The following is a 57220-nucleotide window of genomic DNA, read 5'->3' as shown; positions in this document are numbered from 1 at the left end:
GGACCGTGGCTCTTTGGAGCCTGGGGCCCGATCATTGGCGGATTTGCGATCGTCCCCGCTATTATCGGAACCGCCATCTTCGTGTTCCTGCTCGGCCTCGTTGCCAAATTGTTCAAACGACGCACAGCCTAAAGTCTCGTATTCATATTCCACATTATATTAACTTAAAGGAGTGAATGTTATGAATCACACAGAACAAGAATACCAAGGTCAAAGCGGCTCCCCATTTTTCAAAGGCGTATTTATCGGAGCGTTGGTAGGCGCTGCTGCAGCGCTGCTGTTCGCCCCTAAGCCAGGACGCGAGCTTCGCGGGGATCTCTCCGAGAAGCTGAGTGTTGTGACTGACAAAACCAAAGAGGTGTGCAGCTCGGTAAGCGATAAAGCAACAGAGCTGGCCAAGACCGTGGGCAGCAAAGCCTCGGAAGTCATGGCGACAGTCAACGAAGGGCGAAACAGCGTGATGTCCAGCATCAAGGAGGCGTCTGCGGACGTAACCGATGAGGTATCCAAGGCCTCTCAAGACGTGAAGGATAAGGCGATGGAAACCTCTTCCGACGTCAACCGCGACTTGAAACAAACGACGAATTACTAAGTCTCCACATACGGCCGATTATAGGTCGCTTCATGGCCAGCTGACTAAAGCTGGCCATTGTTGTTCCAGTCGTTAAGCTTTCGGCAGAAAGAACACTTCATTAATGTCCCATCATGAAAGGGGGAGAATCCATGAGCAAAGCAAATCCGTATGATAGCGGGCCACGTTTCGCCGGCCCTCCTCGGCAGCGAAGCGAGCGGAGGCCGCGCTACGAACCGCGGACGAAGGAGGAAGAACAGAAGGCTAGCGTCCCTGCAGACGTGCAGGAGCATCCTTTTGAGCTTCGGCATGAGGTGAAGAAGCTGAACTCGCGGCTCGATAAAATCGCGGAGACTCTGGAAAAGTCCGAGATGAAGGACATGATCGACAATTACATGAACCCCAAGAAACGCATCGTCGCCAATCTGACGGCGGGGCTTGCCCGAGGGCTCGGCTTAACCTTAGGCACTGCGCTTGTCCTTGGTCTCCTCGGTTACATTCTCAGCTTCTTCGTCAACGTGCCCATGATCGGCGATTTTATAGCGGACCTGCAAGGCTACGTCGAGAAGGCGAGGTAAAACGCGTTTACCGGAACCTTTATCCCTTGACTCATGCAACCATACAGCGAAAGGTCCCTTCCTAGGGTCGGCTGCAAGCCCTAGGAAGGGACCTTTTTTCGTTCGTCTCGTTATGAAGAAGCCTATATATTTTTATCTCTGGACTTCACCCGAAGCAGATCCCCTGTCCATCCCTTGTTCCGCATCCACAAGTAAATGCCCGCCATCCAGATCAGGGTAACCAGAATGATCGCCGTAAAGCCCCATGACGTTTTAATCGTCGGAAGATTTTCAAAGTTCATCCCCCATATCGCTCCAATCACGGTAGGCGGCATAAACACGACCGTAAAAATGGTGAGCGTCTTCATGATTTCATTGCCCCGGAAGCTTGACACTGCATCATCGATCGAAACCAGCGTGTCGATTTCGCGTTCATAATGACGGAACAGCTGCTCCAGCCTCTCCACCCGGTGACGGAGCTGCTGAAAGAATGGGCTGCCGTCAAGGCTGTCATGATATCCTTCCTTGATCGCCGCAATCAGCTCTTGAAACGGAATGAACAAGTTATTCCAGTCCAGCAGCTCAAACCGGGCCGTCAAAATCCGGTCCAAAAGCGATCGCCGATTGCGCTGCTGCATGTCTTGTTCAACGAGGCGGAGATTCCTTTCAAAGCGATCCATCCCCTCATGGAAGTAATGCAAAATGGCTCGGGCCAAGACACAGAATCCATCGATCGGCCGTTCGCATTGATGAAGCATTGCTCTCCTGTCCTTCTCAGCCAAGGCATTGCGGGTATAGTCATCCAAATTAATGGTGATCAGAACTCCGTCTTCCACATAAAAATAAAACTGCTCCGAACGGCTGACCTGCGGGGCCCCTTCGGTAACATGGTAGAGCATGGAACCCATAAGAACAGGCTCCACCCCGCCCTTAAAACGGACCGACAAATAATTCCGTCCCTCCAAAGACGATGCAAGATCAAACCACTCCCCCGTATAGGGATACTGCGTCCGGAGCTCTCCGATCCACGGAGACAGCCAGTCATTCGTCCGGATATCAAACCACGTCCATCCTCCTGCAAGTGCGTATACATCGCGGCCATCGCTTTGATCCGGTCTTAGCATCATCTCCCACCTCCTCCTAAGTCCTATATCTTTATTAATTCCAAAAAAGGCACGCTTATCCTCATAAAGGGGAAAGCATGCCTTATGTGCCTTTCGTTCCGCTTCTATCATCCCGAGGCTTGTCCATATCAGTAGGAATTGCTCGACATGATTTGTTTCAGTTTTTCCGTTGCGCGTTTCTGGATTCGGGAAACGCTCATCTGCGATACCCCCAGCCGCTGGGCAATAGCCCGCTGGGACTGCCCCTCCTGAAATGCCAACAGCAGCACCTTCTGTTCCTGTTCCTTCAATTGGCTCATCGCCTGTTGAAGATCCATGCGCTTCTCTACGGAATCGAAATCATTCACATCCGAACTGATTAACTCGCCAAGCGTGGCCCCCGTCTCTTCCTGGGACAAAGGAGAATCCAATGATACGTAATGATAGCATTCGCGTCCGGCCAGCACTTCAACGGTTTCTTCAACCGATAAATCCAAGTAATCCGCAATTTCCTTTACATCAGGGGATCTCTCGAGCTTCACCATTAATTCATCAATGGCTTGCTGCACCAAGGCCCCCTTCTCCTTGATTCGCCGCGGCACTTGAATATACCAAGATTTGTCGCGGAGGAAATTCTTCATATGCCCGATCATGCTCTTCATGGCATAGGGTTCGAATGGGATCCCTAAGCTGATATCATACTGTTGAAGCAAGCGAATCAAAGCCATTTGACCCACTTGGTACAAATCCTCATACAGATCGGGACGATTTCTAGCTATCTTCCCTGCGGCCATTTTAACCATCGGCTCATATTTTTGTATCAGCACGGTTGCGACGTCGTTATCCTTCGTCTGCTGATATTCCCGTATTAAATCTACGGCTTCATCTCTGGACTCTGGGGGAGTCGCCTTATCATTCATACCCGTTCCTCACTTCTTGCAAGGCGCTTCATCAGCGTAACCTCAGTTCCCTTCCCTGTCTCGTTCGTTACGCTCACCTCATCCATCAGCGCCTCCATCAGATAGAAACCGAGTCCTCCGACCTGGACCTCGCTGAGATCCTTATCATGGAGGGTCGGGCTGGCAACCGTCCCCACACTGTCAAAGCTCTCCCCTTCGTCTCTGACCGTAATGGATAACGACTCATTGGCCACTAGAAATTGCACCTCAACCATGCCGCCTTCCTGTCCGTACGCATACAATACGGAATTGTTGCATGCCTCGGACACTGCGACCTTCATATCTTCAATCTCCTCGTACGAGAACCCCATCTTCGAAGCAATCCCGTACAAGTTCAACCTGACGATATCCACATACTCTGCATTAGCCGGCAAACGGAGCGTTACTGTTTGTACATCTGAATTCATCTCTTTCGATCCTTTCCTTTGGGAATACTTCTATGTCTGAAAGAACTTCGCAATACCCGTCATGTCAAACAACTTCTGAATCTGAGGCGGAACTTCCTCAACCGCAAAACGGGCCTGCATGCCGTGTCTCGCTTTCAGGATCGATAGAAGAATACCTATCCCTGTACTATCGATATATGTCATTTCCTTCATGTTGACGATCAAGTCTATTTCAGAGTTACCGACAAGGGGTTCCATGACCAACCGAAAATCAGGAGCGACGGATAAATCAAGTTCACCGCTCAAAAAAACCGTGCATACACCTTCATTCATATGAGTCTTAGCATTGAACTTATCATTCGTTTTAGTATTCATAGACACTCTCTCCCGAAATTTGTTTTCTCTTTTCATAACCCGTTATCTTGCTTGTTGAATCAGAATGCAGCAAATGATCGGAATCCAATTTTTGGGGAACATCCAATTTCCCTCTTCCCCCCGGCAAGTCCTATGCGTTACTAATCCGTACCGAGGAAGCCTGAACTCCCTGTTCCTCCGGTTCCCAAGGAATATAACGGGACAAGAGCTGCTCCACGCAGCTGAATTTAACCGGCTTGCTGAGGTACTCGTCCATCCCTGCCTCCTGACAGCGCTTCTGGATTCCATCCATGACATTCGCAGTCATGGCCACAAGCACCGGACGGTCCTCTTCAGAACTTAAACTCCGGATCTGACGGGCTGCTTCAAGTCCGTCCATGACGGGCATTTGTAGATCCATAAAGATCAAGTCGTAGGAGGTCCTGGAGTTGGCCGCGAGGTCGACAGCCTGCTTACCGTTCTCGGCCATATCTGCACGGAGGCCCATCTTGCCGAGAATGCTGTCCATCAGCTTCCGATTAATCGGATGGTCGTCCACGATCATGATCCTGGGTTGATTTATTCCGCGCACTCTATACTTGGAGCTTTGATGCTCTTCCCGCAGACGGTGGTTATCTTCCTCATGAGCACGGACACATATGGTAAATACAAAGGTGGCCCCTTGCTCCTCCTTGGATTCCACCACGATGTGGCCGCCCATCATTTGGACCAGCGATTTGCAGATGGCCAGCCCCAGTCCGGTGCCGCCGTATCTGCGGGTCATCGAGGAATCCAGCTGGGAGAACGGTTTGAATAAGCGATCCATCTTCTCGGCGGAAATCCCGATTCCCGTATCCTTCAACGTAAACTGCAGCGTCAACCGGTCCCCATCAGCCTGGGCAAGCGACACGACCAGATAGACGCCGCCTTCATTCGTGAACTTCACGGCATTGGAGACGAGATTGATCAGGACTTGACGCAGCCGTCCCATATCGCCAAAGACCATTCTCGGAATGGACTCTTCGATATAAAAGGAAAGCTCCAGACTTTTCTTAGCCGCTTCCCCGGAGAACAGGCCAAACACTTCCTGCACGCAGGAATGAAGATCAAACGGATACTCCTCCAGCTCCATCTTGCCGGATTCCATTTTGGAGAAATCGAGAATATCGTTAATGATGGCAACCAGCGAATCAGCGCTTTTTCTGATAATCGTTGCATATTCGCGCTGCTCCTCCTCCAGCTCGGTGTCCATCAGCAAATCGATCATGCCGATGACACCGTTCATCGGGGTGCGGATTTCATGGCTCATCATGGCCAGAAATTCCGTCTTGGCTTTAGCCGCAATCTCAGCCTCTTCCTTGGCCTTGATCAGCTCCTGATTGATTTTCTCAAGCTCCTGCGTCTTCTGATGCAGCTGCATCGATTGAATCTTCAGCCGCTTGTTCGTCTGATACATATCGACAAAGCCCTCGATCTTCGATTTCAAGATTTGAGGGATGAACGGCTTCACCATATAGTCGATGGCGCCGGCGGAATAACCGGCAAACAAATGCTCCGCTTCTTTGCTGTTAGCCGAAATGAATATGATCGGGATATCCTTCGTCTTGTCTCTCGCCTTAATCAGTCTTGCGGTTTCGATCCCGTCCATGCCCGGCATTTGGACATCCAGCACAATAACGGCAAAGTCATACTTCAACAAGTACCTCAAAGCCTCTTCCCCAGAGGTTGCTTTAACCAGCGTGTACTGCTCACTGTCCAGAACAGCCTCAAGAGCAAGCAGGTTTTCAGGACGGTCATCTACCAGCAATATATGAATCGGTTCGTGAAACCCCATGGAATCCTCCTACAAGCTTTCTAATTAATCTTCCGGTAAATTTTTTCGACGCGATCCAGCGCCTCGTACGAATCGCTATAATCCGTAAAGTGAATGGACTCCTTAGCCCCGAGAACCAGAATTCCGAAATGGCTCAGGCTTTCATGAAAGAGTCCGTGCACATGATTTCGCAGATCATCATTGAAGTAGATCATGACATTCCGGCAAAAGATCACATTGAATTCATTGAAGGAGCGATCCGTCGCCAGATTATGCTCGGCAAAAATCATGTTCTTCTTCAGGAAAGGTTGAAAAATGACCGAATTGTATTTCGCTGTATAATATTCGGAGAACGAGCGGGTTCCGCCCGCCTCCATATAGTTCTTTGTATACTGTTTCATCCGTCTAATGTCAAACACGCCTTCCTTGGCCTGCTGGAGAGAGCGGGAATTCATGTCCGTCGCATAGATCCGCGACTTCTCGAACAGCCCTTCTTCATGAAGAAGGATGGCCATCGAGTAAACTTCCTCGCCCGTCGAGCAGCCCGCATGCCATATCCGGATGTACGGATACGTGCGAAGCAGCGGAACGACTTTTTGCCTGAACGTCAGAAACAAACTCGGGTCCCGGAACATTTCCGTTACCGGAATCGAAAGATTATATACCAACCGCTGGAAGCACTCGCGGTCATGAAGCACTTTATTTTGGAGCGCCGATATGGTCTGTACGCCCTCCGCATGGACATGATGCCAAATTCTCCGGCGGAGGGAGGGTATGGCATAGTTGCGGAAGTCGTATCCGTAGAAGCGATGGATGCCTTCCAGCAGCAGCTCGATCTCAATCTGCTCCAGCTCCTTGCCGTTATCTTCTCTCCATATTTCTGATTCAGTATGGTCTTTAGATGACATTACCCTCTGCACCGCTTTCCAAATGTTTATAGAGGCTGTTCAAAGTGCCGGAAAACCGGCTTTTTGAACTCCAGCTTTATATCTATTTGTCATTACCCGTTTACGAATACAGCCAAACCCGCATCAATGACAGAAGCTGTTCGGTTTGAATCGGCTTCTTCATATAATCGGACGCTCCCGCCTCAATGCATTTCGCCCGATCCTCCTTCATCGCTTTAGCGGTCAGGGCGATAATCGGAAGCTTCTCGAATTCCGGCATTTCCCGCAGACGGCGCATCGCTTCGTAGCCATCCATCTCCGGCATCATCATATCCATCAAGACCAGATCGTAATCCGGATTCTGCTGAAGCAGCTCGATCGCTTCGCGCCCGTTCTCGGCAAACGTCACGTCCATGTTGTATCCCTCAAGCACGCTGGAGAGGGCAAAAACATTCCGGATATCATCATCCACAAGCAGAATTTTCTTGCCTTCAAACAGCTCCTCCTTATTATGAAGCTTCTGCAATATTTTCCGCTTGTCCTCCGGCAAATCCGCCTCTACCCGGTGCAGGAACAGCGTCGTTTCGTCCAGAAGCCGTTCCGGCGACTTCACATCCTTGATAATAATCGATTCTGCGTATTTCCGGAGCTGCAGTTCTTCCTTAGAATCCAGATCCTTACCGGTGTATATAATGATCGGGAGATCCGTCAGATCCTCATCGTCACGAATTTGATCCAGCAGCTCAAAGCCTGTCATATCCGTCAGCATCAAATCCAGCACCATGCAGTCATACCGCTTCTTGCGCAGCTCGATCAGCGCCTCGGCTCCCGTGGATACAGCCGTGATGGACACGTCATCGTGGCCGATCAGCTCAATGATCGAATTGCGCTGAACGTCGTTGTCCTCAACGATCAGCAGATGCTTCATCGATTTCTCCGTGTACGATTCGATATGCGTAAATGCATTCTCGAGCGCTTCGCGGGACGATGGCTTCTTCAGATAAGCGATGGCGCCCATCATGAGCCCCTGCTTCACTTCATCCACAACCGAAATGACATGCACCGGAATATGGCGGGTTTCAGCCGAGCTTTTCAGTTCGCCAAGGACAGACCATCCGTCGATGACCGGAAGCTGGATGTCAAGGATGATGGCATCCGGCTTATAGGACTTGGCCATCTGCAGGCCGATGTCGCCCTGCAAGGCAACCAAGCCTTTGAAGCCGCGGCCCCTGGCCATGTCCAGCAAAATATTCGCAAACTTGATATCATCCTCAATAATGAGGAGCACCTTATCGGTCGGTCCAATATTTGTACGGTCATCCTCTATTTGGACCGCAGGGTTTACCGTTTTGGCCACTAGCTTGGCCTTCGGCATAACCAGATCGGTCGGAGCAGCCTCCATTGACGGCGCCGCCTCCTCCTTGCCCCGGGAAATTGCCTCAGGAAGACGGGTCGGCAGGAACAGCGTAAAGCAGCTTCCTTGACCCTCGGCCGATTCCACCACAATGCCGCCTCCAAGAAGCCGTGAGAGCTCCCGGCTAATCGACAGTCCCAGGCCGGTTCCGCCATATTTGCGGCTTGTCGTGCCATCGACCTGCTGGAACGCTTCGAAGATCATGTCCTGCTTGTCGGCCGGAATACCGATGCCGGTATCCTGCACGGAGAAGGCGATATAGTCGGTATCCGCAATCAGGTTTGGAGGCAGCTCGTCTTTATCCGCCAGCTCCACCTTCAGCTCCACGGAGCCGCTCGTCGTAAACTTAAATGCATTCGACAAGAGATTGCGTAAAATCTGCTTCAGCCGGTGCCCGTCGGTTACGATGGATTCCGGCGTCCCTTCTCCGAAGCGTACATAAAGATCTATTTCCTTACGGGCTGCAACCGCTGCAAAGTTCTGCTCCACGAAGGTTTCGATCTCCGGCAGCTGAACCTCCTCGTAGTTGATCTCCATCTTTCCGGCATCGACTTTGGACAGGTCCAAAATTTCATCGATCATCTTAAGCAGATCGGAGCCGGACATATAGATCGTCTGGGCGTATTCGATCTGCTTATCGCTTAAGTTTCCTTCCTTGTTTTCGGTCAGAAGCTGGGAGAGGATCAGCAAGCTGTTCAGCGGCGTTCGAAGCTCATGGGACATGTTCGCCATGAACTCGGACTTGTATTTCGTTGTCGTAGCAAGCTGCTGCGCCTGCTTCTCCAGCTGCTCCCGCGCCTTCTCGATTTCGTAATTCTTCTCTTCAACCCGCTGGACTTGCTCTTCAAGCGCACGCGTCTTCGCTACAAGCTCGGTATTGTAATGCTCGAGCTCTTCCTGCTGACGCTGCAGCAGATCCTCCGAACGCTTGAGCGCCTGCGCCTGCTCCTCCAGATTTTCGTTGGAGCGGCGAAGCTCTTCTTGCTGGGTCTGAAGCTCCTCGGATTGGACCTGGAGCTCTTCGGTCATCGCCTGGGATTCGCGAAGCAGCTGTTCAACCCGAAGACGACCCATAATATTATTCAGAATAATGCCGAGGGACTCGCTAAGCTGGGACATCAGCTGCTCCTGCAGCGCCGTTCTCTCTTCGAAGGATGCCAGCTCCACAACCCCCAGCACCTCACCTTCGAACATCAGCGGGTATATCATAATAGAGCTAGGTTTCGCGGCGCCCCAGGCCGATTGAATGTTCATGTAACGGTCAGGCGGGCTGTTCAGCAGGATCGGCTTCTTATCCAGCGCCGCCTGGCCGACAAGCCCTTCTCCGATCATGAACGCATCCTTGGGCTCTCCGCCTCCCTCATACGCGTAGGAGCCCTTCATTTCCAGCCGGTTGGGATGCTTGTCTTCCTGGCGGATATATATTGCACCGAAGTGGGCTCCGAGAACCGGCGTAAATTCACTGATGAAACGCTGCCCAACCTCTTCGAGCGAATGGACGCCCTGCAGCAGCTCCGTCATTTTGGCCATATTCGAGTTAATCCAGGATTGATCGCGCTGTGCCTCCAAATAGGACTGTTCGATCCGCTGCTTCTCCAGGATATCGTCAGACAGTTCTTTGAATACGCGTGCAACATCCCCAAACTCATCCTTCGACGTAACCTTGATGCGGCGGATTGCCTTCAGCCGGCCTTCCCCGAAGCTCTTCAGCATCATGGATACGACATTAATGCCGCGGGTAATGCTTGGGAGGATCCAGGCGATGACAAGAAGCCCGATCAACAGCCCGCCTGCCATGATATAGATGAAGATTTGGACGGAACGGTTGTAGGCAGCCCGGGCGGCGGCAATATCGTCAGAGATCTTCATGTTTTGATAGCCGTTCAGCTCGTTCAAGCTCGATAGAGCCGCCTCCTGCACGGTTTGCCCCGTGGAGTTTCGGAGTGCGTTCGCCTCTGATGCGTTTCCTTTCGAGAGCAGGTCCAGCGTTTTATTCTGATAGACGATATAGTCGTTGATCGATTTTTCAATCCGGACCAACAGCTGCTGCTCCTCGGCGGTATTGACGGTTTCGCGGATGGATTTAAAATATTCAAGCGCTTCGTCCGTCATCGTCTCGATCTGCTGCCGGGATACCGGAAAGGTCTCCTGATCATTGCTCATAATCATATTTGTAAGCACACGGGCCATGTCATTGACTTCTCCGCGTAGAGAGCTGGAGGTCCACACCTTCTCATAGCGTTCATTATATAACGTATCCATTTGGCTCTTCATATAACTGACCCGGTCATAACCGATCAAAGTAAGAACGAGCATTAGGGCAAGCAAGGTAGAAAAGCCGATAATCAACTTGCTTCTCAGTTTCATGAATCTGTTCTCTCCCTCTCTCTAAGCGTGATCCAGACCAAACATTTATCATCCTCGCGTTCCTGGGACGGGTCATCGACGAAATAACGCTCCCTGACTTCCTCTTCTCTCCAGTGATGGGCACCGCTCAAATGCTGCATCAGATCATTCAGCTTCTCTTCGTGCCCTCCAGGAACCTGTTCCAATATCCCGTCCGTGTACAACACCAAATGGCCGTCGCCCTCGTAATGCAGGCTCCTTGGCTCCATCTCGTCGATCCGGTCGAACAGCCCGACCGGACAGCAGCCTTGATCCAGGGTCTGTACGCTTCCGTCTTCCCCGAAGAAGAGTGCGGGCGGATGCCCCGCATTTACATAGTCCACCCGCTTTAAGCGGGTATCAACGACCAGATAGATGGCCGTAAAGTAGTACTGGATCAATTGATCCTCGATATGCAGCTGGTTGAACCTGCGGTTCAATTCCTGAATGACCTTCTCGGGTTCAACATAGGTCGTTACCGTATCCTTGAGGACTGAAGCGATGAACATGCAAAATAGGGACGAAGTGATCCCGTGTCCCATCATATCCAGCAGAATGACACCATAACGTCCGTCGCCGAGCGGATACCATGCGTATAAATCACCGGCGAGCTCCGCCGACGGCTGGTATAGAGCGTGAATTTCCAGCAAATCATCTTCAATCGGAGAGCTTAATACCGCATTCTGCACCTTCGCCGCCAGCTTTAGTTCCTCCTGGACCGTCTGTTCTCTCTCAATATGCCAATCCTTCTCGTGCTTCAGCCGAAGCGCGAGGCGAATCCGCGCCATAAGCTCCACCTTGTTGATCGGCTTCGTCACGTAATCCACGGCCCCGGCGTCCAAAGCCTCGGCAAGCTTCTTCGAATCGCCGACGGCGGTAACCATAATTATAGGTATATCTTTCAGATGATCATATTGCTGCACAATACGGCATGCTTCGATGCCGTCCATTTCCGGCATCATCATGTCCAGCAGAATCAGATCAATCCCGGCCCTGCGGGGACACTTGCTCCTTCCTTGATCCTCCAGACCCAAATGTTCGAACATTTCAAGCGCTGAAGAAGCAGATACCGTGTCCCGGTACTGCTCTTTCTTCAAAATCTCTCGAATAATGATGACGTTAGTCGGATTGTCGTCCACGATTAATATTCTCATTGTCCTCTCCTTCAACGCTGCTCTGATACGAAAGATATCTTTTACTACTAGTATACTATACGAAATATCCTAATCTCTCATCTAAGAAAAAGGCACTTAACCATGATATTTCCACGTGTTAGCGGATTGCATATCGCATTCTAGCAAAACACAGATAAGGAATGAGACCTCTCAAAGTCCCATTCCTTATCTATGCTTTGACCCGCTATACTTGTGCCTTTCCGCAAGATCAACACAGACACCGCTTCTGCTTAGGTCAATTGTCTCTTTTGGCAACAACAAGCACTTTGCCAAGATCCAGTTGCTTCTCATAGAAAGCCGCCTCCGCCTCCGTAAATCCCAGGGATACGATTTTGGCACGCAGTTCATCGCCGCGCGAGCGGAAGAAATTCGCCACCGCATCGATTACCCCTTCTTCCTTCAAACCTACCGTGCTGGCATCCGATACGTCAGCAATCCGGTCCGTATGATTCGCATCATGGGCCAGTACATAGATGTGATTGTTATCATAACCGGACTGCCTCAGATTTTGAACCTCCTGAACGGCCAGCGTCCCGTTCTCCACGACTTTCGCATAAGACTTCGTATTCGTTGATGCCATAATGAAAACCTCCCCTATTTGATAATTATCCTGGATAATAGGTTATAGTCCAATGGTTATTAACCATTTCACGCTGCTTTGAAACACCTTTTACTCCAGATAATCGAAAAATAAATCAACACCTGTAATTTGTCCGGTTTCACGATTCTTAAAGACCTTCAGCGCATAACCATCTTTCAAATACACATCGCCGTCCTCCGCTTTAAAGTACGGCTTGCCCAGCGTCTTCCGGATCTTTGCCGAAGTCATGCCAACCGAACGGTCCTCAACCCGGAAACTTTGGGCCGACGGCTTCACATGAACGTACTCGGTCAAGCCCCGACGAAGCCCGACTTCCATATCCTTATAATGAAACTCGGTAACTCCGCTGATGGCATCACGCTTGACCTCGACTGGCGTTCCCAGCTTCCGTATAACGTCCTGCTTGCGATCCGTCAAGGTTATGCCGTTTAACGATCCGTAGCTTTGCGGAGAGCTCTCGCTGCTGTGGGCCTGCCCGGCTTCTGCGGCATGAACGATCCCCGGGGACATGCCTGCCGTGTACGCAGGACTTCCCGCTTCACCCCCCATGTACATCAAAAGTCCCGCTGCCAACACGATGACCTTCCACATGCGATCTCCTCCTTTATTCCGCTTAACGGTTTACGTAAGACGGCATCCTTGACAACGCCCGCTTATCTTGCTTTTTGGCGGCGGAAGCTGTTCCACAGCCCGATCGCAGTATCTACATAAGCGAGCCAATTGCGGCTCTTGGACGGCTTGCTTTCCTCCTGCTGATGGTATACCGCGTCATAGGATTGAAACGTACGTTCTTCCGGCGTCAGAGCCTTCGGCCGCTTGGCTTCCACCGGCTGCTTCTTCTCAAGTCGGGCCTGCTTGAATCGGCTGACCATGCCGGCCGATACCTGCTTGACCGCATAGGTTACCTCGCTGAGCGCTTCTCCAAGATTCCTTACGGTGTCCATGACCGGATCGATCTGCTTCATCTTGTGCTGAACATCGACCGTTATATCATTGGTGTTGCGGATCGTTTGTTTAACCTCATAGCTCAATTCGTCTATCGTCTTCTGAACCTCCTGAAGGGTTTGGGTTACCTTTTCGAGCGACTGGGTCGCTGCCTTCAATGTTTTGATCAGATAAACGACCAACACCGCAAAAGCAACGGCTATTACCGCAACACTGATTTGGGTTAGCATGGTGTACGACCTCTCCTTCCCGTATGTTCGTTTTGGTTACGCAATAGTTACCCTTTCCCCTAGCCTGCGAAACAAGCTGCGAACGCTTCGTCGTTCTCCGCCGGACGCCGCCAACTCGGCCTTGTTTCACCTCGGATCGCCGCGGTTAAAGAACACTACGAAGGCGGGGTGCCGGCCCAGAGACGATTTTCCCCAGGCTTCCAAATCGGCCAGGAACTTTCGCTTACAGGCATCCTAGACCATAGTAATGCGTTTCCAAAAAAATTAATTCAGAAAGCAGGGTGAATCCTCATGTTGAAATGGTCCGTCATCTTTCTGGTTATTGCTTTGATTGCAGGAATCTTCGGCTTCTTCGGCATCGTTGAAGCTGCAGCCAGCATCGCCAAGGTGCTGTTCTTCATCTTCGTCGTCCTGTTCATCATCACTCTTTTTACCGGACGCAGACGAAGTATGTGACGAGTGATTAGAAGTTCCTTTCATACAGCTAGATATAAGAGCGAGCAGCGACAAGCTCCTCTTCCACACAAATAAACGGGTGTCCTCCCCGCGGCCAAGCTGCAGGGAAGACACCCGTTCTTTATTCCTCATATTGTTGTCGTCGAATTTACACCGTCGTAGCCGCTTCCTTGGTTCCTGAAGGGGCTGGCTCCTCCGCCGGCTTCGTCTTCTTGATGAAGAAGGCCAGAATAAGCGAGGCGACCGCAATCCAAGTCGCGATGACGAAGGCGTAGTTAATGCCATAAATCGTGGACTCATGGCTTAGGCGAAGCAAATCGGCTTGATTATTCGGGTCGAACGTGCCGGTCTTCATCAATGCCTCGCCATGGCTTTGGGCCTGCGTAGACATGACCGTTACGAGAATGGCTGTGCCGATCGAGCCGGAAATCATGCGAAGCGTGTTGGACATCGCTGTTCCGTGGGCGTTCAGGCTTCGCGGCAGCTGATTCAGGCCGGCGGTCTGGATCGGCATCATAAGCATCGACATGCCGAACATACGGGCCGTATAGATGATCATGATCATGCCGTAAGACATCGTTTCGCTCAGATTACTGAACTCCCAGGTCGTTAGCACCGTTATGGCAAGGCCGATGACCGCAAGCCATTTCGCACCGATCCGGTCGAAGATCGCGCCGGTAATCGGAGACATAATCCCCATCAGGATCGCTCCCGGAAGCATAAGCAGCCCGGACTCGACCGGTGTGAAGCCGCGGATTTGCTGCAGATAAATCGGCAGCAGAATCATACCGGCGTACATGGCCATCGTAACGATGATATTAATGAGCGTGGTCAGCGTGAACATATTGTATCTGAAGATGCGGAACTCGAGCATCGGATCCTTGACCTTCAGCTCGCGCCACACGAACAGGATCAGCGCAACGGTACCGACGGCAAGCGTCGAAATGACCGGCGTGCTGGACCATCCGTCATTGCCCGCGTCACTGAAGCCGTACAACAGGCCACCGAACCCGAGCGTCGACAGGATGACGGCCAACATATCCAGCTTCGGCCGGCTGACCTCGGTGACATTTTTCAGGAAGAAAATACCGATCAGCGTGGCGATTACCGAGAACGGAAGAATCATATAGAACAGAACGCGCCAATCATAATGCTCCACGATGTAGCCTGAGAGCGTCGGACCGATGGCAGGCGCAAAGATCATCGCGATGCCCATCATGCCCATCGCCTTCCCCCGGTTCTCCACCGGGAAGATGTTCAGGAACACAACCGTCATCAGCGGCATAAGAATGCCTGCGCCGGCAGCCTGGACAAGACGTCCGGTCAACAGGGATGCAAAATTCGGGCTGATGGCACAGACCAGGGTCCCGATCGTAAACAGGAGCATCGCGCTTATAAATAATTGCCGTGTCGAGAAACGCGCGATCAAATAGGCCGTTACCGGGATAAGAACCCCGTTTACGAGCATAAAGCCGGTTGTCAGCCACTGGGCAACCGTCGGCTTAATGGCCAGATTCTCCATGATGCTGGGCAGAGCAACGTTCATGAGGGTTTGATTCAGGATGGCGACGAAAGCGCCGATCATTAGGGCTGCTATAATTGGCCCTTTCTTAACAGGTTCGCCGGGGCGAACCGCAGTATGGGTACTCATCATCGCTTCACTCTCTTTCTTAAGTAAGTTTGCACAACTACGGATTTTTCTATGTGGACAGCTTACCTTGGATATGCTCAATGTTCGCTGTTATCTTCCGGTACAAGCAGCCGAGCTGCTTGATTTCCTCATCCGTCAAGAAACCGTACAACATCTTGCTCAATTCATTCCGCTTCTTGGATAGCTGGGTTATCAGCTCATTGCCCTGCTCGGTAATCTCAAGATGCACAACTCTGCGATCCACCTGATCCCGAACGCGGCGCGCAAATCCGCCGTCAATCAATTTGTCCGAGATGCCGGTCACGGCCCCGCATGTCACATGAATCGAATCGGCCAAATCCGACAACCGAAGAGGACCCTGCTCGTGAAGGATCTCCAAAGCGGTGTATTGCGTCCTGCCTAGTTTAGGGAAGCCCTCCTTCTGCCATTCATTCTGAATCGTCCGAAGCATCTTCTTGAACAACATTTCCAACTCCAGAATTTCATTCCGAATCGGCATCGCTTCGCTCGCTCCTTTATTTACCAGCACCGGCCGATTTAGAGCTCCGGGTTCTCGAAACACGGCCCTCTAAATACTTTAGTACTAAAACATTTTCGACTAAACAATTAATGATTATAGTAGGCGAGAATACTCGTGTCAATCTTTACATATCAAATTTTCTTTGTTTTTCTGAAAAGTTCCTGGCATTAAAAAAGACCCAAAAGAATCGAACGGTTCGATTCTTCTGGGTCTTTCGCCTATTCGCTTACTTAAACAGTGACGGGATAGACATCCAATCGAGCGTAAAATTCAGCTCCAGTCCGTCGGATAAAAACTTAACATCCTTAACGGTCACCAAATCCGGTAAATAATCCTTGATCGAAATTTCGATCGGATCCAGCACGAACACATTTTGAGGCACCTCGACGCCCCGGATTGTCGTTGACTGGTGATTTAGAATAAGCTGGCTTCCTCTTGCCGACATTTGAAATTTCAAAATGGCACCAAAGGGCAGCACCCCATACCGGCCGTTCATCTGTGCCGTCATCACGGTACCGTTCATTTGAAAATCGGCCCCTGTAATTTCAACGCCCAAATCATGGGTGTTCTTATATTTGACCAAATTCTTTTTGCTAAGCTGCGATACTTCCTCGAGACTCAGCTTCATGCGGGTGTCGCGGTTTTGAATCATCGTCATCAGTTTTTCCTTGAAATCAACGGTGCGGTACTTTAAATCAAGACTCTGGGTAGGATAGACAAACCAGACGGCAGCACCGGCAACGACAAGCAAAAGGATCAGGATGACCAGGAACAACCGGCCGGCTCTTTTTCTTCGGCGTGCCATCGCAGCCCCCCCTTTACGAAGTAAAAATATCGCTGTATAATAGCCTTCTTTCGTCTCAAAGTATATATGAAGAAGATAGGCTTGTCACTTTTTGAGCGAAATGATCCCAGCTTTATTGATTCAGCGTATCCATATTGTGGTATTACGTTATTGTCAAAATCAATACTACGGTCCCAAGGAGGAAACCCATCAATGAAAAAAACAGTAAGCATTACCGCAGCTCTAGCTCTAGCCCTATCCCTTACAGCCGTTGCCAGCGCAGATCCGGTCACCGGGACGGTTACAAACTCAACGTACAACAACAACTCGGACGAACCGATCATTAAGCCTGACGAAGTGGTCCTGAACCCGACGCCGATGCATGAGCTGACCAAGCTTACCTACTTCTATAACGCGCCAAACGGCAAAAAAGTCGGCGCTCTGGCTCCGCAAAAAGTAGATACAACCGGCAATCGCTTTGAAGACGCTCGCGGCGGGGAATGGGTTGAGATCTATACCTGGCTCGGTACCGCCTGGATTTATGTCGATTAATAGGCACGACTCTTTTATAAACACATACAATCGGTTTGCAAGTCTGTTTTTGCTTGCTAGGCATTAAGGTAACACGTGAAAGAAACCGTTCATTCGTAAGGGGCTTGATGCCCGCATTACATACAGAACGGTTTCTTTACGTTTCCGCTGATTAACCTGATTCCGGCACGTTCATCCGGATCCCTTGGGCTCCACATGGATATGCACGCTCATGATGTCATGGACCTTCTCCATCCTCTCCTCGATCCGGTCGCTGATCCGATGACCTTCAAGAACGCTGATATGCGGGTCCACCTCAATCACGATATCCACCAGGACCCGGTTCCCATGGATTCTTGCCTTCATATCCTTGATCCCTTCCACCCCGGGGGTGCTCGCAATCGTAGCCCGCAGATCGGACAGGCGGCTCTCGTCGAAGCCGTCCGTCAAATTGTGGGTCGACTCTTTGAATATTCCCCAGGCCGTCCGGCATATCAGCAAACCTACCGCAATGGCAGCGGCCGTGTCGAGCCAGGGCAGACCGAACTGTGATCCGATGATGCCCACTGCCGCCCCGACGCTGACCAGTGCATCCGATAAATTATCCTTGGCCGCAGCCATTAAGGCCTGATTGTCGATACGCCGGGCGAGATTCCGGTTATAGCGGTACACGCCAAGCATGATGATTGCGGAAATGCCGGCCACGCCCGCAGACCATATATTCGGGATTTGCTTCTCCCCTTCGAAAAATGACCGCCCCGCCTCAACCAAAACCTGAATCCCGACGAACGCCATGATAAATGATGCGATCAATGCAGCGACCGTTTCGGCTCTTAAATGCCCGTAAGCGTGGTCGGAATCGGGCGGCTTTCGGGAGATGCGCAGGCCGATCAGTACAGCTGCCGAAGCTGCAATGTCCGTCATATTGTTAAAGCCGTCGGCAAGCAAAGCGCTGGAGGCAAATACCGTTCCGCCCACAACTTTAAATGCCGAGAGCGCCAGATATGCCCCGATGCTGACCCATGCCCCGCGCTCCCCTTTTTTTATATTCTCATAGACATCCACGATGCGCGTCTCCCCTTTAATTCAGCATGGCAAGGCAGAATAAAGCGTACCTCCTGATCCTATCCATATTCACGCCGGCTAAGCCTATTCTTGCCGCTTCGATGCGAAAGGCGCCTTGACCGGATGCACGGCACCGGGCCCGCGGTCATTAGTAGAAAACAGTATTAATTATTGTTACCCTTGCGGGGGGTTTTAAAAACGAATAAAATGAGATCAGCTAAACCACGAAGGAGAGGGTGATCCCATGCCCGAGAATCAGGAATCGCGAAAAATCAATTTGGCGGATGCCATCCGTCAAAAGTTGGAGCAGAAGAAGCAGCAGAACTCGGCTGCCGGCAAACCGGGGCAGTTCCAGCCTGGCCAAACCCCTAAACTGAAGAGCCAAAACAACAAAAAACCAAACAATCAGCGTCGCCGCACCGGCGGCTCCTAATCGAGCCTGCCGCTGCCGCTATCCGAAAACGCAAAAAAATGCTGCGTCTCTTTCATCGAAGAGATGCAGCATTTTTTAGTCGCAGATGACGTTCCCTTGCCGGGGAGACCCAGCAAGGCGTTATTATGAGGTAGCTTCTACAGCATACATACGTTCACGAAGAGCCTTGATCTCTTCGCTCTCCAGGTACTCGTCATAGCTCATGACGCGATCGATGATGCCGCTTGGCGTAATCTCGATAATCCGGTTCGCAATCGTCTGAATGAACTGATGGTCATGCGAAGTGAACAGGATTGTCCCGTCGAAATCGATCAGCCCGTTGTTGAGCGCCGTGATCGACTCCAAATCTAAGTGGTTCGTCGGCTCATCGAACACCAGCACGTTCGCGCCGTTGAGCATCATTTTGGCAAGCATGCAGCGGACCTTTTCGCCCCCGGACAATACGCTGGCTTTCTTCAGGGCCTCTTCGCCGGAGAAGAGCATGCGTCCGAGGAATCCGCGCAGGAATGTCTCATCCTGGTCTTTGGAATACTGACGCAGCCACTCGACCAGATTCAGATCCACGCCGTCGAAATACGCGGAGTTGTCTTTCGGGAAATAGGCCTGGGTTGTCGTAACCCCCCAGCTGTATTCGCCGGACTCGGCCTCGGTCTCGCCCATGATCACCTGGAACAGCGTCGTCTTAGGCAAGCTGTTCGGCCCGACAAAAGCGATTTTATCTCCTTTGTTCACGACGAAGCTGACATTATCCAGCACCTTCTCGCCTTCCACGCTCTTGGTGATTCCGTCAACCGTGAGCAGCTGCTTGCCCGCTTCGCGCTCCGGCTTGAAGTTAAGGAACGGATATTTCCGGTTGGAAGGACGGATATCCTCCAGCGTAATTTTCTCCAGCTGCTTCTTCCGCGACGTTGCCTGCTTCGATTTCGAAGCGTTGGCGGAGAACCGCTGGATAAAGGCTTGGAGCTCCTTGATCTTCTCTTCTTTCTTCTTGTTGGATTCCCGCTGCAGCTGGAGCGCCAGCTGGCTGGACTCGTACCAGAAGTCGTAGTTGCCGACATAGAGCTGGATTTTGCCGAAATCGATATCCGCAATATGCGTACATACCTTATTCAGGAAGTGACGGTCATGGGATACAACGATAACGGTGCCTTCGTAATCCATCAGGAAGTTCTCCAGCCATTGAATCGACTCGAGGTCCAAGTGGTTGGTAGGCTCGTCAAGCAGCAGGTTGTGCGGACGTCCGAACAACGCCTGGGCGAGGAGAACCCGCACCTTCTCGTTACCGGAAAGCTCTGCCATCTTCTTGTCATGCAGCTCGCGCGGGATGCCGAGACCGATCAGGAGCGCGGCCGCATCCGGCTCGGCGTCCCAGCCGTTCAATTCGGCGAATTCGCCTTCCAGCTCACCCGCACGCATGCCGTCCTCTTCCGAGAAATCGGCCTTCGCATAAAGCGCGTCCTTCTCCTTCATGATCTGGTACAGACGCGCATGTCCCATAATGACGGTCTCCAGAACCGGATATTGATCATATTCATAATGGTTCTGCTTCAGAACGGCCAAGCGTTCGTTCGGGGTCATATGAACCTCGCCTTGGTTCGGTTCGATCTCGCCGGACAAAATTTTCAGAAACGTCGACTTGCCCGCCCCGTTGGCGCCGATCAGGCCATAACAGTTGCCTGCCGTGAATTTTATATTTACATCTTCAAATAGTGCTCGTTTGCCATAGCGGAGCGTTACGCCGCTTGTACTGATCATTATCGCATTACCATCCTTTTTCACTGTGGTTACAGCACATTATAGCATAAGTCCGGCAGTTATCGAAGCGTATCGACGGATTAAAAACAGTTTAAACAAAAAACTCCCACCACCCGCTCCGACAATCAGCGAATCGTGAGAGTTCCATTCCATTCACGCGTTCCCCCATCTTCGGAGGAAACTAGGATTCTGCATTCCGGCATTCCGGCTGGATCTTGAACGTCTCTCCGTATTTCAATACCCGGATGCGCTCCTTCGCGATCCCAAGACGCTGCCGTTCCGCCTCCATGCGGTCGAGCGCCTCCTTCGCCGTATCGTCGGCCAGCTTGAAGGTTCCGTAGTGCATCGGAATCATCGTCTCGGCCTTTACATCCTGGAACGCCTGCAGCGCTTCCTCTGGATTGACATGCTGGGAGGTCATGAACCATTCCGGCTCGTAGGCTCCGATCGGCATTAAGGCGATATGAATGTTGAACCGCTCGCCAATGAGTTTAAAGCCCTGAAAATATCCGCTGTCCCCGGCAAAATACAGATTCGGGGGGAGCAGGCGCGTTCCGTCCCCGCCCTGTGCTACGTCGCAGCTGTCCTGGTCTGCGCCGTCTTCTGGCGTCCGTCCTTCCTGCTGCGCCGGCTCCAGCACGTAGCCTCCCCAATGGGAGGTATTGGTGTCAAACGGCGTGCGCCGCGTCCAGTGCTGGGTCGGGACAAACGATATTTTCACGCTGCCGATCGTCGCCGATTCCCACCATTGCAGCTCGATCACGCGGCGAAAGCCCTTTCTGACCATTTTGCGTCGCAGGCCGATCGGGACGATAATCGTCGTCTCGGACCTGTACAATTTCCGGATGGACGCAAAATGCATATGATCATAATGCGAATGCGAGATCAGAATGACGTCGACCGGCGGAATGTCTTGAATCGGAATTCCCGGCTCGCCGAGCCGTTTCGTAAACCCCATTCTCCGCGCCCATACCGGATCGGTAACGATATTCATACCTTCATATTGAATGAAAAAGGTCGCATGCCCGACCCATGTAACGGAGGTTTCGTGCCGGTTGCTGTGCAAATACGGCAAATCCGGCGTCAGGTTCGGAATGACATACGAATAGTCCTTCTTCTTCTGACGGCGCTCGTCACGCCACTGCTTGAACTGCTTTAACGTTTTGTCCGTGCTGACATTATCGATATTGTTATAGCGGACTTTTGGCATGCAGCCTCCTCCTTCCATATCCAGTATTGTACCCTGTGCCGGCCTCTCCGCTCAACTTTTGCGCTTTGTTGTTTCTTATAACGCAATTGAAATGCGGCGAATCAGCAAATCGCCGGTGCGAGAATGTTGCTCCCCCGCGGTTTAATCCGAAGGATCTTTATATTTGACGACATAAACGGCCAGGAACGCAACGGCAGCCGCCACGGTCAGAAACGGGGCGACAAAGATACCGAAATCCTCCATCGTCTCACCCTCTCTTCGCAGATTTGCCGCGAATGTAATTCGCATCGAACAGGAACAGGCGCATCAGCAGGATCAGCGAGGGGATCAGCACGCACAGCCCCAGCAAGAACGCAGTGATGAGCGCGACGGCCATCGTATCGTTGGTGATGCTTTCATGGACGTGAATATAGTCGTATAGAATGTACGGCAAATGCGACCGCCCGTATCCGTACCAGGCAAACGCAAATTGAAGCATCACCATGACAAAGGCGAGGCCCAGCTTTATTTTTTTCCACACGAGATACACGGCGATGCAGAAGCATAAGAAGGAAGCTATGAACATCCACGCCATATTCAGCATGTTCTGAAAATGCACCGGATTTTGATGATTGATCTGGAAGAAGGCGAACAAGGATGCGAGAATCGTCGGCCCGCTCCAGGCCAGCGCATACCCCCGGACGATCCCGAAGGCAACCTCATCCCCAGCCCGCTGGGCATAATAGGTCAGGAACATCGCCGAGATGTACAACACGCTCACCAGAGCCAAAATAATGACGGACCAGGTGTACGGGTTCGTAAAGAAGCTGTACCAATGGAGCACAACCTTCCCGTCAACCTTATCTATGATTCCCCCCTCGGAAATCGCGAGGATCGTGGACAACGCAGCCGGAATGAGGAGCCCTGTCGCGCCGTACAGCGCCATATATACCTTATTTGTCCGGGTCTCGGTCTGGCTCCCGTACGTATGGTACGCATAATACGCTCCGCGTATCGCCAGCAGTACGAGCGCCAAACTGCCTGGCACGAGCAGCGCCGTTCCGTAATAGAAGGCTGCATCCGGGAAGAAGCCGACCAGCCCGACGACGAAGAAGATCAGAAAGACGTTGGTCACTTCCCATACGGGGGACAAATACCGCTGAATAATGTTGTGGATTTTGTTCCGGTGTCCGGTGAGCACGCTGTAAAAGCTGAAGAAGCCCGCGCCGAAGTCAATAGAGGCAACGACTAAATACCCGAACAGAAACGTCCATAAGATTGTAATGGCTACCATGGCATAGCTCATGCGCGGTCCTCTCCTTCGATTTCAAGTCCCAGCGCCCGGATTTCCTCTTCGGCGCTCTTGTTCCGGAACAGCTGGCTGAGCACGCGGATCGCAGACACGGACAGCACTAGATACAGGACGATAAACAGGATCAGCATCCAGCCTACGCTGGTGGAGGTTGTCGCTGCATCCGCCACCTTCATGTAACCGCGTACGATCCAAGGCTGCCTTCCGATCTCCGCCAAAAACCACCCCAGCCAGATCGCCGACATCGCTAAAGGCCCTAATGCCACTATACTGAGCAGGAGCCATTTTGGATAAGGCTTTTTGCCGGGAAGCTTGCGGCGAAACAAATATAAAAGCGGAATCAATACCAGAAGCCCACCGATGGTCACCTTGAGATCAAAGTAATAATGGACCGAGAGCGGCGGCCGTTCATCCTCTGGGAACTCGTTCAATCCGATGACTTTCGTCGCCGGGTTGTTGCCTGCCAATATGCTGAGCGCGTACGGTATTTTCAAAGCGTATTTAACCTCATGATTCTCATCGAGGATGCCGCCGTAAATGAGCGGCGCTCCTCTCATCGTCTCGAAATGCCACTCCGCCGCCGCCAGCTTCTCAGGCTGGTATTTGGCCAAAAATTTACCCGAGAAGTCCCCGATGGCCACCGTGGCAAGCGCAAAAACGAAGGCAGAGACAACGGTCAGCTTCAGCGCCTTTTTGAAATAAACATGCGTGCTTCCCTTAAGAAGGCTAAAAGCCGCAATGCTCGCCAGCACGCCTGCGCTCGTCGTAAACGCGGAAGCCAGCACATGGCTCACCTTCGTCGGCGTTGCCGGATTGAACATCGCTACGAACGGATTCACATTCGTGAACACGCCGTTTATCAGCTCGAATCCCTGCGGCTGGTTCATGAAGGCGTTCATGCTCGTAATGAAGAAAGCCGAAGCGGATGAGCCGATGGCTACGGGAATGAGCAGCAGCAGATGCGTCGATTTATTTTTGAACCGGTCCCAGGTGTATAAATAAATGCCCAGAAAGATCGCCTCCACGAAAAACGCGAAGGTCTCCATAAACAGCGGCAGTGCAATGGCCTTCCCGGCTACGCGCATAAAGGTCGGCCACAGGAGGCTTAGCTGCAGCCCGATCGCCGTCCCTGTCACGACGCCTACGGCAACCGTGATGACATATCCCCGCGCCCACCGCCTGGCCAGCAGCGTATAATGATCATCTCCCGTCCGGATTCCCCTCCATTCGGCCAATGCCAGCATAATCGGGATGCCCACCCCGATCGTGGCCAATACGATATGTACAAACAGGGTCAAACCGGTCAATATCCGGCTCATTAATACCGGATCCAGTGAAGACATTAAGGCTCACTCCTTCATAGTAATGGCTGCTCGGGTTGCTTAGGTCGCTCGGAGTTATCCGGGATCGCTTCGGGTCGCTCGGGTTGTCCGGGACTGCTTAAGGACGCTGGGGTTACCGGGATGGCCTCGGTTGCCCCATATCGCTTGGGCGCTCGGGTACCGGGAGCCCAACGTTTGCCCGGGATCGCTTCCGGGGTGCTCGGGTTCCCGGGCTCGTCTCGGTTGCCCGAGATCGTTCGGGGCACTCGAGTTATCCGGGATCGCTCCGGTTTAGCAACCGCCTAGCACGCATCCTCCCCTTCGCATCAGCCGAAAAAATGGATGTAACGCAGATACCCTTTCACCGCGCCGTACAGCATAATCGCGGCAACGATCAAGCACACCAGAGCCAGCGTTCTCTCCTGCTTACGGTACATGGCAGGTCTTCTCCCTCCCATTTTGGAATCGTCCTTATAAATCTTCTATGTAAGCCCTCCGCAAGAAGCGCAGAAGCAGTTGCCTGTCTTCCGGTGGCATTCAGGTCAATCAGCGCCTTCTCAAAGGATAGTTTGACAAACCTTTCCTCTTTTTATCCAAAAATTCGCTCTTGCCGGCGGCCAAGCCGGGATGCGCTGTTTTTTCCCGCGGGGAACTGAGGTACAATAGGAGCATAAGGAGGCGATACTTGAACTATGAAGATTACATTCATCGAACCGACCCCAAGCCCGAACTCCATGAAGCTTCACTTGGATGAAACGCTGGAGCCGGGCATACGCAAAACATATACAATCGAAAACGAACGATCCGCTCCATCCTGGATCCGCCAGCTGCTACACATCCCGGGTGTGAAAAGTGTGTTCCATACGGCCGACTTCATCGCGCTGGACCGCAAAGGCAATGCGGACTGGCCTTCCATCCTGGGTGCCGTGCAGGAGATATTCGGCCAGGAGGGTCTGGCAGCAGGACTGAATGAGGGCGAACAGGAGGCCGCCTTCGGCGAAGCCCAGGTGTTCGTTCAGTATTTCCGCGGCATTCCGATGCAGATCCGTGTAAAGAGCGGCGCCAAGGAGGAGCGAATCGCCTTGTCCGACCGGTTCACCAAAGCGGTGACCGAGGTTGCGACCGCCACCCTCATTAAAGAGCGCAAGCTGAAGGAATACGGCGTCCGCTACGGCGAGCTTGCCGATATCGCGCGCGAGGTCGAGCAGGAGCTGGAAGCGGCGTTCCCGCAGGAACGCCTGGATCGCGTAGTGGCGCAGGCGATCGCCCACGGCGCCAACGACGAGGAATTTGTGGAGCAGCGGCGCAAGCTGAGCGATGCGGAAATCGAGGCCGCGCTTTCGGATGAAGACTGGCGCGTCCGCTACGCCGCACTTGAGGTGCTGGAGCCGAACGAGAAGCATATCCCTCTGCTCCGCAAAGCGCTGCAGGATCCGAAGATGCAAATCCGGCGGCTTGTCGTTGTTTACCTCGGCGACCTGCGCACGCCTGAAGCGATGGAACTGCTGTACGAGGCGATGCGTGACGATGCGCCGGCCGTGCGCCGGACTGCCGGCGATACGCTGTCCGATATCGGCGATGCGGCCGCCACGCCGGTTATGATCGAATCGCTGAAGGATACCAGCAAGATCGTACGCTGGCGGGCCGCCCGCTTCCTCTATGAGGTCGGAACCGAAGAAGCCCGATCGGCGCTCGAGGAGGCGGCGAATGACCCTGAATTCGAGGTCAGCCTGCAGGCCCGCATGGCCCTGGAGCGGATCGAATCCGGTGAGGAAGCAGCCGGAACGGTGTGGCAGCAGATGGCCAAGCGCACCCGCTCGTAAACGGCCCTATGCCGTCCATACCCTTGAGCAGATAGCCGGACGTTATCGGATCAACACTCCAGGCGACAAAATTAACCATTGATTCTCACACGCGATGTGATTTATACTAGGAATCTCTTGTTAGAACTGAATAGAAGGATAGCCTCATCAATCCAAGATGAGGTAGAGGTTGCAGACATGATCAGTAATCGCGTCGAGGCGAAGAGGAGCCGAAGAAGCGCAGATGAAAGGCATGGCTGCCGAAGTGCAGGATATACTCTTGTATTCTGTGCTGGGGTCGTTGCCGAAAGGGACGGAACTGTCACGGGAATTGCATGACGCAATCGCCCGTGTTGCGCTATCTTTATGGAGGGTTTGATGCGGATTACACATAGACCGCAGGTACATGACCTGGGGTCTATTCTTTTTATTCGGGCACAATGACATGTGTGGTATCTCTTACTATATAGAAGGAGTGTTTGATCTTGAGTTCTAGAAAAGCACCAGCAGCCTCCCTGAAGCCAAGCTTCAAGGCCCGGCATATGACGATGATCGCCCTAGGCGGATCCATCGGCACCGGCCTGTTCCTGGCTAGCGGAACCGCAATATCCTCCGCCGGTCCCGGCGGAGCACTCATTGCATATGCCGCCGTCGGCCTGATGGTTTACTTCCTGATGACCAGCTTGGGCGAGCTGGCCACGTATTTGCCGGATGCCGGCTCGTTTAGCACATACGCCTCCCGGTTCGTCAGCCCCGCCTTCGGCTTTGCCGTCGGCTGGAACTTCTGGTACAACTGGGCGGTTACCATTGCCGCTGAACTTGCGGCAGCTACCGTGATTATTAAATTTTGGTTCCCGGACAGTCCGTCCTTCCTGTGGAGTCTTCTGTTTCTGGCCATCATGTTCGGCCTGAACTATCTGTCGAGCAAAGGCTACGGCGAATCGGAATATTGGTTTGCGATCATTAAGGTCGCAACCGTCATCATCTTCCTGATTATCGGCATCCTGATGATCGCCGGCATTCTCGGCGGAAAAACCGTCGGCTTCTCGAACTTTACGATGGACGGCGGTCCTGTGCACGGCGGCTTCTTCGCCCTGGTGGGCGTATTTATGGCAGCCGGCTTCTCCTTCCAGGGAACCGAGCTGATCGGGGTTGCCGCTGGAGAAAGCGAAAATCCGAGAAAGCATGTGCCGAGGGCTATCCGCCAAGTATTTTGGCGCATTCTGATCTTTTATATTTTCGCGATTTTCGTTATCGGCATGCTGATTCCGTATACGCATCCGAGCCTGCTTCAATCCGGCGTCGATAATATCGGAGTCAGTCCATTCACGCTCGTGTTCGAACGTGCCGGGCTTGCCTTCTCCGCTTCCGTCATGAATGCCGTCATTCTCAGCTCCGTCCTGTCGGCCGGCAACTCGGGCATGTACGCCTCCACCCGCGTTCTCTATTCCATGGCGAAGCAAGGCATGGCACCGAAGTGGCTCAGCCGGCTGAACAGCCGCGGCGTTCCCGTGGCGGCCCTGATCGTGACGACCGCAGTCGGAATGCTCGCTTTCCTGGCCTCCTTCTTCGGGGACGGGGTTGTGTATGTGTGGCTTCTGAACGCCTCGGGGATGTGCGGCTTCATCAACTGGCTCGCGATTGCCGTCAGCCATTACCGGTTCCGCAAGGCGTATATCGCGCAAGGACATGATCTGAAGGATCTGCCGTTCCGGGCACGCTGGTTCCCGTTTGGACCGCTCTTCGCCTTCCTGCTCTGTCTTGTTGCCATTATCGGCCAAGGGAATTTCAGCGGAGATATCGACTGGCTGACCATCATTGCCACCTATGTAAGCATCCCGCTCTTCCTGGCCATCTGGTTCGGCTATAAGCTCTTTAAGAAGAGCCGTATCGTACCGCTGCAGGAATCCGACTTAAGCACCGATTCCAAATAAGGCAGTGCGAAGAAATCGGCCGTTTCGCGATTTTGAATCTCTCTTGTCCGGCCCATAAGGGAATGAGCATATCAAATGTCACGACGGCATACAAAGGGGCGGTCCCCCGTAGAGTAAGATCTACGGGGGACCGCCCCTTCTTCATTATTCGAATACGTTGGGTTTAACTCGCTTGTATCGAGCGCTCACTACCATCTACCAAGCGATCTGCACTCTCAAATCATCCGTATCCTCGAATGTGCTGTGATAATATTTGATCGAGCCCAGATTGTTCTTCAGCTGTAATTGCTGGAGCGTCTGAACAAGCTCGCTTTCGCTGCCGTCGTATCGGAACACCAGCTTACGGCTCTTCGCAGCCTGGGCCTCCTTCACGAGAGGCTGCAGCTGCTTATAGGATCTGACAATGGAACCTGCATCGTAAAGATGATATTCCAGATCCTGTTTGATCGCTTTATAGACGGCCGCTTTCGCCCGATCCTTGCGTGTAAGCGACGTCAAGGTATCCCGGTAGAGAGTGTCCGCTTTCGGGTAGGACTTCACCCAAGTATGATCCCGGCCCATCTGCTTATCTGTCCGAAGGTAATACGTGTAGGACACCTCGTTTGGGCGGTCCGGGACCGGGTCGTCCCACGTCGTGTCCATGTGGTACCACTTGCCGTCCAGTAGCACGAGATTCCATGCATGGAGCTGACCTTTCGGATTATCCGGGGAATACGCCGTACCTTCCACGATCTTATTCTCAATACCGGCCCCTTTAAGCAGCTTATGGGTCAGCAAGGAGTAGCCCTGGCATACCGTACTGCCCGTGTATAGTCCGTCGTAAGCGGTATACTTCGTTAGGGTCGTATCATATTTCAAATTCAGGACGACCCAATCATGGATGGCCTTCACCTTCTCATGATCATTCATCCCTGCCTTGATGATGCTCTTCAATATCGCGGCAGAACGCATATCGACATATCGGGTCTGCTCCGCAGTCTCGCGATAGCTTAACTGGACCGTCACATCCGCTGCGCTGGCTGTTCCGCGATAGTCGTAGCTATAGCTTGCAATGGTGTAGTGGATATACGGATCGCTGGCCATCGCCTGGTCAAGCGCATCCTTCAGCTGGGTCTTCAGCGACTTGGTTTCCCCTTGATAAGCAAACCGCACGGTGGATTCTCTGTCATTCATAGCCTCCAGCAGCTTCTCCTGGATGGCGCCGACCGACTTGATGACCGGTTTGTTCGAAGTAGCATACACATCTATAAGGTTAGCCGGCTCGGGGACAGCGGCCACGGTCACGGCTAAACTCCCTGCAATCAATAATTTGGCAATCGTTGATCGGCCTCGTTTCATCGGTATACCCGCCCTTCATCTACCTAATCCCTAAACACCTACATTGTACCATATTTTCTCAACGTTTAAGGATTATAATTATGTCGATCAAGCACGAATACCGAAGCTTACCAATAATACGTGGACATGAAGGAATCGCTGCGGCCCGATAGCTTCGAGAGGGCAACCAGTACTTCAGCCGCTTCTGCTCGGGTCACCTCGCGCTGAGGCAGGAACTTGCCGTCAACAGCCGGCAGCAGACCCAGCTTCATGGAGATCAGGGCTGCTCCTTTATTGGTGATCGCCTGCGCGTCCGATACGCCCAGCACATCGGTAGGAAGGCTGAATACTTTTGACAGCTTCTCGTAGTTAAGAATGCGGGTCAGCGAGCCTGCGAGCTCATCCCGGGTCAGCTTGCGATCCAACGGCAGCGTGCCTTCAGGATCGTAGGACAGCCAGTTTTGCCCTACCATCACTTGAATGGCCGGGTAATACGGATGGTCCGGCTGCAGCCCGGCATAAGGGTCGACGGTGCTATTGTACATATCCTTATACGACGGGTTGACGGAAGCCGCGACCAGCTGGTACCATTCCCCGAGCGTTATCTGGCGATCCGGATATACTTTACCGTCCTTGTCCGGCTCCAGCACCCGGAACTTCACCAGCTCTTGCAGCGCCTGCTCCGACGCATGGCCTTCAATGTCCGTCACGGCCGGAACGTCCTTTGTTCCGATTTCCGGTACAAAATTCCGCCACTTTCCGGTTGCTGCATCCAATGGCAGATGGATCCCGCCGTAATATTCCTTCTGCTGCTTATGTGATGGATAATAGACCAGCTTGATGGTCGGCTCTTCCATTTCACCGGCAATCGTCCGGTAGCCGCCGTAATAGGCATACTTCAGGTTAAGCTCGATTTCGCCCAAATACTTCGCTTTGGCCTGCTCCGGCGTTACGGCCGGCTTGGCATCCGCCTTCAGCTCGGACAGGTTGGCGGCCGCATTCAGACTAAAGTTCTGTATTTGACCGTTCAGATCAATGGCGAGGCTGATCGAATCGCCCATAATCCGAATATCGCCGACATAACGCTGGAAGTTGAATTGATAAGAGCCTCTCTTGCTCCCTTTGGACGGCCCCTCCGCCATGGTCAGCCTCCACTCCTCAGACGCGTTCGGCACCAGCTTCGATACCACCTCATATGCCTGGTTCAATGCGGCCTGCTGCGAGATCGGCTGCTTCACTTCCGCTGCTTCAAAAACATCATAGCGGTATCTCATGTAGGAATATAATTGACCGGTCTTGGCATCGACCTCGGCCGAAACCATTTCCCCCGCTCCGTAAGGAGCGCCTTTCTCTTCCATCCATCGGATATTCCATGTACGCACCTCGGGGTTATTCCACCGGTTGCCCAGCGACTTCGCCTCCAGCTTCATGCCGGACGGAACCGGGATGAGGCTCTTCACCCACTCAGCGGCATCATTTCCTCCGGAGAACGTGCCCTGACGCGGCTTGAAGGTCTCCTTCGCCGCCGGGATGCGTCCATCCTCTACCGGGATAATCTCGGTTTCAATCCCCATGTAGCCGATCGGCTTGCCCGAATCCGCATCCAGGTACGATCCCGCCTGCTCGTTCGGTATGTACCCCAGAAAATATTTGCTCTTCCCATTGCTATTATCCCTATTTTCCGGCACGTAGGCCAAGTCGACCGAGAACTGCTCCTCGTAGAGCTTGCGGATCGCGTTCGCGTCTAGCTTAGGCGTCGCCGAAGGATATTTCTGATTGCTGTAGCTGCGGTTATAGCTGGTGACATTGCCCTGTCCGTCCAAGGAAATATTGATGCTGTTCAGGTCGGATTCGATGCCGTTCACGGTCGATTGGAAATAAAAAGCGAATACCGGCGGCGTGAACAAGGCGGCTTGCATTCCCAAATAGCCGTTATTTTCCTTCAAGTCCTCCACTTTGACGTCGGAGGTGTGCGTTTTGATCCACTGCAGCGCCTTCTCCTTGGCGGCTTCTCGCGTCAATACGGGCTTGTCGGTGTCGTCTCTCAACCCGTTCGGAATATGCACATTCATGATCTCCCCGGTAACGGCATTGACCTGTGCGCTGAATCCAATACTCGAGTACCCTCTCGTAATCGATAATTGCAAGTCCCACGAAAGCGTGTTGCCCCCAAAATTATCCGTTTCCGAAAATTGAGCGTTTGTGACTTTGACATTCTTCAGGATCGGAAACGCATTCCGGATAATTTCTTCCGCTTTCTTGGACGAAATTTTGGCGCCTTTCGGAATTTCGTTGTCGGTCACGCTGATGCTGCCGTCATTGCTGTTTACGGTAACGGATTCTGCAGCAGGCGTGCTGCTGGTCGTAGCCGATGCCGCCCAGGCCGGCTGAGCCATGCATAACATTGCCGTGACAGCCGCCACGGTCTTTTTGACATGTGCCTTCCTCTTTCCGGTTGAATTCGATTTCACTTTATTCGCTCCTCCCCATGTCTTGGAATTTACCATCGCTTCTCAGCATCGGCTGCAGGTTCTATGTAGTATAAGCACTCCGCTGAAACGCCATATTACCAAGCTATCTAAATAATACCATAACTTGTCTATATATTCCTTATGTAGGAAGCTACAAAAAGATGCCAGAACTGTTACCTGTTTAATGAGTAGCTCTAGCTTCCGAATGAACATCCACAAAATAGTGGGTGCGCAGCCATGATCTTTCTGTCGCTTGTCCTATGGATCGAGGGAAAGCCTCTTGGCTAATGAAAAAATTGCAATCTGCCTACTCATGAACCGCCGTACGTTAAACCTGCTTCAGGCGGTCAACAAAAGCTTGTGCCCGCTCCGCCATCGTCTCGACATCCTTGGTCAACAGTGCCTCCTTCGGAATCAGAGCGCTTCCGAGTCCGACCGCTGCCGCCCCTGCTGCAAAATAGTCCTGAAGATTATCCAGCGTGACTCCTCCGGTCGCAAGCAGCGGAATATGATTCAGCGGACCCTGCAGCTCCTTCAGGTAAGCAAGCCCGAGGCTTGCCATCGGAAACAGCTTGATAATTTCCGCCCCAGCCGAATAGGCGGCTACGATCTCCGTCGGCGTCATCGCCCCCGGCCATATGTCGATGCCCCGCTCCAACGCATACTCGATCACGGCAAGATCCGTATTCGGCGAAATGAGAAACTGGGCTCCGGCAGCGACGGCCTCCTTCGCCATGTCCACGTCCAGCACCGTACCGGCGCCGACATACGCGGTACCGTCGTAACGGCCGCGCCAATCGGAGATCATATCCAGGGCCCCGTCCGTGTTCATCGTTACTTCCATGAGCCGAACGCCGCCCCGGGTCAGCCCTTCGCCGATGATTCGTGCCTGCTCCTTCGTAATTCCCCTTACAATCGCCACCAGCTTTTCACGCTTCAATATATCAGTCAGCTGCATCGATTATGCCTCCCCTTCCTTATATACACCTCTCGGGCCATCATAAACCCCGGTAAGCCACAATGCAACGAATGGTTCACAATTGACGAAACCGCGGACTTAGAATATAAAAAAGCAGGCAAAGGGATCCTTCCCCCTTGCCTGCCTTACATTTCATTCCATTATCCGCGAAACTCGGCCAAACCCTTGCCCAGTTCCCGGGTAGCGCCATACACCGTTTGATACAAGCCGAACAGCTTCTCATACTGCTGTGCCGTGTCCGGATTCGGCGCATAAGTACGGGCTTCGCGCAAAAATTCTTTCGCACATGCCTGCAGGCTCGGGAACCAGCCGGAACCGTATGCCGCAAGCATGGCGGCGCCCATTGCAGGCCCCTGCTCGCTCTCCAGCTTCACGATTTCGGCATTGAACACATCCGCCTGCATTTGCAGCCAATCCTCGTTCTTCGCCCCGCCGCCGATGGAAATGACGCGGTCGATTCGCTTGCCCGACGCCCGCAAAATATCGATCGATTCACGAAGCGAGAACGTGATCCCTTCCAGCACCGAACGCGCAAAATGCGGAAGCTTGTGCCCTGCATCCATGCCGATGAAGCTGCCTCGGATATCCGCATCCGGATGCGGCGTCCGTTCGCCCACAATGTAAGGTGTGAACAGCAGACCGCCGCTGCCGGCCGGAATGTCGCCGATTCCGCTTAGCAGCTCATCGAAGGAGACGTCCGGTGCAAACGTATCTTTGAACCAGGTCAGGCTGTATCCAGCAGCCAGCGTCACTCCCATAATGTAGTAAGCGTCTTTCTCGCTGTGATTGAAGAAGTGGACCTTGCCTTCGAAATCCACCTCTCTTCGCTCCTCATAGGAGAGCACCACACCGGATGTGCCGATGCTGCACATCGTCTGTCCCTCGGACAGAATGCCGGCTCCGATCGCGCCGCAGGCATTGTCGGCACCGCCTGCAAATACCTTCGTCTCCGGCAGCAGACCGGATTCCCGTGCAATCTCCGGCAGCAGCGTCCCGCACAGATCAAACGACTCGACGAGCGGAGGACAAATGGAATGCGGAAGATCGAAGGCATCGAGAATGTCGGTGCTCCATGATTTCGCCGCGACATCCAGCAGCAGCGTTCCTGCGGCATCGGAATAATCCATCGCGTACTCCCCGGTCAACCGGTAGCGGACATAGTCCTTCGGCAGCAGGAACAGGGCAGCCTGCTTCAGCAGCTCCGGCTCGTTCTCCTGCACCCATAATATCTTCGGCAGCGTGAAGCCTTCCAACGCACGGTTGCGGGCGATGCCGAGCAGCTTCTCCTGAAGCGTATCTTCAATGCGGCGGCACTGTGCCGTCGTACGGGTATCGTTCCACAGGATGGCTGGGCGCAGCACGGCGCCGTTGCCGTCTACCAGCACCAGTCCGTGCATCTGGCCGGAAAAGCTAAGTCCCTCCACTTCCGAAGCGGATATCTTCGATTCTTCAAGCAAGAGACGCAGGGACAGCAGGGTTTTATCTACCCAATCTTCAGGACGCTGCTCGCTGTAGCCGGGCTTCGGCTGACTTAGCGGATACGACTCCGAATGCTCGGCGACAACATTGCCGCTGCGGTCTACCAGTACCGTCTTCACCGCACTGGTGCCCAAATCAACTCCGATCACGTAACTCATCTGCTTCCTCCTAACGGTTCATTGTGAACATCAATCCTGTGATCATGTTCAGCTGGAATAGCTTCAAACGTTTCAAGGTTGTGAAATAAGTACACCGGCTTCCTTGGAAGGAGCCGGTGAAGGTTTGAATTTCATGGTACAGGCATATCAAGCTGTTCGATAAATTAGTTCGCAAGAATGTACTGGTTCAGGATCGCTTTAAGCATTTCTTGGCGTCCGGACTCATTTTTACGAGGGGATTCGTTGTTCAGGGCGTATTCGGCCAAGGAAGCCAGCGTCGCCTTGCCTGCCACAACGTCTGCCCCGATGCCTTCCTTAAAGCTGCTGTAGCGCTTCTCGATGAAGTCCTCGAATACGCGGTCTTCGATCAGCTTCGCTGCCACTTTAAGGCCTTTGGCATAAGTGTCCATACCAGCGATATGGGCGAGGAACAGATCCTCAGGCTCGAAGGACGGACGGCGAACCTTCGCGTCGAAGTTCACGCCGCCGCGGCCAAGGCCGCCGTTCATCAGCACTTCGTACAAGGTCAGGGTAGCATCGTAGATGTTTACCGGGAATTCGTCGGTATCCCATCCGATCAGCATATCGCCTTGGTTCGCGTCGAGGGAGCCGAGCATGCCGTTGATGCGCGCTACGCGAAGCTCATGCTCGAACGTGTGTCCGGCCAGCGTTGCATGGTTAGCTTCAAGATTCAGCTTGAAGTGCTTATCGAGGCCGTATTTTTGCAGGAACGCAATCGTTGTTGCGGCATCGAAGTCATATTGATGCTTGGTCGGCTCTTTCGGCTTCGGCTCGATCAGGAACTGGGCGTCAAAGCCGATTTCCTTAGCATAATCGACAGCCATGTGGAACAGGCGGGCCAGATTATCCAGCTCAAGCGCCATGTCGGTGTTCAGCAGGGTTTCATAGCCTTCGCGGCCGCCCCAGAACACGTAGTTCTCAGCGCCGAGACGCTTGCCCACTTCAAGGCCCTTCTTGATCTGTGCAGCGGCATGGGCATATACGTCCGCATTGCAGGTCGTGCCTGCGCCATGCATGAAGCGCGGGTTCGTGAACATGTTCGCCGTGTTCCACAGCAGCTTCTTGCCGGTAGATTTCATGTGCTCTTCAATAGAATCGACAATCGTGTCGATGTTGCTGTAGAACTCGCGCAGGCTGCTGCCTTCAGGAGCAATATCCACATCGTGGAAGCAGAAGTAAGGCAGATTCAATTTCTCCATGAACTCGAAGCCGGCTTCTACGCGGGCTTTTGCAAGGTCCATGCCGGAGTAATGGCCCCAAGGGCGAACGGCGGTGTCTGCGCCGAACGGATCGGAGCCGCCAGCGGTTAATGTATGCCAGTAAGCCATGGCGAAACGCAAATGCTCTTCCATCGTTTTGCCGGCTACCACTTCAGTCGGATTATAAAATTTAAAAGCATAAGGATTGGTCGATTTGCTTCCTTCATACTCTACTTTGCCGATGTTATTAAAATAAGCCATTGATTGAGTCCTCCTATACCTTGATAAGGTGTGGTTAACGCTTACAGGGATATCCTATCACAGTCGAGCAGACTTTGTCTATTGGTTAAACAAAGTAATTTGCAACCGGCTTGCCCGTGTTGGCAGACTTGTCCTTTCAGCCGCGCGTCTGCCCTTCCAAGGCACTTCCGTTCAACAGGGCCCTTGGTCCCCCGCTCCTCCTCGACCTGTTGCATTTTCCGGCCTTTACGCCTAGACTATGAGCATATCTAGTCTCAGTCAGCAAGCTAAAAGGATGAATATATCTATGACCAAAATTACCGGTGACCAGGCTCTGGTCAAGAAAATAAACCGATCAATCATTCTCGAAACGATTCGCCGGCATGCTCCCGTGTCCCGTGCCAAGGTATCTGCGCTGACGGGGCTGAATAAAGCGACCGTCTCCAACCTGGTTCAGGAGCTGGCGGCCCACCATCTGCTTCAGGAAATCGGCCCGGGAGAGTCCAGCGGCGGCCGAAAGCCCCAGTTGCTTCTCTTTAACGGCCAAGCCGGCTACGCGGTTGGCGTTGAGCTGCGCGTCAACCAAATGACGGGCGTGCTGACGGACCTTGAAGGCAACATAACGGCAGAAGCAGACGACTCGCTCATAGAGCATGATGTTGAATCCGTTACGCAGCGCATGATTGCCATGATCAAGGAGCTTATGCAGCTGGCTCCGCCCTCGCCGTACGGCATCATCGGCATCGGTGTCGGCGTACCGGGCATGGTGGACGGCAACGGCACCGTCCTCTTCGCTCCCAACCTCGGTTGGGATATGGTGCCCCTCCAGCAGCGACTGGAGGAGGAGCTCGGTCTTCCCGTAACCATCGACAATGAAGCCAATGCAGGCGCCCAAGGCGAGCTGCGGTTCGGAGCGGGGCAGGATGCCCGCCACCTTCTGTATATCAGCGCCGGCAGCGGGATCGGCTCGGGCATCATCATTAACGGCGAGCTGTACAAGGGAGCCCGCGGGTATGCCGGGGAGAGCGGGCATATGTCGATCGAGGCCGATGGCAAAGCGTGTTCATGCGGCAACCGGGGCTGCTGGGAGCTGTATGCATCGGAGAAATCATATGATGACAAGGGCGATCGGCTCCCGGCAAGGCGTACCTCGGCATTGATCCGCCATGCTGAGGAGGGCCACGCGGAGACCATCCGCCATTTTCAAGAGCTGGGGCGCTATCTAGGGATCGGCATCACGAATCTCGTAAACGGGTTCAATCCGCAGTCGGTCATCATCGGGGGACCGCTGTCGGATGCAAGAGCCTGGATCGGGGACACATTGAAGCAGGTCGTTGCTGAGCGTACGCTGCCATATCACAAAGAGCTGATGGAAATCCGCTTTGCGGAGCTCGGCAGCCGCTCCACGATGATCGGCGCTGCTTATTCCGCGATTTCCCAATTTCTCGGACCGGTCAGAGTTTCGGTCCCGGCTACGTAAATGACTAGATTTTGCCTTATTTCCATCGTGGCGGATTAAGGTAAAATCTTTCGATTTCCGCTATAATTAATGTTGTTCTGCCATGTTAAACCACCGTTTCGGTATGAGACGCGTGTGATGTTATAGAAAAGGGAGAGGAAACGCTCTAATGACCTATGTAAGCACCGAGGATATTTCCCCGCAAATGTTTATTGCCGTGCTGCTGTTTCTCCTTGTGATTGCCCCGCTGTTCAGTCTTGGCATTATGAGGCTGTTTCAGGGCAAGAAAAAAGCCGGCTTCACCCTCATGGGCTCCGGCGTAGGCGTGTACATTGTGTTTCAATTGATCATGAGTCTGTTCTTTGACAAATGAGAGGCTGGATTTCTCGGACAGGCGCGTGCGGCAATCCAACATGAAAAAGGCTCTTCCCCGCTTGGTGGGAAAGAGCCTTTCTTCGTATAGACGATCACTAGTTGATGCTGCTCAAGCTTAGCCTTCCGGGTTCAACGCTTTGTTGAACTGAAGCTTGTTCATGCCGAGAATGCGGTGCTCGCCGATAATGGTCAATGGGACGGCGCGAACGCCCATGTCCCATACTTGCTGGGCATATTCTTCGTTTTGTTCGATATTGCGCTCTTCGAATTCGATGCCCTGCTCGGACAAAAAGCCTTTTACCTGCTTGCAGTGCGGGCAGTTATTCGATGTGTAGACAATGACGTTTTCCATGGTTCATCCAGCTCCTCTATGCTATGATTTTCGTTGCTTCTTCTATCTATCAGTTTACAATACGACCGCGTTATGTTCCAAGCTCTCGATGTACTTCTCGGCATCCATTGCCGCCATGCAGCCGCTGCCTGCAGCGGTAATCGCTTGTCTGTAACGGGTGTCCTGCACGTCGCCGCAAGCGAATACGCCTGGAATATTCGTTTCGGACGTGCCTGGCGTGGTTACGATGTAGCCGTTCGGATCCGTTGTGATGCTTCCGCCGAGGAAGCCTGTGTTCGGATGATGCCCGATGGCCACGAATACGCCGCTTGCTTCGATCGTCTCTTCCTCGCCCGTTTCGTTGTTCACCACTTTAATGCCTTTCACGCCTTGTTCGTCCGCAATGATCTCTTGCGGCGTGCGGTTCAGCGCCCATTCGATCTTCTCGTTTGCACGTGCGCGGTCCTGCATGATTTTGGATGCACGCAGCTCATCGCGGCGGTGCACCAGCGTCACCTTGGATGCAAAGCGGGTCAGGAAGTTCGCTTCCTCCAATGCGGAGTCGCCGCCGCCAACCACGACGATTTCCTTTCCGCGGAAAAAGAAGCCGTCGCATGTTGCGCAGGTGCTTACGCCCCGGCCTACATTGTCCTGCTCGCCCGGAATGCCAAGATACTTGGCCGTTGCGCCTGTGGAGATGATCAGCGTCTCCGTTACGACTTCACCCAAGCCTTCAACGTTCAGCTTGAACGGACGCTCGCCGAACTCTACGCTGTTGACCCAGCCCGTACGAAACTCAGCGCCAAAACGTTCAGCCTGCTGGCGCATATTGTCCATCAGCTCGGGACCCATGATGCCTTGAGGGAAGCCCGGGAAGTTCTCGACTTCAGTCGTTGTCGTCAGCTGGCCGCCAGGTTGAGGCCCCTCGATCACGAGCGGGCTCAGATTCGCGCGAGCCAAATAGATTGCAGCAGTCAGGCCTGCGGGGCCGGTACCTATAATAACGGATTTATACATGTCGTTTCCCTCCTGTATATGTAACGCTTAATTATAATCATTATAAATTAATATTTATTATGATTCTATATTGACCGCATGTCAATAGACCATGATGCAACCCAGCTGAAAATATTGTGAAACCTTTGAAAGATTACAACCAAGAGTTCCAATTCATCGACCGTGGATTGTACAAATTATCGTCAAGGTCGGCATACTCCAATTGCGGCAGTTCATCGATAACAGCCGGGGCACTCGCCAAACAATTTCGGCTCAGGCTCAGCCACCGGAGCTTCTTAAGCTCCCGCAGTTCAGCAGGCACGTCCGCGATCGCCGTATAATTAATACAGAGGTTCTCCAGCTGTGACAGCTGCCCGATCTCCGGAGGGATGCGGTGTAACGATACATCCTCCCTAGGCAAAATAACGTCGACCGAGTTATGGTAACTTCCGCATGCGATGGTCAAATGTCGAAGAGAACCCAGCTTGCCGATCCCCGCCGGGATTTCCTGCAAATTCGCTGTATATACAGACAACGATTCCAGCTTCCTCAGCTCGAACAGGCCCTCAGGCAGGCGGGTCACATAGCTTTCGTGAATCATCAACTCTCTCAGGTCCGTCAGCTGACGAATGGACTCCGGTATTACCGTAATGCCAAATCCGAAAATCTCCAACCTGTGCGGCTGATGAAACAGAACTGCTTTCCAAAACGTTTCAAACTCCCGATGCTCCGGCAGGCACAAAAACAAGCCTGGTACCTCTTGCTCAAGCCTTCTGGCTTCGTCTTCCTCAACTTGAAGACCGCCCATACGTTCGTGAGCAACTTGAAACAAGAACTCCCGGCCCGCATGGTCCACAAACGTCAAATCCTCCGGCAGCCGTGGGTGCTGCCATTCATAGAATGCCGTTGCAGCCTCCTTCAACACTGCCGCAGATTCCTTGCAGCATCGGTACATATAAAATGCCCCGGACTATATTCGATTCCCCGATCCGGCGTTATATCCCTCTCAATCCTTAGTTCATGCTCCTCGCTCGTAATCGCGTACTCCTCAACGAGATAAGGCTCAAGCAGTGCAAATACCCGCCCTGCCCCTTCCATCCAATCCGGATTGCCCTCACCAGCCAGCGTGAATCGATTTTCGCCGTCAATGCATTCAAGGAAGCCCCTTCTTGCCACCATGAACATTTCCGATCGTTCCGTCGCGTAATCGATCAGCCACTTGTAAGCTTCGCCCCTGGGCGAATCATAGAACGCCGCCATCCTCTCCCGCCTCTCCTTGATTGACTCGATATCTTCTACACCTTACACCTTACTTAATTATTAATTATATGAAAAATCCCCTTCCTTCTCGAATTATCGAAAAGAAAGGGGATCCGTCCATGCTGACATCATCATTTGAATCTTCAAGTCAGCCTTACCTATAAAATTTGATGGTCGCCTGCGAACCGATCATCCATGTCGTTAGCCGAATCTGGAATATCGCTGCCGCAGTACGGTTCCCTCCGCCATGCTTTTCCCTAGCGTTCAGTTGCTCGAGCGAAGGAGGCGCAGCCCGTTTAAGATGACGAGAATCGTACTGCCTTCGTGTCCGACAACGCCCAGCGGGAGCGCAACGCCTTCAAGGAAATTCGCCGTAATCAAGGTAAGGATGACCGCGATCGCAAACACCATATTTTGCTTTATGATTCGCTGAACCCGGCGGGCTACCTTCACGGTACCTGCAATTTCATCGATATTATCGTTCATCAATACCGCGTCCGCGACTTCCAGCGCCGTTCCGCTTCCCGACACGCCCATGCCGATGCCGACGGTCGCCGTTGCCAATGCAGGCGCATCGTTAACGCCATCGCCGACCATGACAACATGCCCGTGACGCTCACGCAGCTCTTTGATATGATTGACCTTATCTTCCGGCAGCAGGTCGGAGAAGACCATATCGACGCCGGTTTGCTGGGCGATAACCTGTGCAGTAGCCTTCCGGTCTCCGGTCAGCATCGCCACGCGAATCCCCATCGACTGCAGCCGCTTAACGGCAAGAGCAGCCTCCGGTCTCACCGCATCCTGTAAAGCGATCATGCCGACAATTTCGTCATCTCTCATAATAACGGACACGGTCTTGCCCTCGGATTCCAGGCGTTGACGCTGCGCAATCCATCCGGCCTTCCCGTTCGGGCGTTCAATCTGTGACAGATGGCGATTCTGATCTTCAAAAGCTTGATGAGACAAGGAAAGCCCGGCTTCATCGGTTACGGCGTCCAGCACATCGCTCTTGCCGATTTTCCAGATGACGCCCTCCAGTTCGCCCTGCATGCCCCATCCCGTTAAGGATTGGCTGTTCTCTACCTGCTTCAGCGGCACGCCCGATTCCTCCGCTGCTTTTACTACCGCTATGGCGAGCGGATGCTTCGACATCTTTTCAATCGATGCGCTGATGCCAAGCAGCTCACGCTTATCCCAGCCTTCGCCTGCAATGAAATCCGTTACCTTCGGCGTTCCCAGCGTCAGCGTCCCTGTCTTGTCAAAAGCAACAACCGCCGTGCGGGCCATATTCTCAATATGCGCACCACCCTTGAACAGCACGCCTTTGCGGGCCCGGTTGGAGATCGCCGACAGCATCGCCGGCATAATCGAGGATACCAGGGCGCAAGGGGAAGCAACGACAAGAAATACCATCGCTTTATAAAAAGCCGTGCTGAAATCCCAGCCGAACAGCGGTGTGGACAGCGCAATCAGAGCGATCGTCACAACGACGACGACTCTGGCGTAAATCGCCTCGAACCGCTTGATGAACCGCTGCGATGCCGGCACTTCGCTCTCCGCTTCCTCAACCAGGCGGATGATTTTGGCGAACAGCGTCGCGTCCGCCGACTTCGTAACCTCGATGTATAAGACGCCTTCTCCGTTAAGCGTTCCTGCAAATACTTCGTCTCCTACGGCTTTGTCGACCGGAACCGATTCGCCGGTGATGGACGACTGATTCACGGACGAGCCTCCGCGATACACCTTCCCGTCCGCCGGAATCAGTTCTCCCGGTTTAACCAGAATCAAATCGCCGATCTCAAGCTTAGCGATCGATACCGAGACCATGTTCCCGTTCTCGATACGAAGCGCCGTTTCCGGCTGCAGCTCCATTAAGGAAGAGATGTCCTTGCGGCTTCTCTCGGTCGTGTAGCTTTCCAGCGCTCCGCTTAACGCGAAAATAAAAATCAGCATCGCCCCTTCGTTCCAGTAGCCGATCGAGGCGGCACCCATGGCGGCGGCAATCATGAGCAGATTCACATCGAGATCGCGCTCCTTCAGCAGCGTTTGCACGCCTTCCTTCGCCTTAACCCAGCCCCCGATCGCGTAGGAGATCACATACAGCGCAACGGACAGCGGTTCCGACCATTGGCCGGCCGTCCAGGCCGCCAGCATGAGAACCCCGCTGCCCAGCGCAGCCAGCACTTCCGGATTGGAGAGCAGGCTCCGGATATCCCATTTGCCAGGCTGACGCGGCTCGCGCGGATCAGCTCCATGTTCGATTGAAGATATGCTTGCAGCTGTTTGACTTTGCATCAGTTCCATTACAATCACCTTCCTAGTTGAGAATGAGATCCATTATTAATGCCCTAAAAATGGCACATGCTGCCCCGGCTAAGCCGAAGCAGCATGCTAAATGAGAATGAAAATCATTTTTGATCTTACACAATTTATTTTCCCTAAACCAACTTTATACTTATATCATACTCACGAATGTCCCGTTTGTAAACCAGTTTTTGCCGGATGATCATAAAAAAATTAAACAGGAAAAATTCAATAAAAAAAGCCTTCTGCGGGAATGTCCCTGCAAAAGGCTTCAAGCGTTATAGCACGCTTCGTAGAAAGCTTTGAACGTTAAAGATGACTCGTAAGCAGGCTCCCCCAGCGTTACAGCATGATCAATACATCCGATCATCGCAATCGCTCACGTCGAATAAGGGTCTAACCGTAAAGCGCTCTCATTCCGGTTTATCCTTGGGATGCCTGGATGTTTGGGGCTGCTTGAGATGAAGAGCATCTTCTGCGCAGCTCCAGCCGCGCCCCCAAAATCCGCACGGCTGCAAGATCCGCTGAGCTGCAGCTTACCTCATGGATCCCATGGCGGTAAACCATCTTCAGGTCATCGGTTCCCGCCCCATTCATTCTTAACGTTAGCTGCGGCTTGATGCGCCGAATCCGTTCGATAATCCCAGCAAACGCAAAGCCCTTCACCGCATCCTCGGTTAATTCCGGCTCCCCTCCGCTCTCGGTGCCCTCCATATCAAGCACGAGCACATCCGCCATTCGGGCAATTTCCGCTGCCGCAGCCGGGTTCGTTCGCTCGTCCAGCAAGGCTCCGTACCGGATCCGCACGAACCGCCTTTGATCCATTAGCGTCTGCTCCGCAACCTCCTCGATAAAATGATGGATATCCATAAATTCATCGGCATGCGCAGGCTGAACGGCCAGGAGCTCCAGCTGGCATTCCATGCCCTGTCCCCCGCACTGCTCCAACGCCCGGAACATCGACTCCAGTTGGGCGTCCTGCGCTTCCCGCTTCTCCATCGGGTGGGACAGCGCAGGGTCTTCGAGCAGGCTCACGGCACATTTTGACCCGTTCGCCGCCTGGAATACCGATACCCAATACGCCGTCCACAGCATAATCAGCCTTCGTCTCAGCATGGAAGCCTTCTCTCCCCGCGATTTCAGCCAAGCCGAATATACTTCCTGGAGCAGTCCATGCTGCAGAGCCTCCTCGCCCCGGATCAGCCCGATACCCTGGGCTCCCTGGCGGATATCGAGCTCTATCCTCTCAGGGACGGAGGTCCGGCTCATGACCTTAAGCTTCCGGTTTCTGTCACTCCATCCAAGCAGCCGGTTCAAGGAGGGGCTGATGGTTCCGCTGTGCCGAATTCCCGAAACCCGAAGCGCTTCATCGATGTCCTCCGGGGCTGCCAACAGCAACAATACCTCTTCATGCGTTATGCCGCCCGCCATCGCAAAATGCTTCAGCAGATCCGTCTCGGGAGAGGAATCGCCGGCCGCATAGTCCACGGCATTCACGGCTTCCCCATTTAAACGCTCTCCCCATTCGCTGCCGGTTCCCCATTGCCTTTCCGTCATGGTTATCGTTCTACTCCCTTTCGCCATGTATTGGATGTTGCCGCCTACCATACAGCGTATTATGAAACATTTGGAAATATACAACACGATGGAGGATAAAAATAAACCATTCGCCTGCATGAAATGCCGGAGCATGCCGGGCTTGTGTCTGCAGCTGAGGATTGCTTCCCGGAACGCGAATACGCAAAAAAGAGCATCCATAAGGTCGTTAAACCTTACGGATGCCCTTGGTTTTAACTTACAGCGCAACCTTCTGGCTGGCCGCAATCGCCTGCTCCAGATCATACAGAATGTCATCGATGGATTCCGTACCGATCGACAGCCGCAGCAGCTCCGGATTCACGCCGGCACTGATCTGTTCTTCCTCGCTCAGCTGCTGGTGCGTCGTGCTGGCCGGATGGATGATCAGCGATTTGGAATCGCCGACGTTGGCAAGATGGGAGAACAGCTTCACGTTCTCAATCACCTTCTGTCCGGCTTCAGCGCCGCCCTTAATGCCAAACGTCAAAATAGCCCCTTGGCCCTTCGGCAGATACTTCTGCGCCAGCTCATACGATGGATGGCTTGGCAGCCCCGCATAGCTGACCCACTCGACGGCCTCATGCTTCTCCAGATACTCGGCAACCTTCAGCGCATTCTCACTATGGCGCTGCACACGGAGATGGAGCGTCTCCAATCCTTGCAGCAGAAGCCAGGCGTTGAATGGAGACAGGGAAGCTCCAATGTCCCGCAGAAGCTGTACGCGGGCCTTGATGATGTATGCAATCGGACCGACGGCTTCGGTATACACGACGCCATGATAACTCGGATCCGGCTCGGTCAAACCTGGGAATTTGCCGCTTGCGCCCCAGTCGAACTTGCCGCTGTCGACGATCACGCCGCCGATCGAAGTTCCATGGCCGCCGATAAATTTGGTTGCCGAATGAACGACGATATCGGCTCCATACTCGATCGGACGCAGCAAGTACGGGCTCGGGAACGTATTGTCTACGATGAGCGGAATGCCATGCTCGTGGGCGATTGCCGCAACCGCTTCCACATCGAGCACGTTTCCTTGCGGGTTGCCGATGGTCTCGGCGAACAGCGCTTTCGTCTTGTCGTTAATGGCAGCCCGGAAGTTCTCCGGATTCGACGAATCGACGAAATGCACCTTGATTCCGAGCTTTGCCAGCGTGGTGGAGAATAGATTATACGTGCCGCCGTACAGGCTGGAGGAGGAAACGATCTCATCCCCGGCACCGGCAATGTTAAGGATCGAGAACGTAATGGCCGCTTGTCCGGAAGCTGTCGCCAAGGCGCCTGCTCCTCCCTCCAGCGCCGCGATCCGCTTCTCGAATACATCGGTCGTCGGATTCATGATCCGCGTATAAATGTTGCCGAATTCCTTCAGGGCAAACAGGTTAGCCGCATGCTCGCTGTCCTTGAAGCCGTAGGATGTCGTCTGATAGAGCGGCACGGCGCGCGATAGGGTTGTCGGGTCGAGCTCCTGGCCGGCATGAACCGCTAACGTTTCAATCGATAATTGACGTTCTTCTGACATGGATGTTTCCTCCCTTTTCTTCATATGGAAAATAGTATGAATGCTGATTTCCATCATTCTCTCATACTTTCCACAGTTTGAAAAGGGTCATTACCAACTATTTTCATCGGAATTAGAAGTTTTTTTTGGGGCATTTATTGATCTTTATCCTGGCCGGGCGGATTTACTTTGCCCCAGCCGTATCCCGCTTCCGGCGACGTATCCTCCGGCATCCCCGGAAGGATGAGCCCCCCGTCAATGCGCAAGTTGATGCCTGTAATATAGGATGCTGCATCCGAGCATAGCCAAGCAATCGCTTCACCGATGTCGGAAGGAGTTCCGAGCCTCCCCAGCGGGATTTTATCTCCAAGCGGTTCCTTCTCGGCGGATTGCTCTAATTTATGGACCGTCGCCCCCGGCGCGACACAGTTTACCCGGATTCCATGCGGCGCCCATTCCAGCGCCAGCGACTGGGCCGCACGAATCAAAGCTGCCTTCATGCCGCCATAGATGCTGTCCTTCGGGTAGGCTCTTTCGCCGCGCGAGGAGGTAATAAAGATGATATTGCCGGGGATCTCGCGGGCAATCATTTCCCTGGCTGCATATTTGCTAAGCAGCATGGGAGCCCTGAAATCGAGGTTGATGGTCGTATCCAGCTCCTCCTCCTCCATTTCGGTGAGCTCCTTATGAAAGCCGATCCCGGCATTGTTAACCACCAGATCTATGCGTTCAAGCTGCTCCACCGTCTTGCGGATCGTGTTCTCCGCTTCGCTCCGGATCGTGAGATCGCTCTGGATAATCAGAGGCTCCTTGCCATAGATATGGCCGATATCCTCGGCAACGGATAATATCCCGTCTTTGCTCGAGTTGTAGGTGAGCGCGAGCCGATACCCTTTTTCCGCCAAAATCTTCGCAATGCCTCTGCCGATTCCAGCCCCTGCTCCGGTAACCAGCGCCACCTTCTCGACTCCATGCTGTCCTGCGGTTCCCATAATACGTCTCCTCTCGTATCGATGATTTCATGCCTACATCCGTGATGATATGCACTATACGAACTATTTTTACCCGAATCCCCGAAGATTGATTTGTCCTTGACTATAAATGCTGAAACCGCATCCAATTTATGACGTATATAGGAGCATAGGTCTGACGAGACGAAGGAGCGTGAACTTATGGGTTCGATGTTGTGGGTGATCGCCGGCGTTCTGTTCGCAGCATTTCTGATCATGATCCCTGTCCAGTATCGCTATATCAAGGAAATCAATGAGGATCCTCGAAGAAAAGGCGTCAGTCAGGAAACGTATTACAAAAATATGTCCTTTCAGGAAGAGCAGCTTCATTACAACGCACAGAGTGCATTCTGGCCATCGGCTGCGGTTGCAGCTTGGATATATCGCTGGAGACATCGAAAGAAGGAAAAGGGTTAAACGGTTAGACCATCCCAAAGGAGATTTAACCGAATCCGTATGTTATGTGTCCGCGAAAAAAAATCATCGTCCAGACGGATGATGATTTTTTTATATATATTAGGTTTATTTACAAGAGCGAAGTGGAGAAAAACCTAGCCGCGTCTCGCCAATGCATCCATATGAAGGAAAAAGGCGTCCTCTAGTGTCGGCTCCTTCTCCAAAAATTCGGGGCCCGGCTGCTTCTTAGCCATCAGACGGACCTTCATGCGTTCGTCGGTCATTTGAAAATGAATGAGCCTCTCTTGCGGAATCCGTTCGAAGTCGCTGAGGTCCACCTCGCCCTCCCATACGCTCGAGGCTACGCTCAGCTTCCATTGCTGCGGCGATCCGTTGTACCGAAGGCGCCCCCGGTGAATCCAGATGACATTATCCGTCGCCTCTTCCCATTCGTTCAGCTCGTGGGCGGCGACAATGACCATCCTCCCCTTGGCGTATTGGGTAAGGTAGGTGATCAGAAATTTGCGTTCCTCGGCGTCCATCCCGTTCAGCGGCTCATCCAGAAACAGAAATGACGGAGAGGCCAAAAGGGCTTGCACGACCGCGATGCGCCGCTGCACCCCTTGCGATAAGTGCTTGACCTTGCTTTTGCGGAACGGCTCCAGCCGGAAGTCGCCGATCAGCTTGTCGATCGCCTCAGGCTGATAGACTCCCTTCAATTCAGCCATATACTTCAGCAGTTTGCCTGCCTTCATATCCCCGTACAGCTCGATATCGGCCGGAACATACCCGATCTGGCTACGGATGAGCGGCAGATGGTCTGCAGCCTTTCTACCGCTGTACAAAATATCGCCGGCGTCCGGTGTCTGAAGCGTGGTCAGCAGCTCGATCAGCGTTGTCTTTCCGGCCCCGTTCGCACCTACGATCAGGTTGAGGCCGGAGGAAATGACCGCCCGCTCGATCTCCAGACGATACGTGCCAGCCTGCCGCTCCAGTCCTTCGATCCGAATCATGCGGAAGCTCTCCAGGACGCCGCATTCCATTTGAGGCTGCGGCCGTAAGAGGATACGAGCAGGGAAACGCCGATGATCAGAAGCACGATATCCGTTGCCATTTTGCCGCTCATGGAAACCCCGTGATCCATGATTTGTCCTTGGAGGATGATCCAGAGTCCATACACAAGGACGGCCGAGACGAGCGAGGCGATCATTCCTTTCCGAAACAGCATATACATGGCGGCTCCGCCGGTGACCAGAAGTATGCCCATCCATTCGAGAACGAATGGCCCGAACAGGAATGTTGAATTTTCGGCTTGCATCGATTTGAAGCCGATGACGATCGTGCTTAGCAGTGCCATTCCGGTCACGATGCCTGTGACGAGCAGCAGCCGTGTGTACAAAACAAGCGCAGGCGGATACGGCGTCAGCGTCTCTACAGCCCGCATCCCTTTATCCCAAGTACGGCTGCTGAATAGCATGGACACGATGAGCAGAAGCGGGGTAATCAGCGGAAATATGCCGCCGGGAAGCCCCCCGAAGTGATCCAGGGGATAGGCTGGATCGATCAGCAGCACCAGCATCAGAAATACCGCGCTGCTGGCGAGCAGAATGGATCGCTGGTTCAGCCTGAGCTGACTGCGGAGGATCTGCTTCAACGACGGCGGATCCACCTGCGGGTTGAAATCAAGCTTCGGTGATTGCGGCTCGACCTTCAGCAGATCGAACTCCCCTTGGAGCGAAGCAATGAGCCGGGAGGTTTCCTCGGGTGTCGGCGGAGGGAGAATCGCGCGCCGAAGCGGCCCCCGCAGCTCGTCCTCTAGTTTTCCCAATTCACGATCGAATGGATGATCCATGGATACACACCTCACTTTCTGTAGCCTTGCGCCGGTCATCCGGCTCTTCTTCCGGGCTTGAGCGGCTCAGGACCTTTCTCTTGGAGCGGCTTCCCCGCTCCGATCTTCCGGCCGGGGGCATCGGAACCAATTCTCCTTGCTCTTGGGCCAGCGTTTTCTTTAGCTTTCTTAATCCATTATATAAATGCGTCTTTACCGTGCTAAGGGGGAGGTCCACCAGATCCGCGATTTCCTGAAGCTTAAGGTCATGGAAAAATCTCAGCGTAATGATCTCCTGCTGAATGTCCGGCAAAGTACTGAGCGACACCGCAATTTCATGAGATGTCTCCTGCCTCTCTATCAATTCCTCCGCTCCGGGCGCGGGATCATGGGCATCCGGCAGATCTTCGCCGGCAAGCCCCTCGGACCTGTAGGCTGCGCTTTTCCAGTAATCCTTACACATGTTCAGGGCTACGCGGTACAGCCACGACCTGACATGTTCCAGCGACCCGTGGGTCCTCAGATGCCGGATCAGCCGGATAAACGTTTCCTGGACGATATCCTGGGCCTTTTGCCTGTCGGTCAGCTGCCTTGTCGTATAGCTTAACAGCGGGCCATGGTACCGGGTGACCAGCAGCTCAAACGCTTCCTGGTCACCCGCCGCCATCCGCTCGGACAGCTGCTGATCGGAAATCATGCCCCTCCCCCCTTTCTGGTTCGATATAACCGTAATTTACCCATTCCGTACCTTATCCATCAATCGTGCTGTCCGAATCAATCCTCGGAGTGAATCCCCGGCACTGTCCATGCATGCGGAAGCCGTTATTCCCCAACCGTCTGCTTCCATCGCTTCTCCCATTCATCATAGGTGACCGGAGCCTCCGGCTTGATTGCAGGATACCGATACGTATCCGGAAACTGAAGGCCATGCACGTAATAATGGGCGAGCACTTTCTTGACCTGTTCTGCCTTTCCTTCCTTCATCGCCCGCCGGACTTGTCTGGCCATTCCGATCCCGATTTTATTCTGCGGATCGGTCCCGTCCCCGTTCTTGAACAGGAGCTCCTGGACCGATCTCAAGTGTCCGTACGCACTGCGCAGCTGTTTATCGCTCAGCCCTTTTTCGTCTATATAATACACATACCAGAACAAGCTGCCGATTTTGTTCCGGACATCCTGCTCCGGATGCTCATAATTGCCATAATAAGATGGCTGATCACCAAACAGCATATAGTTCATCCATTCACCCGGAAGATTGCTGCTGTAGTAGGTATATGCCCGTGATGACAATATGAGGGAATGCTCCGCGTTGGGCCAATCAATCCCGTGTCCCAAATACAGGATGGTGTCGATGTCCGTGGACATTTCCGGAATCCATGCTGCAAAATAATCATACTTTTCTTTCAGCTCACGCAATAGCCCCTCTGCCCATTTTTCCAGGTAAGGGGTTGTCACAATCCGCACCTTGAAATCCGGACGATGCACTTCGGTCCAGAAGCTTCCGCCATACAGGGAAGCATTCTGCCCGATACCCTTCGACTCAAAGATCTGATATCCCGGCCCCCGTTCCACTTCCTCCAAACTGCTGTAGAGCGGCTTCGAGTACCCTTCCACCTTCAGTTTCATATCGCCCACGGAATACCGCTGAATCCCGTAACGGCGGGCCAAAGTAATGTAAGGCGTCGACGATATGTCTTGCTTGAGGTAAACATGCTGATGGCCGGGAAGCGGATACCAGGCCATATGGCCTTCGAGCTTCACCTCGTCTCCGAAGCTGAAGGCCCCAAAATCATTCTGCGTATAATCGGTGCGGTAATCCATTACGCTTCCGAAATACACCAGCTCGGCCTCGATATCCTGCCGCCGATCCGCCGGAAGACTGATCGTTAGCATTTCCCCCCGCCTCCGGTAGGAAGCGTCGCTGCCCTGGATCCGAACGCGCTCCATCGTGAAGAAACGGTTCAACGTCAGCGGAAGCTCGGACTTCCCGGCCAATTCTCCGGCGGGTATTCGAAGGCGGGCAGTGACACGCAGAATATCGTTAGGGAGCCGTTTCAGCTCGAGATCGTAGGAGGACACCGTAAAAATCTTTGCCGGGCCCGGATCATCGGTCAGCGCGATGGATGGGTCCGACAGCTTGCGGTCCAGCTGATCATACCGCTCTGCCCACAAGCTGCCGTATGGAATGAACACGGCACTGGCCAGAAGGAAGGATGCCACCGCCGCCGCCCAAATCTTTCTTACATGCATCGTCGGGCGCTTCCGGTTCAATAGCAGCAGACTTACCGAGAGCAGCAGCCATGTAAAGGCCAGTACGAACCAGCGCGAGCGCGAAATATCCGCAGATTTGAGGGCATAGCTCCAGTTTTCATATTGTAATGTATCGGACTGAATGAAGAACTGATTCAAATGGAAGACTTCGGCCGGATACCATCCGAGCTGTGTAATGACAAAGATATCCATAAAAAAGGTGCCGAACATCCATGCACAAAATCCGATCAGGTAGACAATCCGGTTCGGAATGCTGGCCCCCAGCACCATGGCCAGCGCAAGGGTAACCATATACGAAATTTCGTACTGCACGGCGAATTGCATCGTATAATGCATGGCGATTCCGCCGTCGATCCCCTGGCTTATTGAGATCGTGTAGAAGATGAACGCTGTCGGAAGCGTGAACAAGGTCAAATACAGCAAGCTTACGGCATATTTGGACGATAGCAGCGTCAGGAACGATACCGGCAAGCTGTGATTCCACTCGAAGGAGCGCCGTAAAACATCCCTTCGCATGGTTAAAATGCCGATCAGCATCGCGGGACCGAGCGTCATCGTATGTCCGAGCATATGAAACTTGTAAGCCATCGTATACAGGTTCTGCTCGGTGCCGCCTCCGCTATTCAGCATGTTCATGGCGAACAAAATCGCATAGATGACCGGCAAGGATGCAAACACCGGATTGCCGAACAGAAGCCGGCATTCCAGTACGGCGTGTCTCCACCATCTATACATCCCGATCCCTCCGCAGCAGAGCCAGGTAGCCGTCCTCCAGGGAAGGTTCAGCCGGATATGCACCCATAAACGGCTTCTTCCCGACAAAACGGCACAGAATGCCTTCCGGTAAAGCTTTGGTCGATACAACCTGCATCGGATCCACGCGGGAAAACTCATCGGCGGACAGCACCGCCTCCCACACTTGCCCGTTGCCGCAGGCCTGCAGCTCGCCAAGGGTGCCTGACATGACGAGCCGCCCCATGTTCATGACGGCAATCCGGCGGCAGTTGCTCTCAATATCAGCGACGATATGCGTGGACAGCAGCACGGTCCGGTCAATGCTAAAGCGGGTAAGGACGTTGCGGAACCGGACCCGTTCCTGCGGATCCAAGCCGGAGGTCGGCTCATCCACGATGAGGATGCCGGGAGAACCGAGAAGAGCTTGAGCAATGCCCAGGCGCTGCTTCATCCCGCCCGAATAAGTACGTACCTTCTTGTCGGCCTTATCCTGGAGATTCACCGTCTCCAAGAGCCTGGCAACCTCCTTCCTCCTCGCCTCCCGGTCCTTGATTCCCTTCATTGCGGCTGCGTAGTCGAGATAATCTCTGCCCGTCAGCTGCGGATAAATATGAAAATGCTGGGGCAGGTAACCGATCATCGGACGGATCTCCTCCGGCCTTGTGATCGAAATGCCATTTACCCTAACCTGTCCGGAGGTCGGGGCCAGCAATGTCGCCAATATGCGCATCAGCGTCGTTTTGCCCGCCCCGTTCGGCCCGAGCAAACCGGTCATGCCTTTATCCAATTGGAGCGACACGTCGAGGAGCGCCCACGCCCCTTTCCGGTACGTTTTTGATAAATGCTCGATGGTAATCATGCAATAACCCTTTCAGCGATTTCTTATGGACCTGATTCGTTAAGCCGCGCGGCTTCTGTATTGAAAACGAACAGGGCGGAAAAAAAGTTTAACCAATGCATCAAACGAACAAAAAAATGCGCACACCATAGCGCAGCTTGCAACGCGGCCAAGTCAGTGCAGGCAGTACGAAAGCCATCTCCAGGTCAGGTCAAATAAGCTTGGAGTGCTAAATCATATAGCCATACCTTTCGGAACAGCCTTACCCTTTGGAGTAACCTTGCCTTTTGGAGTAACCTTGCCTTTCGGACGGCACCGAGATCATCCTGCCACTACAAAAAGCCCGTTATCCCTTGCGGATAGCGGGCAGTACCTGCTGGTAATTCATCCGCTCAATCTTTAACGGCTTGAATCATTGACCGCCTGAATATTTCAGCGATGCTGCTCATACCGGTTGGCCCGGCTGATTGCCTGAACCCGCTGAACAACCTGCGGAGACAGCGGTTCGGTCTCGCCGGCGGCTAGATTATGAAGCAGCTGATCCAGTGAGCTTGCCCCCGGGATCGTACACGCCACAGCAGCATGGGATAACGCATATCGAATGGCGAGATGGGATACATCCATGCCGTCTGCATGCTCTTCCACCTGCTTCAGCAGGCTCAATAGCTCGTCCTTGCTGTAATCCAGATAGCCCTTCTCCGCCTTGGCTTCGCCGCTTCCCGACAAGATGCCCCGCGCGACCGGCCCTCGGGCGATAAGGGAGATGCCTTGCTCCTTCAGCAGATCCAGCACTTCTTCTTCGGGCCGCCGATCAAGAATGCTGTACTGGCTCATGACGCTCACGATATTCGAGCGTTTCGCATACTCCCGGATCACATTGGGGCGAATCGACGAAATCCCGTAATAGCGGATAAGTCCTTCCTGCTTCAGTTCCTCGAACGCCTCGATCGTCTCATCGATCGGATCGTCGATCGTCCCTCCATGCAGCTGGTAGAGGTCGATATAATCGGTTCCCAGCCTGCGCAGACTGTCCTTCACGGCCGACTTAATGTACGCCTTCGAGGGATCCCATACCCAGCCTTCCTGGCCGGGCACGCGCCGGTTCCCGACTTTGGTCGCGATGATGACGTCGCTGCGCCGTCCGCGCACGGCCTTGCCGACCAATTCCTCATTTCGTCCTTCATCGTACAGATCGGCCGTGTCGAGGAAGTTCACGCCCCGGTCCAGCGCCTCATGGATCAACTTAACAGCCTTTCCTTCCTCCGTCCCCAGCGACATGCAGCCAAGGCCGATTTCGCTTACCAGCAGCTCCGATGAACCTAACCGATTGAATAACATGCTCCATTCCTCCTCATCATATATCCATCATGCTCTAATCTCATCCATTACTTACCCGATAATATCGCTCCAGATTTTAACGGCGGTGAGTGCAATCAAGCCGGCCAGTGCATACCGGAGCAGTCGGACATTCAGTCTCCGGCTCACCATCGCGCCGATCGGGGCCCCGAGCAGGCTTCCCGCGACCGCGAACAGGGACGGCCACAGGGGAATGTCTCCCGAAGCCAATTTGCCGATTACCCCGCCGACGGCAGACAAAAATACGATGGCAAGCGAAGAGGCAATCGTAATCCTTGTCGGAATTTTCAGGACGGTCAGCATAATCGGTATTAAAATGAATGCTCCGCCCGCCCCAACGATCCCTGCAATTCCTCCGACAAGAAATGCCGATCCCGATGCCATCCAAGAGTTGAAGGTAACCTCCTCAACCGATCGGTTTTCCATCGTCGCTCTCGTAGGAACGATCATCAGCAGAACCGCGATAACCGCCAGGAAGCCATAAATCACATTGATGGCCGCGCTGCTCATGACCATGGAGGCCAGGCTTCCGATCAAGCTACCGACCAGTGTACTGACGCCCATCTGCAAGACCAACGGCCGATGGATGTATGCCTCTCCTTTACGGGAGCTTATCCGGTTGGCCAGCAACCCTGACAAGGAAGCAAAGAAAACCTGCAGCATGCTGATTGCCGCCACTTCTTTGGAGGTAAACACTTCAAGGCCAAACCATTCAGGCATGTACAACAGAAGGGGGAAATTGATTATCGCCCCGCCGATCCCGAGAAGTCCCGAGAAGAAGGAGCCGATAAGGCCGATTAAGACCATAATGACGAGCTGCATGATCATGATGATCGATCTCCGTTCTATAATGATTGATCGCCCACCTTCATGTGGACGCCACGCCCCGCTCCCCCGGGGAGTCTATGCGCGGTATGAAATGAACAAATCTGGGCGCAGGTGGCTATTGAAAGTGCCCGGATCCTGATCTATAATTAAAACCAAGTATTTGTATCGGAAATATGGAGGTGTACAGGTGTGTTCAGTAAACTGAAAAATCTTTTTCAGGACCGCTGTCCGGATTGCGAACAGAGACTCGTTTCGCGCTATGACGACATGGCGCTCATTAAGCACTGCCCGGATCACCATTACACCGAAGAAATATATAATCAACTGGGCGTTACCATCGTGTACCACCCTAGCAAAGATAAATCGAACCGGAGCGACTAATGATCGGGGCGTTATTTCCCTTCCTACATCACCCGCCATGACTTTCCGGCCGCCCTCAGCATCAACAGCACCGCAACTTGGGAGATCATGATGGCTATAGTTAAAATGTACAGCCCAACGGCCATGATATCCTGGTCGACGTTCAAAGTGAACGGATACGATGCAAGCCATAGCCCTTGTACGGTCATAAACCACCCAAGACAAACCCGAGCTCTTCCGGCTATATTCGGGGAAGGTTCACCCGCGAAACTCGACTCGATCCCCTTGCAGATCCCGTAAATTAGAAGTGTATGCAGGAGCTTATCCAATAATTGAAGGGATAGCTCTAAGATCGTGGGCGGCAGGCCGTTTAAGAATCCTGTCTCCGGCTTCCCAACCATCATTCGAGCAATGGACCCGATCAGAAGCAGCAGGGCCGCTGCTCCTCCTGCCTGAAAGAAACGGCTCCTCTCCGAAAGCGTCCATAAGCCGGATGCGGCCAGCAGATAGCCGAGCGGATCCGGCAGGAGGTCCAATCCCCCCACCCTCACATTGATCAACACAAGGAGGATTCCCCAGGCGATACGGTAACAGGCGCTGCTCATAACGCTTCCCTTCTCTCCCGGACGTATTCCGCCATTTCCCGCTCCGTCGGTGAAGGGTGATAGGCAATGTGGTGGACACTTTGCCAGAGTGCCTGCTCGTTCTCGGCATAGTCAAGCCGCAGACGCAGCTGGTAGAGCTGCATCCGCTTCGCAGTCGAGGACAGGTTAAACTTGTAAGAGACCTTGACGGAATCTCCTTTATTCAACCGGACCGGCAGCGGAAGGTCAAGAATCGGGACACCCGATAGCTTGATTTCGGCTTCCGAGGATGCTTCCGAACGGTGACTGATGCCCGGTATCCGTTTTTCGACGTCCGCATGAACCAGCAAACCCCCTTCCTCAACCATGCTCGTATAAACTGAGGATAGGCCGGTCAGATGGACCGGACGCTGAACTGCCAACCGATCATAACCGGAATAGTCCGAGGATCCTGCACCTGAAGTCCATTGTATCGGATCATGATCTCGATTTACATTACCCCTGGGCACAAGATGGATTTCTCCGATGTGCACCTTTTCCGATGATCCGTCACTATATAAGGCGGTTACTTGTCTAATGACTGCTGGCTCTTTTATTTCCGGAGGCTCTTGCCCCGAATCTGCGCTGTCGAAGCTCACGATCATTTTCCCTAATGACTGTTTTCGATATTCTGCATAATTAGGATAAGGATTCACCTGCAGCCCGGGATAGCCTTCAATATAAATGTCGATCAGCTTCCTTTCCAGCCGCTTGTCCTCCAAATAGTACAAGTCGAAGTAGTCGCCTGCTTCGGGGATGACCTCGATGTAATGCTCCAAGAATACGGTTCGCTCCAAGCGGTTCGCCTGGTCATACCAAATGTTCCCGATCCAGCTTCCGGCAATCAACAGCATCGCCAGGAAATAATACCACTTTCCCCGCATAGCTCTAAAATCTCCTTAACGTTCAGGTATGTATCCTTACCTATATTATCATGTAAATGGGAGAAGAAGGTTTGATCCATATAAAAATTTCATAAGGCCCGGCCGCCCGCTTCCCCTCACTCAAATAAGAGAACCTCCAAATGGACAAACTATGGAAAACCTCATCCAAGGAAGGTGCATCCATGAATCCATCGCTGCAAGACGTAACGAATTGGTTTAACGGCAAGAGCAATCACACCCTGATGATTGAAAAGGAAGAGGAGCGGGATCGCGACCGGGTGCAGCTGCG

Annotated in this window: 55 protein-coding genes and 1 riboswitch (2 of these 56 running past the window's edge); of the genes, 13 read left to right on the top strand and 42 right to left on the bottom strand. The window is 53.2% G+C overall.

The window, feature by feature from the left end; all coding sequences use genetic code 11:
- The 3 genes from BBD41_RS18515 to BBD41_RS18505 form a co-directional block, all read left to right on the top strand.
- Positions 1 to 132, top strand: partial view of a GlsB/YeaQ/YmgE family stress response membrane protein gene (locus BBD41_RS18515; protein ID WP_077568158.1) — the 3' portion only. The gene continues 129 nt to the left of window position 1, outside the view; the window shows 132 of its 261 coding nt (coding positions 130–261); the start codon falls outside the window, past its left edge; the stop codon is at positions 130 to 132.
- A gap of 49 nt (positions 133 to 181) precedes the next feature.
- Entirely contained in the window at positions 182 to 592 is a 411-nt protein-coding gene (locus BBD41_RS18510) for a YtxH domain-containing protein (RefSeq protein WP_077568159.1), read from the top strand.
- Positions 593 to 723: 131 nt separating this feature from the next.
- Positions 724 to 1149 carry a DUF5665 domain-containing protein gene (locus BBD41_RS18505; RefSeq protein ID WP_077568160.1) on the top strand — a complete coding sequence of 142 codons (426 nt, stop codon included), beginning with the start codon at positions 724 to 726 and terminating at the stop codon, positions 1147 to 1149.
- A 122-nt stretch (positions 1150 to 1271) separates the two neighbouring features.
- On the opposite strand, the gene BBD41_RS18500 is transcribed toward BBD41_RS18505, so the two are convergent.
- The 11 genes from BBD41_RS18500 to BBD41_RS18450 all read right to left on the bottom strand — a co-directional run bounded on the left by BBD41_RS18500 (position 1272) and on the right by BBD41_RS18450 (position 13380).
- Complete coding sequence (locus BBD41_RS18500; RefSeq protein ID WP_077569102.1) at positions 1272 to 2252, bottom strand: magnesium transporter CorA family protein; 981 nt, start codon at positions 2250 to 2252, stop codon at positions 1272 to 1274.
- A gap of 128 nt (positions 2253 to 2380) precedes the next feature.
- Positions 2381 to 3151 carry a sigma-70 family RNA polymerase sigma factor gene (locus tag BBD41_RS18495; RefSeq protein ID WP_077568161.1) on the bottom strand — a complete coding sequence of 257 codons (771 nt, stop codon included), beginning with the start codon at positions 3149 to 3151 and terminating at the stop codon, positions 2381 to 2383.
- Positions 3148 to 3597, bottom strand: a complete 450-nt coding sequence (gene rsbW / locus BBD41_RS18490; protein ID WP_077568162.1) for an anti-sigma B factor RsbW — start codon at positions 3595 to 3597, stop codon at positions 3148 to 3150. Before rsbW ends, BBD41_RS18495 begins: the two co-directional genes overlap by 4 nt.
- A gap of 30 nt (positions 3598 to 3627) precedes the next feature.
- Complete coding sequence (locus BBD41_RS18485; RefSeq protein WP_077568163.1) at positions 3628 to 3951, bottom strand: STAS domain-containing protein; 324 nt, start codon at positions 3949 to 3951, stop codon at positions 3628 to 3630.
- A gap of 130 nt (positions 3952 to 4081) precedes the next feature.
- The gene (locus BBD41_RS18480) at positions 4082 to 5764 is read right to left on the bottom strand and encodes a response regulator (protein WP_077568164.1); all 1683 of its coding nucleotides are present in this window, start codon (positions 5762 to 5764) and stop codon (positions 4082 to 4084) included.
- Between the two features lie 20 nt (positions 5765 to 5784).
- Positions 5785 to 6651 carry a CheR family methyltransferase gene (locus tag BBD41_RS18475; protein WP_077568165.1) on the bottom strand — a complete coding sequence of 289 codons (867 nt, stop codon included), beginning with the start codon at positions 6649 to 6651 and terminating at the stop codon, positions 5785 to 5787.
- A gap of 100 nt (positions 6652 to 6751) precedes the next feature.
- Positions 6752 to 10411 (bottom strand): response regulator, encoded by a 3660-nt coding sequence (locus BBD41_RS18470; protein ID WP_099478421.1) that lies wholly within the window; start codon positions 10409 to 10411, stop codon positions 6752 to 6754.
- Positions 10408 to 11583: a PP2C family protein-serine/threonine phosphatase gene (locus BBD41_RS18465; protein WP_077568167.1), complete on the bottom strand. Its 1176-nt coding sequence runs from the start codon at positions 11581 to 11583 to the stop codon at positions 10408 to 10410. Before BBD41_RS18465 ends, BBD41_RS18470 begins: the two co-directional genes overlap by 4 nt.
- Positions 11584 to 11839: 256 nt before the next feature.
- The gene (locus BBD41_RS18460; RefSeq protein WP_099478420.1) at positions 11840 to 12184 is read right to left on the bottom strand and encodes a YflT domain-containing protein; all 345 of its coding nucleotides are present in this window, start codon (positions 12182 to 12184) and stop codon (positions 11840 to 11842) included.
- A 90-nt stretch (positions 12185 to 12274) separates the two neighbouring features.
- Positions 12275 to 12796, bottom strand: coding sequence for a hypothetical protein (locus BBD41_RS18455; protein ID WP_099478419.1), 522 nt, complete (start codon positions 12794 to 12796; stop codon positions 12275 to 12277).
- Positions 12797 to 12858: 62 nt separating this feature from the next.
- Positions 12859 to 13380: a DUF948 domain-containing protein gene (locus BBD41_RS18450; RefSeq protein WP_099478418.1), complete on the bottom strand. Its 522-nt coding sequence runs from the start codon at positions 13378 to 13380 to the stop codon at positions 12859 to 12861.
- A 291-nt stretch (positions 13381 to 13671) separates the two neighbouring features.
- Here BBD41_RS18450 and BBD41_RS18445 point away from each other — a divergent pair, with 291 nt between their 5' ends.
- Positions 13672 to 13836, top strand: coding sequence for a DUF1328 domain-containing protein (locus BBD41_RS18445; RefSeq protein ID WP_077568171.1), 165 nt, complete (start codon positions 13672 to 13674; stop codon positions 13834 to 13836).
- A 148-nt stretch (positions 13837 to 13984) separates the two neighbouring features.
- Here the strand turns inward: BBD41_RS18445 and BBD41_RS18440 are convergent, their stop codons facing one another.
- From BBD41_RS18440 to BBD41_RS18430, 3 genes are all read right to left on the bottom strand, one after another.
- The gene (locus BBD41_RS18440) at positions 13985 to 15487 is read right to left on the bottom strand and encodes a DHA2 family efflux MFS transporter permease subunit (RefSeq protein ID WP_099480688.1); all 1503 of its coding nucleotides are present in this window, start codon (positions 15485 to 15487) and stop codon (positions 13985 to 13987) included.
- Positions 15488 to 15536: 49 nt separating this feature from the next.
- Entirely contained in the window at positions 15537 to 15986 is a 450-nt protein-coding gene (locus BBD41_RS18435; protein ID WP_099478417.1) for a MarR family transcriptional regulator, read from the bottom strand.
- A gap of 247 nt (positions 15987 to 16233) precedes the next feature.
- On the bottom strand, positions 16234 to 16812 hold the full coding sequence (locus tag BBD41_RS18430; protein ID WP_099478416.1) for a hypothetical protein: 579 nt from the start codon (positions 16810 to 16812) through the stop codon (positions 16234 to 16236).
- A gap of 192 nt (positions 16813 to 17004) precedes the next feature.
- On the opposite strand from BBD41_RS18430, the gene BBD41_RS18425 reads away from it, so the two are divergent.
- Positions 17005 to 17343 carry a hypothetical protein gene (locus tag BBD41_RS18425; RefSeq protein ID WP_077568174.1) on the top strand — a complete coding sequence of 113 codons (339 nt, stop codon included), beginning with the start codon at positions 17005 to 17007 and terminating at the stop codon, positions 17341 to 17343.
- A gap of 171 nt (positions 17344 to 17514) precedes the next feature.
- Here BBD41_RS18425 and BBD41_RS18420 read toward each other — a convergent pair whose 3' ends face one another.
- Complete coding sequence (locus BBD41_RS18420; protein WP_099478415.1) at positions 17515 to 18390, bottom strand: cation diffusion facilitator family transporter; 876 nt, start codon at positions 18388 to 18390, stop codon at positions 17515 to 17517.
- Positions 18391 to 18631: 241 nt separating this feature from the next.
- Between BBD41_RS18420 and BBD41_RS18415 the strand changes: the two genes are divergently transcribed.
- Positions 18632 to 18820: a hypothetical protein gene (locus BBD41_RS18415; protein ID WP_007131688.1), complete on the top strand. Its 189-nt coding sequence runs from the start codon at positions 18632 to 18634 to the stop codon at positions 18818 to 18820.
- Positions 18821 to 18943: 123 nt separating this feature from the next.
- Here BBD41_RS18415 and BBD41_RS18410 read toward each other — a convergent pair whose 3' ends face one another.
- The 5 genes from BBD41_RS18410 to BBD41_RS18395 all read right to left on the bottom strand — a co-directional run bounded on the left by BBD41_RS18410 (position 18944) and on the right by BBD41_RS18395 (position 24419).
- A complete protein-coding gene (locus BBD41_RS18410) occupies positions 18944 to 20575 on the bottom strand; it encodes an ABC-F family ATP-binding cassette domain-containing protein (protein ID WP_007131689.1) in 1632 nt (543 codons plus the stop codon).
- Between the two features lie 181 nt (positions 20576 to 20756).
- Positions 20757 to 21785, bottom strand: a complete 1029-nt coding sequence (locus BBD41_RS18405) for an MBL fold metallo-hydrolase (RefSeq protein WP_077568176.1) — start codon at positions 21783 to 21785, stop codon at positions 20757 to 20759.
- A gap of 141 nt (positions 21786 to 21926) precedes the next feature.
- Positions 21927 to 22028 (bottom strand): cytochrome bd oxidase small subunit CydS family protein, encoded by a 102-nt coding sequence (cydS, locus tag BBD41_RS30670; protein WP_397311271.1) that lies wholly within the window; start codon positions 22026 to 22028, stop codon positions 21927 to 21929.
- Between the two features lie 4 nt (positions 22029 to 22032).
- Positions 22033 to 23070, bottom strand: a complete 1038-nt coding sequence (locus tag BBD41_RS18400) for a cytochrome d ubiquinol oxidase subunit II (RefSeq protein WP_077568177.1) — start codon at positions 23068 to 23070, stop codon at positions 22033 to 22035.
- Entirely contained in the window at positions 23067 to 24419 is a 1353-nt protein-coding gene (locus tag BBD41_RS18395) for a cytochrome ubiquinol oxidase subunit I (RefSeq protein WP_077568178.1), read from the bottom strand. Before BBD41_RS18395 ends, BBD41_RS18400 begins: the two co-directional genes overlap by 4 nt.
- A 671-nt stretch (positions 24420 to 25090) precedes the next feature.
- On the opposite strand from BBD41_RS18395, the gene BBD41_RS18390 reads away from it, so the two are divergent.
- Complete coding sequence (locus BBD41_RS18390) at positions 25091 to 26221, top strand: conserved virulence factor C family protein (protein WP_077568179.1); 1131 nt, start codon at positions 25091 to 25093, stop codon at positions 26219 to 26221.
- A gap of 155 nt (positions 26222 to 26376) precedes the next feature.
- A riboswitch (Lysine riboswitch) is annotated at positions 26377 to 26569 on the top strand.
- A 173-nt stretch (positions 26570 to 26742) separates the two neighbouring features.
- On the top strand, positions 26743 to 28134 hold the full coding sequence (locus BBD41_RS18385; protein WP_237087117.1) for an amino acid permease: 1392 nt from the start codon (positions 26743 to 26745) through the stop codon (positions 28132 to 28134).
- 195 nt (positions 28135 to 28329) lie between these two features.
- Here the strand turns inward: BBD41_RS18385 and BBD41_RS18380 are convergent, their stop codons facing one another.
- The 5 genes from BBD41_RS18380 to xylA all read right to left on the bottom strand — a co-directional run bounded on the left by BBD41_RS18380 (position 28330) and on the right by xylA (position 36019).
- Positions 28330 to 29472 carry a transglutaminase domain-containing protein gene (locus tag BBD41_RS18380; RefSeq protein WP_099478413.1) on the bottom strand — a complete coding sequence of 381 codons (1143 nt, stop codon included), beginning with the start codon at positions 29470 to 29472 and terminating at the stop codon, positions 28330 to 28332.
- 107 nt (positions 29473 to 29579) lie between these two features.
- Entirely contained in the window at positions 29580 to 31922 is a 2343-nt protein-coding gene (locus BBD41_RS18375) for a YcdB/YcdC domain-containing protein (RefSeq protein ID WP_099478412.1), read from the bottom strand.
- 328 nt (positions 31923 to 32250) lie between these two features.
- Positions 32251 to 32880, bottom strand: coding sequence for a bifunctional 4-hydroxy-2-oxoglutarate aldolase/2-dehydro-3-deoxy-phosphogluconate aldolase (locus tag BBD41_RS18370; protein ID WP_077568183.1), 630 nt, complete (start codon positions 32878 to 32880; stop codon positions 32251 to 32253).
- Between the two features lie 161 nt (positions 32881 to 33041).
- Complete coding sequence (xylB, locus tag BBD41_RS18365) at positions 33042 to 34538, bottom strand: xylulokinase (protein ID WP_099478411.1); 1497 nt, start codon at positions 34536 to 34538, stop codon at positions 33042 to 33044.
- Between the two features lie 164 nt (positions 34539 to 34702).
- Complete coding sequence (xylA, locus tag BBD41_RS18360) at positions 34703 to 36019, bottom strand: xylose isomerase (protein WP_077568185.1); 1317 nt, start codon at positions 36017 to 36019, stop codon at positions 34703 to 34705.
- A gap of 286 nt (positions 36020 to 36305) precedes the next feature.
- Here xylA and BBD41_RS18355 point away from each other — a divergent pair, with 286 nt between their 5' ends.
- Complete coding sequence (locus BBD41_RS18355) at positions 36306 to 37478, top strand: ROK family protein (protein ID WP_077568186.1); 1173 nt, start codon at positions 36306 to 36308, stop codon at positions 37476 to 37478.
- Positions 37479 to 37626: 148 nt separating this feature from the next.
- The gene (locus BBD41_RS18350; RefSeq protein ID WP_077568187.1) at positions 37627 to 37830 is read left to right on the top strand and encodes a hypothetical protein; all 204 of its coding nucleotides are present in this window, start codon (positions 37627 to 37629) and stop codon (positions 37828 to 37830) included.
- A gap of 117 nt (positions 37831 to 37947) precedes the next feature.
- On the opposite strand, the gene BBD41_RS18345 is transcribed toward BBD41_RS18350, so the two are convergent.
- The 8 genes from BBD41_RS18345 to BBD41_RS18315 all read right to left on the bottom strand — a co-directional run bounded on the left by BBD41_RS18345 (position 37948) and on the right by BBD41_RS18315 (position 46791).
- Positions 37948 to 38184 carry a glutaredoxin family protein gene (locus BBD41_RS18345; RefSeq protein WP_007131704.1) on the bottom strand — a complete coding sequence of 79 codons (237 nt, stop codon included), beginning with the start codon at positions 38182 to 38184 and terminating at the stop codon, positions 37948 to 37950.
- Positions 38185 to 38238: 54 nt separating this feature from the next.
- Positions 38239 to 39180 carry a thioredoxin-disulfide reductase gene (gene trxB, locus BBD41_RS18340; RefSeq protein WP_099478410.1) on the bottom strand — a complete coding sequence of 314 codons (942 nt, stop codon included), beginning with the start codon at positions 39178 to 39180 and terminating at the stop codon, positions 38239 to 38241.
- Positions 39181 to 39313: 133 nt separating this feature from the next.
- A complete protein-coding gene (locus tag BBD41_RS18335) occupies positions 39314 to 40084 on the bottom strand; it encodes a leucine-rich repeat domain-containing protein (protein ID WP_237086835.1) in 771 nt (256 codons plus the stop codon).
- Positions 40078 to 40419, bottom strand: coding sequence for a hypothetical protein (locus BBD41_RS30330; RefSeq protein WP_237086833.1), 342 nt, complete (start codon positions 40417 to 40419; stop codon positions 40078 to 40080). The genes BBD41_RS18335 and BBD41_RS30330 overlap by 7 nt, the downstream gene beginning before the upstream one ends.
- 264 nt (positions 40420 to 40683) lie before the next feature.
- Positions 40684 to 42723, bottom strand: coding sequence for a heavy metal translocating P-type ATPase (locus BBD41_RS18330; RefSeq protein ID WP_099478409.1), 2040 nt, complete (start codon positions 42721 to 42723; stop codon positions 40684 to 40686).
- A 423-nt stretch (positions 42724 to 43146) separates the two neighbouring features.
- Positions 43147 to 44280, bottom strand: coding sequence for a PEP-utilizing enzyme, TIM barrel domain protein (locus BBD41_RS18325; RefSeq protein ID WP_099478408.1), 1134 nt, complete (start codon positions 44278 to 44280; stop codon positions 43147 to 43149).
- 238 nt (positions 44281 to 44518) lie between these two features.
- Positions 44519 to 45844 carry a homocysteine synthase gene (locus tag BBD41_RS18320; RefSeq protein ID WP_262984087.1) on the bottom strand — a complete coding sequence of 442 codons (1326 nt, stop codon included), beginning with the start codon at positions 45842 to 45844 and terminating at the stop codon, positions 44519 to 44521.
- Between the two features lie 110 nt (positions 45845 to 45954).
- Entirely contained in the window at positions 45955 to 46791 is an 837-nt protein-coding gene (locus tag BBD41_RS18315; protein ID WP_077568191.1) for an SDR family NAD(P)-dependent oxidoreductase, read from the bottom strand.
- 180 nt (positions 46792 to 46971) lie between these two features.
- Between BBD41_RS18315 and BBD41_RS18310 the strand changes: the two genes are divergently transcribed.
- A complete protein-coding gene (locus BBD41_RS18310) occupies positions 46972 to 47226 on the top strand; it encodes a DUF3949 domain-containing protein (protein WP_077568192.1) in 255 nt (84 codons plus the stop codon).
- Between the two features lie 134 nt (positions 47227 to 47360).
- Here BBD41_RS18310 and BBD41_RS18305 read toward each other — a convergent pair whose 3' ends face one another.
- From BBD41_RS18305 to BBD41_RS18275, 7 genes are all read right to left on the bottom strand, one after another.
- Positions 47361 to 48218: an ATP-binding cassette domain-containing protein gene (locus BBD41_RS18305; protein ID WP_077568193.1), complete on the bottom strand. Its 858-nt coding sequence runs from the start codon at positions 48216 to 48218 to the stop codon at positions 47361 to 47363.
- The gene (locus tag BBD41_RS18300) at positions 48215 to 49057 is read right to left on the bottom strand and encodes a hypothetical protein (protein ID WP_077568194.1); all 843 of its coding nucleotides are present in this window, start codon (positions 49055 to 49057) and stop codon (positions 48215 to 48217) included. Before BBD41_RS18300 ends, BBD41_RS18305 begins: the two co-directional genes overlap by 4 nt.
- A complete protein-coding gene (locus BBD41_RS18295; RefSeq protein WP_099478407.1) occupies positions 49035 to 49733 on the bottom strand; it encodes an RNA polymerase sigma factor in 699 nt (232 codons plus the stop codon). Before BBD41_RS18295 ends, BBD41_RS18300 begins: the two co-directional genes overlap by 23 nt.
- 125 nt (positions 49734 to 49858) lie before the next feature.
- Positions 49859 to 52042 (bottom strand): ABC transporter permease, encoded by a 2184-nt coding sequence (locus tag BBD41_RS18290; RefSeq protein ID WP_099478406.1) that lies wholly within the window; start codon positions 52040 to 52042, stop codon positions 49859 to 49861.
- Positions 52035 to 52901, bottom strand: a complete 867-nt coding sequence (locus tag BBD41_RS18285; RefSeq protein WP_077568197.1) for an ABC transporter ATP-binding protein — start codon at positions 52899 to 52901, stop codon at positions 52035 to 52037. Before BBD41_RS18285 ends, BBD41_RS18290 begins: the two co-directional genes overlap by 8 nt.
- A 411-nt stretch (positions 52902 to 53312) precedes the next feature.
- Complete coding sequence (locus BBD41_RS18280) at positions 53313 to 54218, bottom strand: aldo/keto reductase (protein ID WP_099478405.1); 906 nt, start codon at positions 54216 to 54218, stop codon at positions 53313 to 53315.
- Between the two features lie 51 nt (positions 54219 to 54269).
- Positions 54270 to 55064 (bottom strand): sulfite exporter TauE/SafE family protein, encoded by a 795-nt coding sequence (locus tag BBD41_RS18275; protein ID WP_099478404.1) that lies wholly within the window; start codon positions 55062 to 55064, stop codon positions 54270 to 54272.
- 189 nt (positions 55065 to 55253) lie between these two features.
- Here BBD41_RS18275 and BBD41_RS18270 point away from each other — a divergent pair, with 189 nt between their 5' ends.
- Positions 55254 to 55445, top strand: coding sequence for a hypothetical protein (locus tag BBD41_RS18270; RefSeq protein WP_077568200.1), 192 nt, complete (start codon positions 55254 to 55256; stop codon positions 55443 to 55445).
- A 23-nt stretch (positions 55446 to 55468) separates the two neighbouring features.
- On the opposite strand, the gene BBD41_RS18265 is transcribed toward BBD41_RS18270, so the two are convergent.
- Positions 55469 to 56029, bottom strand: a complete 561-nt coding sequence (locus BBD41_RS18265; RefSeq protein ID WP_099478403.1) for a hypothetical protein — start codon at positions 56027 to 56029, stop codon at positions 55469 to 55471.
- The gene (locus BBD41_RS18260) at positions 56026 to 56931 is read right to left on the bottom strand and encodes a hypothetical protein (protein WP_099478402.1); all 906 of its coding nucleotides are present in this window, start codon (positions 56929 to 56931) and stop codon (positions 56026 to 56028) included. The genes BBD41_RS18265 and BBD41_RS18260 overlap by 4 nt, the downstream gene beginning before the upstream one ends.
- 140 nt (positions 56932 to 57071) lie before the next feature.
- On the opposite strand from BBD41_RS18260, the gene BBD41_RS18255 reads away from it, so the two are divergent.
- Positions 57072 to 57220, top strand: partial view of a protein YmzB gene (locus BBD41_RS18255; RefSeq protein WP_237086831.1) — the 5' end (the start) only. Its footprint extends 262 nt past the window's final position; only the first 149 of its 411 coding nucleotides appear in the window; it begins with the start codon at positions 57072 to 57074; the stop codon falls past the right edge of the window.

Source organism: Paenibacillus ihbetae (assembly GCF_002741055.1).
Taxonomy (GTDB): Bacteria; Bacillota; Bacilli; order Paenibacillales; family Paenibacillaceae; genus Paenibacillus_AQ; species Paenibacillus_AQ ihbetae.
Note: the sequence above shows the minus strand (reverse complement) of the source record. Positions and strands in the feature narration are given on the sequence as shown.

Excerpts from the sequence above, each read along its gene's own strand:
- BBD41_RS18510 (WP_077568159.1), top strand. The coding sequence starts at position 182 with ATGAATCACACAGAACAAGAATACCAAGGTCAAAGCGGCTCCCCATTT.
- BBD41_RS18505 (WP_077568160.1), top strand. The coding sequence starts at position 724 with ATGAGCAAAGCAAATCCGTATGATAGCGGGCCACGTTTCGCCGGCCCT.
- BBD41_RS18500 (WP_077569102.1), bottom strand. The coding sequence starts at position 2,252 with ATGCTAAGACCGGATCAAAGCGATGGCCGCGATGTATACGCACTTGCA.
- BBD41_RS18495 (WP_077568161.1), bottom strand. The coding sequence starts at position 3,151 with ATGAATGATAAGGCGACTCCCCCAGAGTCCAGAGATGAAGCCGTAGAT.
- rsbW (WP_077568162.1), bottom strand. The coding sequence starts at position 3,597 with ATGAATTCAGATGTACAAACAGTAACGCTCCGTTTGCCGGCTAATGCA.
- BBD41_RS18485 (WP_077568163.1), bottom strand. The coding sequence starts at position 3,951 with ATGAATACTAAAACGAATGATAAGTTCAATGCTAAGACTCATATGAAT.
- BBD41_RS18480 (WP_077568164.1), bottom strand. The coding sequence starts at position 5,764 with ATGGGGTTTCACGAACCGATTCATATATTGCTGGTAGATGACCGTCCT.
- BBD41_RS18475 (WP_077568165.1), bottom strand. The coding sequence starts at position 6,651 with ATGTCATCTAAAGACCATACTGAATCAGAAATATGGAGAGAAGATAAC.
- BBD41_RS18470 (WP_099478421.1), bottom strand. The coding sequence starts at position 10,411 with ATGAAACTGAGAAGCAAGTTGATTATCGGCTTTTCTACCTTGCTTGCC.
- BBD41_RS18465 (WP_077568167.1), bottom strand. The coding sequence starts at position 11,583 with ATGAGAATATTAATCGTGGACGACAATCCGACTAACGTCATCATTATT.
- BBD41_RS18460 (WP_099478420.1), bottom strand. The coding sequence starts at position 12,184 with ATGGCATCAACGAATACGAAGTCTTATGCGAAAGTCGTGGAGAACGGG.
- BBD41_RS18455 (WP_099478419.1), bottom strand. The coding sequence starts at position 12,796 with ATGTGGAAGGTCATCGTGTTGGCAGCGGGACTTTTGATGTACATGGGG.
- BBD41_RS18450 (WP_099478418.1), bottom strand. The coding sequence starts at position 13,380 with ATGCTAACCCAAATCAGTGTTGCGGTAATAGCCGTTGCTTTTGCGGTG.
- BBD41_RS18445 (WP_077568171.1), top strand. The coding sequence starts at position 13,672 with ATGTTGAAATGGTCCGTCATCTTTCTGGTTATTGCTTTGATTGCAGGA.
- BBD41_RS18440 (WP_099480688.1), bottom strand. The coding sequence starts at position 15,487 with ATGAGTACCCATACTGCGGTTCGCCCCGGCGAACCTGTTAAGAAAGGG.
- BBD41_RS18435 (WP_099478417.1), bottom strand. The coding sequence starts at position 15,986 with ATGCCGATTCGGAATGAAATTCTGGAGTTGGAAATGTTGTTCAAGAAG.
- BBD41_RS18430 (WP_099478416.1), bottom strand. The coding sequence starts at position 16,812 with ATGGCACGCCGAAGAAAAAGAGCCGGCCGGTTGTTCCTGGTCATCCTG.
- BBD41_RS18425 (WP_077568174.1), top strand. The coding sequence starts at position 17,005 with ATGAAAAAAACAGTAAGCATTACCGCAGCTCTAGCTCTAGCCCTATCC.
- BBD41_RS18415 (WP_007131688.1), top strand. The coding sequence starts at position 18,632 with ATGCCCGAGAATCAGGAATCGCGAAAAATCAATTTGGCGGATGCCATC.
- BBD41_RS18410 (WP_007131689.1), bottom strand. The coding sequence starts at position 20,575 with ATGATCAGTACAAGCGGCGTAACGCTCCGCTATGGCAAACGAGCACTA.
- BBD41_RS18405 (WP_077568176.1), bottom strand. The coding sequence starts at position 21,785 with ATGCCAAAAGTCCGCTATAACAATATCGATAATGTCAGCACGGACAAA.
- cydS (WP_397311271.1), bottom strand. The coding sequence starts at position 22,028 with ATGGAGGATTTCGGTATCTTTGTCGCCCCGTTTCTGACCGTGGCGGCT.
- BBD41_RS18400 (WP_077568177.1), bottom strand. The coding sequence starts at position 23,070 with ATGAGCTATGCCATGGTAGCCATTACAATCTTATGGACGTTTCTGTTC.
- BBD41_RS18395 (WP_077568178.1), bottom strand. The coding sequence starts at position 24,419 with ATGTCTTCACTGGATCCGGTATTAATGAGCCGGATATTGACCGGTTTG.
- BBD41_RS18390 (WP_077568179.1), top strand. The coding sequence starts at position 25,091 with ATGAAGATTACATTCATCGAACCGACCCCAAGCCCGAACTCCATGAAG.
- BBD41_RS18385 (WP_237087117.1), top strand. The coding sequence starts at position 26,743 with ATGACGATGATCGCCCTAGGCGGATCCATCGGCACCGGCCTGTTCCTG.
- BBD41_RS18380 (WP_099478413.1), bottom strand. The coding sequence starts at position 29,472 with ATGAAACGAGGCCGATCAACGATTGCCAAATTATTGATTGCAGGGAGT.
- BBD41_RS18370 (WP_077568183.1), bottom strand. The coding sequence starts at position 32,880 with ATGCAGCTGACTGATATATTGAAGCGTGAAAAGCTGGTGGCGATTGTA.
- xylB (WP_099478411.1), bottom strand. The coding sequence starts at position 34,538 with ATGAGTTACGTGATCGGAGTTGATTTGGGCACCAGTGCGGTGAAGACG.
- xylA (WP_077568185.1), bottom strand. The coding sequence starts at position 36,019 with ATGGCTTATTTTAATAACATCGGCAAAGTAGAGTATGAAGGAAGCAAA.
- BBD41_RS18355 (WP_077568186.1), top strand. The coding sequence starts at position 36,306 with ATGACCAAAATTACCGGTGACCAGGCTCTGGTCAAGAAAATAAACCGA.
- BBD41_RS18350 (WP_077568187.1), top strand. The coding sequence starts at position 37,627 with ATGACCTATGTAAGCACCGAGGATATTTCCCCGCAAATGTTTATTGCC.
- BBD41_RS18345 (WP_007131704.1), bottom strand. The coding sequence starts at position 38,184 with ATGGAAAACGTCATTGTCTACACATCGAATAACTGCCCGCACTGCAAG.
- trxB (WP_099478410.1), bottom strand. The coding sequence starts at position 39,180 with ATGTATAAATCCGTTATTATAGGTACCGGCCCCGCAGGCCTGACTGCT.
- BBD41_RS30330 (WP_237086833.1), bottom strand. The coding sequence starts at position 40,419 with ATGGCGGCGTTCTATGATTCGCCCAGGGGCGAAGCTTACAAGTGGCTG.
- BBD41_RS18330 (WP_099478409.1), bottom strand. The coding sequence starts at position 42,723 with ATGGAACTGATGCAAAGTCAAACAGCTGCAAGCATATCTTCAATCGAA.
- BBD41_RS18325 (WP_099478408.1), bottom strand. The coding sequence starts at position 44,280 with ATGACGGAAAGGCAATGGGGAACCGGCAGCGAATGGGGAGAGCGTTTA.
- BBD41_RS18320 (WP_262984087.1), bottom strand. The coding sequence starts at position 45,844 with ATGAAGAAAAGGGAGGAAACATCCATGTCAGAAGAACGTCAATTATCG.
- BBD41_RS18315 (WP_077568191.1), bottom strand. The coding sequence starts at position 46,791 with ATGGGAACCGCAGGACAGCATGGAGTCGAGAAGGTGGCGCTGGTTACC.
- BBD41_RS18310 (WP_077568192.1), top strand. The coding sequence starts at position 46,972 with ATGGGTTCGATGTTGTGGGTGATCGCCGGCGTTCTGTTCGCAGCATTT.
- BBD41_RS18305 (WP_077568193.1), bottom strand. The coding sequence starts at position 48,218 with ATGATTCGGATCGAAGGACTGGAGCGGCAGGCTGGCACGTATCGTCTG.
- BBD41_RS18300 (WP_077568194.1), bottom strand. The coding sequence starts at position 49,057 with ATGGATCATCCATTCGATCGTGAATTGGGAAAACTAGAGGACGAGCTG.
- BBD41_RS18295 (WP_099478407.1), bottom strand. The coding sequence starts at position 49,733 with ATGATTTCCGATCAGCAGCTGTCCGAGCGGATGGCGGCGGGTGACCAG.
- BBD41_RS18290 (WP_099478406.1), bottom strand. The coding sequence starts at position 52,042 with ATGTATAGATGGTGGAGACACGCCGTACTGGAATGCCGGCTTCTGTTC.
- BBD41_RS18285 (WP_077568197.1), bottom strand. The coding sequence starts at position 52,901 with ATGATTACCATCGAGCATTTATCAAAAACGTACCGGAAAGGGGCGTGG.
- BBD41_RS18280 (WP_099478405.1), bottom strand. The coding sequence starts at position 54,218 with ATGTTATTCAATCGGTTAGGTTCATCGGAGCTGCTGGTAAGCGAAATC.
- BBD41_RS18275 (WP_099478404.1), bottom strand. The coding sequence starts at position 55,064 with ATGATCATGCAGCTCGTCATTATGGTCTTAATCGGCCTTATCGGCTCC.
- BBD41_RS18265 (WP_099478403.1), bottom strand. The coding sequence starts at position 56,029 with ATGAGCAGCGCCTGTTACCGTATCGCCTGGGGAATCCTCCTTGTGTTG.
- BBD41_RS18260 (WP_099478402.1), bottom strand. The coding sequence starts at position 56,931 with ATGCGGGGAAAGTGGTATTATTTCCTGGCGATGCTGTTGATTGCCGGA.